Here is a 57671-nt window from a genome sequence, read left to right on the forward strand (position 1 = left end):
CCCCTTAGGTCAAAAATTTTTCCCGGCTTCTTCCCCCTTTCCCGTGGGCGTTGGCCGCTTGTGGGGGGTGTCCCCCCGGCACGGGGGGGGCCCCCCCGGGTCCCCCCGGGGGGGCCCACCGCCGTTCTTCCGCCGTGTCGCACGGCGCCCTCTGTCTCGCGCTCGCGCTCTCGAGGGAGTCGCTCAGTCCTCCGTGAGCGCCGACACCGTCGGCTGCTCCTGCTGCTCGGCCGCCGCTGTCTTCTTCGACGCCGCCTTCTTGGTGGTCGTCTTCTTCGCGGCGGTCTTCTTGGCGACCGTCTTCTTGACCGCCGCCTTCTTGGTGACGGCCTTCTTCGCCGTCACCTTCTTGGCGGTCTTGCGGGCGGCCGCGTTACCGGCCGGAGCGTCCGTGTCGGCCTCGGCCGTCTCGGTCACCGTCTCCACCGAGACCGACGGGACGACCACGACGGCCGCCTCCTCGGACGCGGTGGGCGCGGTGGCCTTGCGGACGGCGCGACGACGCGGGCGGGCCGGGGCACCGCTCTCGACGGGCACCTCGGCGGCCTGCTCGGCGACGGACTCGGGCTTCGGCTCCTCCGCGGCGGGCGCCGCGACCGGCTCCGTGACCGTCACCACGGTCTCCTCCGCCACCCTCGGCGAACCGGCCGGAGCCGACACCTGCCGGGTCGCACGACGCCGCGTACGGCCCTTGGGAGCGGCCTCGTCCTCCTGTACGGCGGCGACGGGGGCCTCAGTGGCCTCGGTCACCTGCACAGCCGGAGCCTCGACGACCGGAGCAGCCTGCGCGGCCGGCGCCTCGACGACCGGGTCCTCGACCGCGACGGGCTCGGCCTCGGCGGCATCGCGGGACTTGGCCGCCCGCTCCTCACGCCGACTCCGGGGAGCCCGCTCCTCGCCCCTGGGCGCACCCGCGGGAGCCGATGCGCGCCGGGTCGCCCGGCGGCGCGGACGCCCACGGGAGGCCGCGGCCTCCGCCTCGGCGGCGCTGCTGTAAAGGTCCTCGTCGGGTACGAATTCCGGCTGGGCGAAGGGCACGGGCGCGGCGACCTCGGCGGCGAGCTCGGCCTCGATCTCGTCCAGGGCCTCGGCCTCGGCGGTCTCCGTGGGCAGGATCTCGTGGTCGTGCTCGTGGTCGTGCGTGTGCTCCTGCTCGGAACCGCCCCGGCCGCGCTTCTTGCGCTTGCCGCCGCCTCCGACGGAGGTGGGCTGCTCCATGTGCACGATGACACCGCGGCCGTTGCAGTGGACGCAGGTCTCGGAGAAGGACTCCAGCAGCCCCTGTCCGACGCGCTTGCGCGTCATCTGGACGAGGCCAAGCGAGGTCACCTCCGCCACCTGGTGCTTCGTACGGTCGCGTCCCAGGCATTCGAGGAGGCGCCGCAGCACCAGGTCCCTGTTGGACTCCAGGACCATGTCGATGAAGTCGATGACGACAATGCCGCCCAGGTCGCGCAGCCGGAGCTGGCGCACGATCTCCTCGGCCGCTTCCAGGTTGTTCCTGGTCACGGTCTCTTCGAGGTTGCCGCCCTGGCCGGTGAACTTGCCGGTGTTGACGTCGACGACGACCATCGCCTCGGTCTTGTCGATCACCAGCGAACCGCCGCTGGGCAGCCAGACCTTGCGGTCCAGCGCCTTCATCAGCTGCTCGTCGATCCGGTACGTCGCGAAGACGTCGACCTCGGAGGTCCACTTCGACAGACGGTCGGTCAGGTCGGGCGCGACATGGGCGACGTATCCGTGGATGGTCTCCCAGGCCTCCTCGCCGCTGACGATGACCTTGGTGAAGTCCTCGTTGAAGATGTCGCGGACGACACGGACGGTCATGTCCGGCTCGCCGTAGAGCAGAGTCGGCGCGTTCGAGGCGCCGCCGCTCTTCGACTTCTTCTGGATGTCCTCCCACTGCCCCTGGAGCCGCTCGACGTCACGGCGCAGTTCGTCCTCGCTCGCGCCCTCGGCGGCGGTGCGCACGATGACGCCCGCGTCCTCGGGGACGATCTTCTTGAGGATGGTCTTCAGACGGGCGCGCTCGGTGTCCGGCAGCTTGCGGCTGATGCCGGTCATCGAGCCCTCGGGCACGTAGACCAGGTAGCGGCCGGGGAGGGACACCTGGCTGGTGAGGCGGGCGCCCTTGTGGCCGATCGGGTCCTTCGTGACCTGCACGAGCACCGACTGACCGGACTTCAGCGCGCTCTCGATACGGCGCGGCCCGTTGGACATGCCGAGCGCCTCGAAGTTGACCTCACCGGCGTACAGCACGGCGTTGCGGCCCTTGCCGATGTCGATGAAGGCGGCCTCCATCGACGGCAGCACGTTCTGGACCTTGCCCAGGTAGACGTTGCCGACGTACGAGGTCGACTGCTCCTTGTTGACGTAGTGCTCGACGAGCACGTTGTCTTCCAGGACGCCGATCTGCGTGCGCTCGCCGCTCTGGCGGACGACCATCACGCGCTCGACGGCCTCGCGGCGGGCCAGGAACTCGGCCTCGGTGATGATCGGGACGCGGCGACGGCCCTGCTCGCGCCCTTCACGACGACGCTGCTTCTTGGCTTCGAGGCGGGTCGAGCCCTTGATGGACTGCACCTCATCGGACGGGTGCTCGTCCCTCTTGCTCGCGGGGCGGGGCTCGCGGACCTTGACGACCGTGCGCTCGGGGTCGCTCCCGGTGGGCTCGGCCTCGCTGCCCGAGTCCCCGGCGCGACGGCGACGGCGCCGACGGCGCCGGCTGCTGCTGGAGCCGGAACCGCCCGGCTCATCCTGCTCGTCGCCCTCTTCGGCGTCGTCCTCGATCTGCTCGGCGGTGTCCTCGGCGTCCTGCGCGACCTGCTCGGCGGCGTAGTCGTCGTCGCCGGACTCGCCGTCCGACTCGGCGGACTCGCCACGACGACGGCGACGGCCTCCCCGGCGGCGACGGCGGCGAGAGCCCGCGGACTCCTCGTCACCCTCATCACCGTCGGCTGCGTCCTCGACGGACTCGGCGGACTCGCCGTCCTCGGGCTCCTCCACCTCGTCGGTGGTGGGCTCCGGGGCCGCGGGCTCCTCCTCGACGGCACGGCGGCGACGGCGTCGACGCGGCCCCGTCTCCTCCTCGACGGCCTCGACGGCCTCGGGGGCTACGACGGCCTCGCGAACCTGCGGAGCGGCGGCGGCCCTGCGACCCTGCCGGGCCACGGGGGCCTCGACAAGCTCCGGAACCTCCTCGACCTCTTCCACCGCCTCGGCGGCAGCCGCGGCGGCGGCCCGCTCCGGCGTCTGGAACATCGGCTCGGTGAACACGGGCGCCTGGAACACGGCGACGGCCGGACGTGCGGGGTTGCGCGCCGACTCGGCCTCCTTCGGCGCGGGCGCGGAGAAACCGACGGCGGCCTTGCGGGTGGCGCGACGGCGGCCCCGACGCGGGGCCTCGTCCTCGGCCTGGGCGGACTCCGTCTGCGCGAACTCGGCCTGCGCGGGCTCCTCGGGCTGGGTCTCGCTGGTCACGGGCGCCTCCACACGCTCGTCGCCGGTGTCGCCCTCGGGCGCACCGGCGGGTGCGGAGACGCGCCGGGTGGCGCGACGGCGGGTGGTACGGCGAGGGGTGACTTCCTCGGCGGCGGGAGCGGTGTCCGTGTCCTCGGGCTCGACGACGGCGATCACCGGCTCTTCGACGGTCACCGACTCTTCGACGGTCGCGGCCGCCTGCGCGGTCTCGGCCGCCTTGGGCGTGCCGGTGGGCGCGGAGGCACGGCGGGTCGCACGACGACGCGGACGACCGCCGGAAGCAGCCTCCTCGGGTTCCACCACGGCAGTGTGGGTCTCGGCGGGCGCGGCCTCGGCCGTCACCGCGGGTACCACGGTCTCGGCCACCTCGGCAGCCTCAGCCGTCTCCGCGGCACCGGCGGGCGCGGACACCCGACGGGTGGCACGACGACGAGCACGACGCGGCGCGGCGTCGTCGACGGCGGTTTCAGCCACCGCCACCGCCTCATCACCCTCATCGGTCTCTTCAACCGCTTCAGCCACTGCTGTCTCGTCCGCCTCCTCCGCGAGGTCGGCGGACGCTACGGCCGGTATGGCCGGCGCGGTGGTCTCGGCCGCGGCTTCGGCGGCGCCCGTGGGCGGGCCGGCGGGGCGCGACGCTGCGCGGCGGCGGCGCCGCGGCGGCAGGGTGTCGCTGGGGGTGTCGTTGTTGTTGGAACCCTCGATGGGTTCGGTCGGTTCGAGCATGCGGGTGGATCTCCCGTCAGGCTCCCGGGCGCCGCACCTGGTCCGGCGGTGCCGGTGACGTCCGCGGCTCGCGCGATGCGCGGTGCCGCCGTCCGGGGCGCGGGCGCCGCACGGGAGCTCTCTGTGTCCTGTCTCGCCGGTTCCGTACGCCATTGGTGCGTACGGCCTGGCGAAAGTCTTGTGGTCGGTGCGCTGCCCGACCCAGGTGGCTCCCGAGTACGAGGGCGGCGCTACGACATCTGTCCTTACGCGGTACCTACCGGCACCGGCGCCAACGCGGCGGCAGCTGTGGCGACCCCGGTGCGATCGGCTGGGGCTGCCGTGACTGCCTCGCGGTCGGGCGCGAGCGGGTCGGTCACCGTGCCGGTCTCTTCATCGAACAGCCCCTGCGCCAGCCTGGTCACCGAAGCGGCGACCGGCGGCGCCAGGTCGGCCACGGCGCGAAGACCGGACAGGACGTCGTCGGGTCGAACGGCAGGCGTCACGTGCCGAACAACCAGCCGCAGTATCGCACAGGCCTGGTCGCTCGACCTATCAGCCTGTGGACTGTTCGTCCCACTGGTCATCTCACTGCTTGCTTCACTACTTGCTTCACTACTTGCTTCACTGCTCGTTGTTTCGAGGCTTGCCACGGCGGAGCGGGCGTCGAACGTCCGAATGCCGTTCTTGGCCTTGCGCTGCACCTCGACGACATCCGCCGCCTTGAAGGCCTCGACCGCACGCTCCGCGTCCGCAGGGTCCACGCCGTCGAGGCGCAGCTCCCAGATCGAAGCGGTGAGCCGGTCGGCCAGCCCGGACGTCCGGGCCTCGACCGCCTCGATGATGTCGAGCCCGACAGGCATCGACTCGTCGAGGAGATCACGCAGCTTGTCCGGGTCACGCGCCTCGGTGAGCGCGATCTCCAGGTACTCCGCCTCACTGCCCGTGCCGGTGGGTGCGGCATTGGCGTACGACACCTTCGGATGCGGCGTGAATCCCGCCGAATACGCCATCGGAACCTCGGCACGGCGCAACGCACGCTCGAAAGCGCGCTGGAAGTCACGGTGGCTGGTGAACCGGAGGCGGCCGCGCTTGGTGTAGCGCAGTCGGATGCGCTGCACCGCAGGTGCGGGCGGCGGGCCTTCGGGCTGTCGCTTGCCCAGTGTCGTTCAGTCCTTCGTGAGAGCGGTCTTACTCCTATCTAGAGTACGTGTCTCGTCGGCTCCCGGTTCCCGTCCGGAGCCGACGAGAGCGGCGGGCGCGGGCTCTCGCGGCACCGGCTCGGGCTCCCCCGGCGTCCCGAAGAGCATCCGCCGGAAGTCGGCGCGGGCCTGCCGGGCGGACTCCCGGGCGGCTGCGAGGGCCTGCCGCGTCACCCGACCCACGCTGCGCGCGGCCTCCGCGGCCGGCCGCAGGACCGTGTCGCGGACGGCATGCCCGACGGGCGTCAGGACGGCCTGGTACACCCACCGCACCGGCTCCACGAAGATCCACCGGAAGAGTCGCCCGAGGAACCTCCCGACGGCGAGCGAGATGTACCCGGCGACGCGCCAGGCGTGCCCGAGTGCCGTACCGACCTCCCGCCCGATGACGGCCAGCACGCGCCCGACCGGCACGAGCACCCACCGCCACACGGCGAGCGCGGGAAGCACCAGCAGCACACGCAGGGTCCAGTAACACGCGAGCCCGATCCCGGTGAAGATCATCCGGACGAGCCACCCGAGCCCCCGCACGGTCCAGGCGATCCCCCTCCCGACGGGCGCGAGAACCCACGCGTACAGCCACACCCCCGGTACGACGAACAGTTGGCGGACCAGCCACGCGACGGTGGTGTACAGCCCGGTCCCGACAGCCGCGAGTACCGCCCCCACGCCCCCGCCCAGCCAGGCGACCGCATGCCCGACGGGCGTGAGCACCCACGCGTACACCCAGCCGATCCCGGCACCGATCCCCCGCAACACCCAACCGATCCCGGCCCCGATGCCCCGGGCAAGCCAGGCGACCGCATGCCCGATCGGCGTCAGCACGGTCCGGTAGATCCACACCAGCGGCACCACGACCAGGACGTACGCGAGCCACCCGACCGCCTTCGCGACCGGCACGACGACATACCGCCACACCGTCACGCACGGCCAGACGAACAGTGCCCACGCCACCCACGCCAGCGCCCGCCCCACCGGCCGCAGCGCGTAGTCCCGCAGAAACCGGCCGCCGACGACCAGCGCGTCCCACACCATCCGCACCGGCAGGACCAGCACGAGCACCACGATCCGTACCGGGATACGGATCGCGACCGCGAGGCACCCCTCGGCCTGCGCCTGCGGTGCCGGCCGCTCAACGGGCGTTTTCTCCAGATCCATACCGACGTAGACGCCTCAACCCGCTGCCTGGATGCGCTCTGTTCGGACCCAGTAACGCAACTTTCCGCCCCGCACGTCCTCGAACTCCCCGTGGCGTCGCCGGCTGCGAGCACGCTCGCGATGATCCACAGTGTGATGTTCGCAGAGACTTCCCTACTCAAATGACTTGAATGTTCAACTCGAAGATAGGCCGGTTCGACTTGAAGCCTCAAGTCAAAACTGGGTTACTTCAGCTTGCGACCGCTGGACCTTGCCTGCTTGCCCATGAGTTGATCCGTCAAGTTATGGTGGGCGGATGAGCACAGATGAGCCCCGCTGGCTGAACGATGAGGAACGCGAGACCTGGCTGGCGTTGGCCAGCCTGACGAGCCGACTTCCGGCCGCGCTGGGCACCCAGCTCCAGCGGGATGCGGGCATCAGCCATTTCGAGTACCAGGTGCTTGCCGTGCTGTCCGAGAAGCCGGAGCGCACCACGCGGATGAGCGAGCTGGCCATGCTCGCGGACGGGTCGCTCTCCCGGCTCTCCCACGTGGTCAAGCGGCTGGAAAAGCGGGAATGGGTCTACCGCACACCGGACCCGGCCGACGGACGCTACACCCTGGCCGTCCTCACCGACGCCGGCTGGGACAAGGTCGTGGCGACCGCCCCCAGCCACGTCACCGAGGTGCGCCGCCTGGTCTTCGACCCACTGACCAAGGCACAGCAGAAGCAGCTCCGGGAGATCGGCCACCGCCTCAACGACGCGATCGGCCACGACGACGCCTGCCCCACCCAGCAGGGCTGACCTCACCGGGACACCTCTGGCGACTCAGGGCGACTCGGGCGTCACTCCGGCGGACGGTGAACCGAGCTCCTTCAGGTGCTTGCGCTACGCGCCGCGAGGTCGCCGTACCCCTCCCCCAGGAACACAGGCTCACGCCGGACTCGACGCCGACCCCGGCACACGACCGGGACGACGACGTGCAGGCGGAAGCGGCCGCGAGCAGGACGGGGACCATGGAGCAGGCAGGTGCACCACAGGCGATACCGGCTCTAAAGGCGCTACCGGGCCGAGGGCATCGAAGCTGACATCTGACCCCGGCGAGTGACCGGCAACCACATCCGGTGACCGGGCGGCCCACACCTGCCGGCCGCCGCCCGCAGGAGCTCGCCGAAATTCCTGCACCGCGCCGAGAAACCCCGGCGGCGACAGAAGGGGCTGAGCCGCAAGGCGGGGGCGAACAACCCGGCGCACGGAAAGCTCGTCAGCAGATCGAGGTCTCACGCATGGACCCAGACCAGTTGAGTTGACGCTTCAAGTGATCTCCTCGTATGCTCGCTTGACGGTTCAAGTCAGCTCCGTGCTGGCGCCTACCCCTGGAGCACCTGTGCCCAACCTGACCGCAACCGCCCCCGCCGTACGCCGGCCCGGACGCCTCGTCATCATCGGCGGCGTGCTCGCCGCCATCGTCGCGTCCTCGATCATCGAAGCAGCCGTCGCCGCCATCGCTCGCGGCGCCGGCGCCTCCGACGACTTCATGCCCCTCCATGCATCCGCGTTCGTCTTCTTCACCGTGCTGGGCCTGTCCTTCGGCGCCATCGGCTGGATCATCGTCCGGCGCAGGTCCGGGGACCCTGAGTCACTGCTGCGCAAGCTCGTCCCCGCCGTGCTCGCGATCTCCTTCATCCCCGACCTCGCCCTGCTGGTCAGCGACTACTCGCCGCACGCCAATGCCGTGGGCGTGGTGGCGCTGCTCGTCATGCACGTCGTGGTGGCAGCAGTCGGGGTGTTCGCCTTCCACAAGGTCCTGCCCCCGGGAACCTCCGAGAAGTAGCCTGCGCCGAACCGGTCTGCCGACACCTGCACCGACGTGCCGCCGACACAGCCTGCCTTCAACGAGTCGTAAATCAGCAGGAGTTCATCGGGACCGGCGCCTACCTGTTGAACGTGCACCCCGCCGGTCGGCGCCTGCCCCGGCCCGGCATCCCCACCACGGGGTACCAGGCGCAGCTCGCGGCGCCGGGTACCGACAGCTCGACGCACCCACAGCAGCCGGCACAGCGGCCACGTCATCCGCGTCCGCCCCCGCCAGCGCATCAGCAATACGCGCCGGCTCCCCATTCACCTCAGTGACTGTGCCCGCCGACCGCCGCAGGCTTGCTGACCGTCAAGGGCAACAACTTCCTGCCCGTCGGCCCGACCTGAATTGTCGTGTCCATGGCGGGGCACACCCCACAGTCAAAGCAAGGCGTCCACCGGCAGTCCTCGACCTCCGTCTCGTCGAGGGAGTCCTGCCAGTCCTCCCAGAGCCAGTCCTTGTCGAGGCCGGAGTCGAGGTGGTCCCAGGGGAGGACCTCCTCGTAGGTGCGCTCGCGGGTGGTGTACCAGGCGACGTCCACGCCGAAGGCGGGGAGGGTCTTCTCGGCGCAGGCCATCCAGCGGTCGTAGGAGAAGTGCTCGCGCCAGCCGTCGAAGCGGCCGCCGTCCTCATAGACCGCGCGGATCACGGCGCCGATACGGCGGTCACCGCGGGAGAGCAGGCCCTCGACGGTGCCGGGCTTGCCGTCGTGGTAGCGGAAGCCGATGGAGCGGCCGTACTTCTTGTCGCCGCGGATCTTGTCGCGGAGCTTGGTGAGGCGGGCGTCCGTCTCCTCGGCGGAGAGCTGTGGGGCCCACTGGAACGGGGTGTGGGGCTTCGGCACGAAGCCGCCGATGGACACCGTGCAGCGGATGTCGTTCTGGCCGGAGACCTTGCGGCCCTCGGCGATGACCTTCATCGCCATGTCGGCGATCTGCAGGACGTCCTCGTCCGTCTCCGTCGGCAGGCCGCACATGAAGTACAGCTTCACCTGGCGCCAGCCGTTGCCGTAGGCGGTCGACACCGTCCGGATCAGGTCCTCTTCCGAGACCATCTTGTTGATGACCTTGCGCAGGCGCTCCGAGCCGCCCTCCGGCGCGAAGGTGAGACCCGACCTCCGCCCGTTGCGCGTCAGTTCGTTCGCCAGGTCCACGTTGAAGGCGTCCACGCGGGTGGAGGGGAGCGAGAGGCCGATCTTGTCCTCCTCGTACCGGTCCGCCAGGCCCTTCGCGATGTCGGCGATCTCCGAGTGGTCCGCGGAGGACAGGGAGAGGAGGCCCACCTCCTCGAAGCCGGTCGCCTTCAGGCCCTTCTCCACCATGTCGCCGATGCCCGTGATCGAACGCTCGCGCACCGGGCGGGTGATCATGCCCGCCTGGCAGAAGCGGCAGCCGCGCGTGCAGCCGCGGAAGATCTCCACCGACATCCGCTCGTGCACCGTCTCCGCGAGCGGGACGAGCGGCTGCTTGGGGTACGGCCACTCGTCCAGGTCCATGACCGTGTGCTTGCTGACCCGCCACGGGACGCCCGACTTGTTCGGTACGACGCGCGCGATACGGCCGTCGGCGAGGTACTCCACGTCGTAGAACGCCGGGATGTACACCGACCCCGTCTTCGCGAGGCGGAACAGCACCTCCTCGCGGCCGCCCGGCCGGCCCTCCGCCTTCCAGGCACGGATGATGTCCGTCATGTCGAGCACGGCCTGCTCACCGTCGCCGATGATCACCGCGTCGATGAAGTCGGCGATCGGCTCGGGGTTGAAGGCCGCGTGGCCGCCGGCGAGGACGATCGGGTCGTCGAGCGTGCGGTCCTTGGACTCCAGCGGGATGCCCGCCAGGTCCAGCGCCGTCAGCATGTTCGTGTAGCCCAGCTCCGTGGAGAAGGACAGACCGAAAACGTCGAAGGCCTTCACCGGCCGGTGGCTGTCCACCGTGAACTGCGGGACCTTGTGCTCCCGCATCAACTCCTCGAGGTCCGGCCACACGCTGTAGGTGCGCTCGGCGAGCACGCCCTCGCGCTCGTTCAGTACCTCGTAGAGGATCATGACGCCCTGGTTGGGCAGCCCCACCTCGTACGCGTCCGGGTACATGAGCGCCCAGCGGACGTCACAGGTGTCCCAGGGCTTCACCGTGGAGTTGAGCTCTCCGCCGACGTACTGGATCGGCTTCTGCACATGCGGGAGCAGAGCTTCGAGCTGCGGGAAGACCGATTCGGCTGGCATCTGGCGAACCTTCGTGAGCTGAGGGGGCTGACAGGGCGAGCTGGCAAGGCAGGCGGTTCAGGCATGGCAGGAGTGGTCATCCAGCCTAACGCGGCCCGAGGCACCCCCCGCACCGCCGATCCACCGGCCGACCGGGCACAGGTGGTGATCAGACCGCGGCCCGTTCCCCGATCGTCTCCCAGGCCTCCGGCAGCGCCGCCTCGGCCTCCGCCGCCCGCTGCTCCTCCCTCCCGTACAGCACCCCGTACGTGAAGGCGCTCTCCCCCGCCGCGTACGCCTCGGCCGCGAGTTCGAGCACCGCCTCGCGGGCCATCACACTGTCCTGGTGATCGCCGAGCAGGCCCTGCAGGGACTTCATCGACTTGACCAGGTCGGCGGCCGGTGTGCCCAGGGCGGCGGTGGCGGCCTCGGCCGCGTACCGGGTGCGCTTGGCCTTCTTGCGGGCCTCGTGCATCGCGAAGTCGCGGTCGGCGCCGGAGGGGCGCTCGAGAGCCTCCGCGATCAGGTCGGAGACCTTCTTGAAGTCCTTGCGTACGGCCTTCGCGATCACCGTTGACGGGTCGTCGGCCGCCGCCTTGAGCAGCGGCGGATTCGCGACGACTGCGTCGAGTGCGGTCAGCAGGTCGAGGTAGCGGCTGCCGTCGAGTACGTCGATCAGTCGCTGCCGGGAGCCGCCGCGACGGGCCTGTGACCAGCTGCTCAGCCGGGTGGGGACGGGCCCGGAGAGCAGGGTGCGCGGCAGCTTGTCCAGGGCCTGCGTCAGCCGCCCGGTGAGCACCTCCTGGTCGCGGTCGACGCCCAACTCGCCTGCCAGCCACTTCAGTTCGTCGCCGATCGGATCGGTGACGGCCCGGTCGAGGATCTTGCCGTACGAGCGGAACGCGCTGCGCATCCGGCGGGTGGCGACGCGCATGCTGTGCACCGAGTCGTGGAGGTCGCGCCGGACGGCGGGGTCCAGCTCGATGATCGCGTCGCGCTGGACGCGGACGTAGGCGAGGACGTGGTCGCCCGCGCTGACGGGCTCCTTCTCCACCGCGGGCGCCTTGACCTTCTTGCCCTTCGTCCTCGGCGCCGTCTCCCCCAGCGCCTTCGCCAGCTTGGACGCCGACGAGGAGCGGGCCAGACCCGCCTTGCGGAGCTTCTTCTCGACCTTGTCGAGGAAGGCGGGGTCGCCGTCGTCCGCGAGCTCGACCTCGATCTCGGTCCACTCGGCGGTGCTGCCCTCGCCGCCGCTGAGCCGCTCGGCGCGCACCCGGTCGAGGCTGACCTCCGCGAGCAGGGCGCCGGAGTCGTCGACGAGGTGGCGGATATCGCGGGCCGACACCAGCCGTACGAGGGGGACGAGCTCGGCGTCGCGCACCCGCGAGCGTACGAGGCCGGTCAGTTCGTGGGGCAGGTCGTCGGAGAGCGGAGCCCGGATCTCGTCACGTACCCCTTCGGAGACGGGGAGTTTCAGGTGCCAGCCCGCGTCGTCGCCACCGGTGCGGCGGCGCAGCGTGAGGGAGGCGGCGGCGAGCCGCTGGTCGGCCGTGTCGTAGTAGGTGGCGTCGAGTTCGGCGACGCCCTTGTCGATGACGGACGCGACCCCCTTGACGCCCGTCAGTTCCGGCAGGCCCTCGTCACCCTCGGCCGCGGGACCTTCGTACTTCCGCTCGATCTCGCGCTTCGTGTCCGCCATGAACTGAATTTAGACGCGATTGCGCGCTGGGGGCAGACCCCGATGTGTCCGGGCCTGCCATCTCAGCCACATTTGCCGTTTTCCCGGGTGTCGCCTCAGGTTGTCCGCGGTGTCACCTCGGGCACCGCCCGGGCCTCAGGCGGTGCCCGAGGTGACACCCGGGTACCGTCCGGGCCTCAGGCCGACATCGGCCGCTGCACCCTGATCGACTGCAACAGCCCGACGGCCACCCATACGGCGAACATCGACGAGCCGCCGTACGACACAAAGGGCAGTGGCAAGCCCGCGACCGGCATGATGCCGAGGGTCATGCCGATGTTCTCGAAGGACTGGAAGGCGAACCAGGCGATGATGCCGGCGGCGACGATCGTGCCGTACAGCTCGGTCGTCTCCCGGGCGATACGGCAGGCGCGCCACAGGATGACGCCGAGGAGCACCAGGATCAACCCGGCGCCGACGAAGCCCAGTTCCTCGCCCGCGACGGTGAAGACGAAGTCCGTCTGCTGTTCGGGGACGAACTGGCCGGTGGTCTGCGAGCCCTTGCCGAGGCCGGTGCCGAAGAGGCCGCCGGAACCGATGGCGATACGCGCCTGGTTGGTGTTGTAGCCGACGCCGGCCGGGTCGAGCTCGGGGTTGGCGAAGGCGGCGAAGCGGTTGATCTGGTACTCGTCGAGGATCTTGAGCTGCCAGACCGCGATCGCGCCGAGCGCTCCGGCCCCGAGCAGGCCGAACACCCAGCGGTTGGAGGCGCCGGAGGCGAGGAGTACGCCCAGCACGATGATGACCATGACCATGACCGAGCCGAGGTCGGGCATCAGCATGACGACGAGCATCGGCACGGTGGCCAGGCCAAGCGCCTGAAGGACCGTGCGGTGGTCGGGGTAGAGCTTGTCACCCGCGTCGACGCGGGCCGCAAGGAGCATCGCCATGCCCAGGATGATCGTGATCTTCACGAACTCGGAGGGCTGGAGCGAGAAGCCGCCGCCAAGCACGATCCACGCATGGGCGCCGTTGACCGTGGCGCCCAGCGGGGTCAGCACCGCGAGGATCAGGGCGACCGAGAGGCCGTACAGGATCGGGACGGCCGTGCGCAGGGTGCGGTGGCCCAGCCAGACCGTGCCGACCATCAGGCCGAAGCCGATGCCGGTGTTCATGAGATGGCGGATCAGGAAGTAGTACGGGTCGCCCTGGTTGATCTCGGTGCGGTTGCGGGTGGCCGAGTAGACGAGCGCCGAGCCGATGACCGACAGCGCGAGGGCCGAAAACAGTATCGGCCAGTCGAGCCGGCGGGCCAGCGAGTCGCGGGCGAACAGCCGCGAGAGGCTGCCGCGTTCGGGTCCGTACCCGGAGACGGAGAAGTTGTTCGCGCCGGTCATGTGAGCAGTCTCCGGTTCCCGGTCGTCCTGCGCCTGCCGCACCCGCGGCCTCGGGCTCTGCGCCGTCGGGTGTCACGGTTCTCCGCCGACGGCGACGAGGTCGTCGCCCCCGGCAGCTGTCCGTCCGTCCCCGTGAACGCCGCGGGCTCGGTGGCCTGGTCCTTCTTCGGGGCGTACTTCTCGATCTTCGGAGCGTCGATCGAACCGTCGGACTGGATCTTCGGCAGGCTCTTCTGCGGGGTGGGCAGCAGCGCCTTCTTGTTGTCGATCTTGCCGTCCGGGGAAACGCCGTAGAGCGCGTTGTAGATGTTGCGCACGGCGGGGCCGGAGGCGCCGGAGCCCGTACCACCCTGGGAGATGGTCATGATGACCGTGTAGTCCTTGGTGTACGTGGCGAACCATGAGGTCGTCTGCTTGCCGTAGACCTCGGCGGTACCCGTCTTGGCGTGCATCGGGATCTCGTCCTGCGGCCAGCCGCCGAAACGCCAGGCGGCCGTACCGGTGGTCGCGACTCCCGCGAGGGCTCCGTCTATCTCGTCGCGCGTCTTGGAGGTCATCGGCAGCTTGCCGTTCGCCTTGGGCTCGATCTCCTCGACGCTCTTGCCGTCCGCGCTGACGATGGCCTTGCCGACGCTGGGCTCGTACAGCGTGCCGCCGTTGGCGATTGCTCCGTAGATCGCCGCCATCTGTATCGGTGTGACGAGGGTGTCGCCCTGTCCGATGGAGTAGTTGACGGAGTCACCGGCGCGCATCTTGTTGCCTTCGAGGCAGTTCTCGTACGCGATCTGCTCGGCGTACGTGCCGCCCTTCTTGCCGTACTTGCACCAGGCGTCCTTGTTGGCCTCCCAGTAGCTTTCCTTCCACTGGCGGTCGGGGATGCGCCCGGTGACCTCGTTCGGGAGGTCGATGCCGGTCTCCGCGCCGAGGCCGAACTGGTGGGCCGTCTTGTAGAACCAGTCGTCGGGCTTCTTCTTCGGGTCGATGCCGCCGTCCTTCTTCCACTCCTCGTGCGAGAGGCGGTAGAAGACGGTGTCGCAGGAGACCTCCAGGGCCCGGCCGAGGCTGATCGGGCCGTATCCCTTGGATTCGAAGTTCTTGAAGACCTGGCCGCCGACGGAGTACGAGCTGGAGCACTCGTAGGGGCCGTCGAAGGAGTAGCCCGCGTTGATGGCGGCGGCCGTGGGCACGACCTTGAAGATCGAGCCGGGGGCCGACTGGCCCTGGATCGCGCGGTTCAGCAGCGGATAGTTGGAGTTCTTGCCGGTGAGGGAGGCGTAGTCCTTGCCGGAGATGCCGCCGACCCAGGCGTTCGGGTCGTACGTCGGGTTGGACGCCATGGCGACGACGCGGCCGGTCTTGGCCTCCATCACCACGACGGCCCCGGAGTCCGCCTTGTAGTTCTCGCCGGTGTTCTTGTCGAACTGGGTACGGGCGACCTTCATCGCCTCGTTGAGCTCGTACTCGGCGACGCTCTGCACGCGGGCGTCGATGCTGGTGACGACGTTCGAGCCGGGCTGGGCGGCATCGCTCTCGGCCTGGCCGATGACGCGGCCGAGGTTGTCGACCTCGTAGCGGGTGACGCCCGCCTTGCCGCGCAGCTCCTGGTCGTACTGGCGCTCCAGGCCCGAGCGGCCCACCTGGTCGGAGCGCAGATACGGCGAGTCGGTGCCCTCGGCCTTGGTGATCTCGTCGTCGGTGACGGGCGAGAGATAGCCGAGCACCTGGGCGGTGTTGGCCCCGCCGGGGGCGGCGTAGCGGCGTACGGCCTCGGGCTCGGCGCTGATGCCGGGGAAGTCCTCGGAGCGCTCGCGGATCTGCAGGGCCTGCCTGGCGGTGGCCTCGTCGGTGATGGGGATCGGCTGGTAGGGCGAGCCGTTCCAGCACGGCTGCGGCGTCTTGGCGTCGCAGAGGCGGACCTTCTCCATGACGTCCTGGGGCTTCATGCCGAGGACGCCGGCGAGCTTGGTGAGGACGGCCTCGCCGTCGTCCTTCATCTTCAGCAGGTCGGTGCGCGAGGCGGAGACCACGAGGCGGGTCTCGTTGTCGGCGATCGGCACACCGCGGGCGTCGAGGATCGAGCCGCGTACGGCGGGACTGACGACCTGCTGGACGTGGTTGCCGGAGGCCTCCTTGGCGTACTCGTCGCCGTTGCGGATCTGGAGATACCAGAGGCGTCCGCCGAGGGTGCCGAGGAGGGAGAGTACGAGAATCTGGATGACGACGAGTCTGATCTGGACCCGTGGGGACCGACCGGTCTCGGGGATGTTGGTCACTGCTGCTGTCTCCCCCTCTCAGTGTGCGTACGAGTCATACGAGTACACGGTGAACCTGTGTGACCGGGCCACCAACTGGTGCGTGCTCAAAGCCGCTTGACCCCCTTGATGCGTCCCGCCCGGGCAACTCGCGCCTTGGCGGCCTTCACTCTGAGTCCGCCGCGCTGGCTGCCGATGCGCAGCCCCGTGCCGGAGGACAGCCAGCCCGCGGCGACGTCGGCCGACTTGCCGCCGGAGCCGGCCTCGGCGAGCGGGTCGTTCTCGGCGCGTCTGGCCAGGGCCATCAGCCCCGGGACCACGAAGGGGGCGAGCAGCAGGTCGTACAGGGCGGCGCTGAACAGCAGGCCGGTGAGGCCCACATGGCGGGCGGAGGTGTCGCCGACGAGGGCGCCGACACCGGCGTACATCAGGGTGGATCCGATGGCGGCGGCGACGACCACGGCCATCGGTCCCGTGGCGGACTTGAGCTGGCCGTTGTCGGGTTTGATCAGCCCGGCCAGGTAGCCGATGACGCACAGCACGAGGGCGTAGCGCCCGGCGGCGTGGTCGGCGGGTGGGGCCAGGTCGGCGAGGAGGCCGGCGCCGAAGCCGATGAGGGCGCCGCCGACATGGCCGTAGACCATGGCGAGGGCCAGCACCGTCAGCAGCAGCAGGTCGGGGACGGCGCCCGGGAGGTGGAGCCGGGCGAGGACGCTCACCTGGATGACCAGGGCGACGACCACCAGGGTGGTGGAGAGCAGCATCCGGTTGAAACGCATAGGGATTCGGCTCCTACTGCAGCTGGCCGTCGACGGGCACGTCCGCCGAGGGGGTGACCGTCACGGTCACCGTCGGCGTGGGCGTTGGCTTGGGTTTCGGCGGCAGTACGGCGTCGCGCGGGTCCTTGTCGGGGGTCTGGACGACGACTCCGACGATGTCGAGCTTCGTGAACGAGACGAACGGCCTGACGTAGATGGTGCGGGTCAGGTCGCCGCCGGACGGGTCGACGCGGGCGACGACACCGACGGGTACGCCGGGCACGAACGGCCGGTCGGCCTGCGAGCCGAAGGTGACCAGCCGGTCACCCTTGTTGATCTTGGCCTTGCCGTTGAGCAGTTCGACGCGCAGCGGCTGGTCGCCCTGTCCGGAGGCGAAGCCGAGTTCGTCGGTGGCCTCCATGCGCGTGCCGACGGTGAAGTCGGGGTCGTTGGCGAGCAGCACGGTGGCGGTGTTCGGGCCGACCGTGGTGACGCGCCCGACCAGTCCGTCTCCGTTGAGGACGGTCATGTCGCGGGTGACACCGTCGCTGGAGCCCACGTCGATCGTCACGGTCCAGGAGAAGCCCTGGGCCGCTCCTATGGCGATGACCTCGGCACCCTTGATGCCGTACTGGCCGGCGCCCGCCGTCTTCAGCATCTTGTCGAACTGGGCGAGACGGCTGCTGTTGCGGTCGTCGCTGCCGAGCTTCGCCTTCAGCGCCGCGTTGTCCTGTTCGAGCTGGGCGATGCGGTCGTGCCGCTCGCCCGAGTCGCGGACCGCCGCGATCGCGTTGCCTACGGGATCGACCGCGGAGGCCACCCCGTTCTCGATCGGGCCGAAGACCGTGGCGGCGGCCCCCCGGGCGCCGTCGACCGGTGAATCCTCGCCACCGCGGATGTCCACCGTGATCAAAGCGAACGCGATGGCGATCAGCAGCACCAGGAGCAGCCGGCTCTCTCGTGTGTCCCTCACGTGCGGCGGCCGTGCCTTCCTACGTCGGAATGGTTCAGGAATGGGTTCGGGATGGGTCGGGGTGAGTCGTCGTGGTGGTGAGTCGGATGGAGAGGGGCCGGGATGCGTCAACAGGGGCGCACCCCGAGCAGAAATGCCAAGGGTGTTGAGGATGTTATGAGGGAGCTTATTCCTGAATATCAACGATCCGCCGTACGAGAAGGGTTCACCTCGTACGGCGGAATCGAAGAGTTACCTCATCTGCGCGGCTGGGCGTCCAGGACCTGCTGGAGTGCCTCGAACTCCTCGACGCACTTGCCGGCGCCGAGCGCCACGCTGTCCAGCGGGTCCTCCGCGATATGGATCGGCATGCCCGTCTCGCGACGCAGCCGCTCGTCGAGACCGCGCAGCAGGGCTCCGCCGCCGGTCAGAACGATGCCGCGGTCCATCACGTCACCGGAGAGCTCCGGCGGACACTTGTCGAGGGTCGTCTTCACCGCGTCGATGATCGAGTTGACCGGTTCCTCGATGGCCTTGCGCACTTCGGCCGCGGAGATGACGACGGTCTTGGGCAGCCCGGACACGAGGTCCCGGCCACGGATTTCGGTGTGTTCGTCATTGTCGAGGTCGTACGCCGAACCGATCGTGATCTTGATCTGTTCGGCAGTCCGCTCACCGAGAAGAAGCGAGTACTCCTTCTTGATGTGCTGGATGATCGCGTTGTCCAGCTCGTCGCCCGCGACGCGGATGGACTGGGCGGTGACGATGCCGCCGAGCGAGATGACCGCGACCTCCGTGGTGCCGCCGCCGATGTCCACCACCATGTTGCCCGTGGCCTCATGGACCGGCAGGCCGGAACCGATGGCCGCGGCCATGGGCTCCTCGATGATGTGCACCTGGCGCGCCCCGGCCTGGGACGACGCCTCGATGACGGCACGGCGCTCGACGCCCGTGATGCCCGAGGGCACGCAGACGACGACACGGGGACGGGCGAGATAGCGCCGCTTGTGAATCTTCAGAATGAAGTAGCGGAGCATACGCTCGGTGATCTCGAAGTCGGCGATGACACCATCCCGCAGCGGACGCACGGCAACGATGTTGCCGGGGGTCCGCCCGATCATCTTCTTCGCTTCGGAACCGACCGCGAGGATTCCACCGGTGTTGGTGTTGATCGCGACGACGGACGGCTCGTTGAGTACGATCCCGCGACCCCTGACGTACACCAGCGTGTTGGCGGTCCCGAGGTCGACAGCCATGTCACGGCCGATGAACGACATTGAGTTCCCCATCAGGATTCGTCTGGCCTTCCCAAGTGGAGCTTTGACGGCTTTTTAGGACGGCGAGTTGGGTGCAGTGACGTGAAGGCTTACATCGTAGACGCGCCTGCACGAACACTGCGCGAGGGTCTTCGCCATTGTCAGCAGATGAGACGCCGCCTCGCTCCTGGAGACGGGCCATCGGGGGGACGCGTTCCCCCGATCGGCACGCATATGCCACGGGACGGCCGTAAATACACGGCCGTCCCAGGTCAGACACCCGAGTGGAGCTGACGCCCCCTCAGAAAGTTTCTCGAAATACTTACCGCCCGTAGCTCAGGACACTTGCGTCCCGAAGCTCCGGTCCCACCACTCGTTCAGCCGCGGCCGGGAAAGAAGATCTTCAGCTCGCGCTCGGCGGACTCCTCGGAGTCGGAGGCGTGGATCAGGTTCTCGCGGACGATCACACCGAAATCGCCGCGGATGGAGCCCGGCGCGGCGGCGATCGGGTCGGTGGGACCGGCCAGCGCGCGCACGCCCTCGATGACCCGCTCGCCCTCGACGACGAGCGCCACGACAGGGCCCGAAGCCATGAACTCCACCAGCGGCTCGTAGAAGGGCTTGCCCTTGTGCTCGCCGTAGTGCTGCTCCAGCGTGTCCTGGTCCAGCGTCCGCAGCTCCAGCGCGGTGATCTGCCAGCCGTCCTTGCGCTCGATACGGCTGATGATCTCGCCGGTCAGGCCGCGACGGACGGCGTCGGGCTTGAGAAGGACGAGGGTGCGCTGGCTCACTTGATGGCTCCTTCGATCACATGGTGTGCGGGGAACCGAGGCTACAGGGCGTGTCTGGGTAGGTGTTACGCCGTGTCAGGTGGTACGGGGGTACGCCGCCACCACTACGCCGCGTGACCCCCCGGCTGCGCCTGCGCCGGGTCCTGCGCCTGCGCCGCGAACCGGGCCTTGGCCTCGTCGATCTTCCGCCCGTAGTGGATCGACGCCCACCACAGGGCGGCGAAGAGCAGCCCGAGGATGAACATCGACGGCACGAAGAAACCACTGGCGATCAGCGCGATCTGCAGCGCCCAGCCGAGCTGGAGGCCGCCCGGCCGGGTGATCACGCCGCAGAGCAGGATGCTCAGCGCCATCAGGATCCCGCTGACCGTCCACACCATGGAGTTCGTCAGATCGGGATCCTTCATCGCGACCAGCGCGGCGAACCCGATGACGAAGAACTCACCGATCAGAGTCGAAGCACAGAGCGTACGCACAGCCGTCATCCCCTCCCCAACAGCAACCGGGCCTCGCCGACGGTGATGACGGAGCCGGTGACCAGCACACCACTGCCGGCGTACTCGCCCTCCTGCTCGGCCAGCGTGATCGCGGCCTCCAGGGCGTCGTCGAGCCGCGGCTCCACCTGCACCCGGTCGTCACCGAAGACCTCGACGGCGACCCCGGCCAGTTCGTCCGCGTCCATCGCGCGGTGACTGGAGTTCTGTGTGACGACCACTTCGGCGAGGATCGGCTCGAAGGCCTCGAGAACCCCCCGTACGTCCTTCTCCGCGCTCGCGCCCACCACACCGATCAGCCTGCTGAAGTCGAACGCCTCGCTGACGGCCTCGGCGGTGGCACGGGCCCCCGCCGGATTGTGCGCGGCGTCCAGCACGACGGTGGGCGAGCGGCGTACGACCTCCATACGGCCCGGCGAGGTGACCGAGGCGAAGGCCTTGCGGACGTTGTCGATGTCGAGCCGCTGGGTCTGCCCGGCGCCGACGCCGAAGAACGCCTCGACGGCCGCGAGCGCCACCGCGGCGTTGTGCGCCTGGTACGCGCCGTGCAACGGCAGGAAGATCTCCTCGTACTCCCCGCCGAGCCCGCGCAAGGTGACCAACTGGCCGCCGACGGCGACGTGCCGCGCGACCACCCCGAACTCCAGCCCTTCCCGGGCCACCGTCGCGTCGACCTCGACGGCCTTCTTCAACAGCACCTGCGCCGCGTCCACCGGCTGCTGCGCCAGAATCACGGTCGCGCCCTGCTTGACGATGCCGGCCTTCTCCACGGCGATCTCGCCGGGCGTCCCGCCGAGCCTGTCGGTGTGGTCGAGGTCGATGGGGGTGATGACGGCGACAGCCCCGTCGATCACGTTGGTGGCGTCCCAGCTCCCGCCCATGCCGACCTCGACGACGGCGACGTCGACCGGCGCGTCGGCGAAGGCCGCGTACGCCATGCCGGTCAGCACCTCGAAGAACGACAGCCGGTACTCCTGCTGAGCGTCGACCATCTCGATGTAGGGCTTGATGTCGTTGTACGTCTCGATGAACCGCTCGGCGGAGATCGACACCCCGTTGAGGCTGATCCGCTCGGTGACCGACTGCACGTGGGGGCTGGTGTACCGGCCGGTGCGCAGGTCGAAGGCGCCGAGCAGCGCCTCGATCATGCGGGCCGTGGACGTCTTGCCGTTCGTCCCCGTGATGTGGATCGACGGGTACGCCCGCTGCGGCTCGCCCAGCACGTCCACCAGCGCGGCGATCCTGCTGACGGACGGCTCCAGCTTCGTCTCGCCCCAGCGCGTCGCGAGCTCGGCCTCCACCTCGCGGAGTGCCTTGTCGGTCTCGGGGTCGGCCGGGCGGCCGGGTACGTCGGCCTCCGGTCCGCCGACGCCCTGGGTACGCAGGGTTCGGCTGCCGGCCTCGATCACCGCGAGATCGGGGTCGCGGCCGGTCTCGGCCTCGACGATCTCCTCGAAGAGACCCAACGGATCCTGCGGTTCTGACTCGCTGCTGTCGTGCGGGGGGAGCTGGCTCACGGGGTCAGTCTACGGAGGGGCTGAAATCCTCCAGCCTCGGGCCGGAGATCTTTCAGCCCGTCCAGCGTTTGAGGACGAGCGCGTTCAGCGCGATCCGGGGGTCTGGGGGCGGAGCCCCCAGGTACGGGACGGGAAGGGGCGGAGGGGGCGAAAACTGCCTTCCCCGCCCCGCCCCCGCCCGGTCACGCCTGCGGCAACCGCTCCAGCTGCTCCAGGATCCGGGCGATGTCCTCGTCGGCCTTGGCGAGCCGGGTGCGGATCTTCTCGACCACCTGGTCCGGCGCCTTGGCGAGAAACGCCTCGTTGCCGAGCTTGCCGTGCGCCTGAGCCTTCTCCTTCTCGGCGGCGGCGAGGTCCTTGGCGAGCCGCTTGCGCTCCGCGGCGACATCGATCGTGCCGGAGAGGTCGAGCGCGACAGCGGCGCCACCGACCGGCAGGGTCGCCGTGGCGGAGAAGCCCTCGCCCTCCGGCTGGAGACGCAGCAGCTGCCGGATGGCCGCCTCGTGCGGGACCAGCGCGGTCCCGTCGAGAGTCAGCCGGGCAGGCACCCGCTGGCCGGGCTGTAGCCCCTGGTCGGCACGGAAGCGCCGGACCTCGGTGATGACCTGCTGGAGCGTCTCGATCTCCCGCTCGGCGGCGTCGTCGCGGAAGCCACTGTCCTTCGGCCACTCGGCGACCACGACGGACTCACCGCCCGTGAGGGTGGTCCAGAGCGTCTCCGTCACGAACGGGACGACCGGGTGAAGGAGACGAAGCGTCACGTCCAGGACCTCACCGAGGACCCGGCCCGAGACCTTCGCCGGCTCGCCGCCCGCCATGAACGTCGTCTTCGACAGCTCGACGTACCAGTCGAAGACCTCGTCCCACGCGAAGTGGTAGAGCGAGTCGGACAGCTTGGCGAACTGGAAGTCGTCGTAGAACGCGTCGACTTCGGCGACGGTCTTGTTCAGCCGGGACAGGATCCAGCGGTCGGTCGCCGACAGTTTCGACGGCTCGGGCAGCGGGCCCTCGACGGTCGCGCCGTTCATCAGCGCGAAGCGCGTGGCGTTCCAGATCTTGTTGGCGAAGTTCCGGGAGGCCTGGACCCAGTCCTCGCCGATCGGCACGTCGGTGCCGGGGTTGGCGCCGCGGGCGAGGGTGAAGCGGACGGCGTCGGAGCCGTACTTGTCCATCCAGTCGAGCGGGTCGACGACGTTGCCGAAGGACTTCGACATCTTCTTGCCGCGCTCGTCGCGGACCAGACCGGTGAGGGCGATGGTCTTGAAGGGGACCTCGCCGTCCATCGCGTACAGGCCGAACATCATCATCCGGGCGACCCAGAAAAAGATGATGTCGTGGCCGGTGAGGAGGACGTCGGTCGAGTAGAACTTCTCCAGGTCCGGGGTCCGTTCGGGCCAGCCGAGCGTGGAGAACGGCCACAGGCCGGACGAGAACCAGGTGTCGAGGACGTCGGTGTCCTGCGTCCAGCCCTCGCCGCGCGGCGGCTCCTCGTCGGGGCCGACGCAGACGACCTGGCCGTCGGGGCCATACCAGACGGGAATCCGGTGGCCCCACCACAACTGCCGTGAGATGCACCAGTCGTGCATGTTGTCGACCCAGTCGAAGTAGCGCTTCGACATGTCGGCGGGGTGGATCGCGACCCGGCCGTCCCGGACGGCGTCGCCGGCGGCCTGGGCCAGCGGGCCGACCTTGACCCACCACTGCATGGACAGGCGCGGCTCGACGGTCGTGCGGCAGCGCGAGCAGTGGCCCACGGAGTGGGCGTACGGGCGCTTCTCGGCGACGATCCGGCCCTGCGAGCGCAGCGCCCCGACGATGGCGGAGCGGGCCTCGAAACGGTCGAGTCCCTGGAAGGGGCCGTGGACGGTGATGACCGCCCGCTCGTCCATGACGGTGATCGACTCCAGGCCGTGGCGCTGGCCGATGGCGAAGTCGTTCGGGTCGTGGGCGGGGGTGACCTTGACGGCGCCGGTGCCGAACTCGGGGTCGACGTGGGTATCGGCGACGACGGGGATGGTGCGGTCGGTGAGGGGCAACTTGATGCGCCTGCCCACCAGATGCCGGTAGCGCTCGTCGTCGGGGTGAACGGCGACGGCGGTGTCGCCGAGCATGGTCTCGGCGCGGGTGGTCGCGACCACGAGGGTCTCGTCGCCCTCCCCGTACTTGATGGAGACGAGCTCGCCGTCGTCCTCCTGGTACTCGACCTCGATGTCGGAGATGGCGGTCAGACAGCGGGGACACCAGTTGATGATGCGCTCGGCGCGGTAGATCAACTCGTCGTCGTACAGCTTCTTGAAGATGGTCTGGACTGCCTGCGACAGCCCCTCGTCCATGGTGAACCGCTCGCGCGACCAGTCCACACCGTCCCCGAGCCGGCGCATCTGCCCGAGGATCTTGCCGCCGTACTCTTCCTTCCACTGCCAGACGCGCTCGACGAACGCCTCACGGCCGAGGTCCTGCCGCGACTTGCCCTCCTCGGCGAGCTGCTGCTCGACCTTGTTCTGGGTGGCGATACCGGCGTGGTCCATCCCCGGCAGCCACAGCGCCTCGAAGCCCTGCATGCGCTTACGACGCGTCAGCGCGTCCATCAGCGTGTGCTGGAAGGCGTGGCCCAGGTGCAGCGACCCGGTGACGTTCGGCGGCGGGATGACGATGGTGTACGCGGGCTTGTCGCTCTTCGCGTCGGCGGCGAAGTAACCCCGCTCGACCCAGCGCTCGTACAGCTTCCCCTCTACCTCGGCCGGCGCGTACTGGGTCGGCAGTTCGGAGGTGGGCGCTGGCGGCTGCTGCTGAGCGTTGTCGGTCACGGGGTCAGTTTAGAGGCGTCACGGGGGTGTCCCGAAACGCGTTTAATTCGTAACGGTGCGGCCCCCGAGGACCTGGCTCCGTGACCCGTACGCCAGGATGTCAGGAACACATAAGCATCTGGAGGGGGAACCCCAGTAATGAGCTACAACCAGCCGGGCCCGTACGGCGGGCAGCCCCAGCAGCCCGGACCGTACGGCCAGCCGGGCCCCTACGGCCAGCAGCCCCAGCAGCCGCAGGCCGCCCCCCAGCCCGGTTATGGCTACCCGCAGCAGGCTCCCCCCGCACAGCCCGGCTACGGCTACCCCCAGCAGGGTGCCCCGGGCGTCCCGCCGCAGACACCGCCCTACGGCCAGCCCCCGTACGGCCAGCAGCCCTACGGCGCCCCGCAGCCGCCCCCGCCGGGTGGCGGCGGCAAGAAGACGGGCCTCATCATCGGCGCGGTGGCCGTCGTGGCGGCGATCGCGGTGGGGGCGTACCTGGTCATCGGCGGCAGCAGCGGTGGCAGCTCGAACGTCGCGGACGACGGCGCGCACAAGCTGACGACGCCGGCGACGGTGCTCAACGGTGAGTACAAGAAGGCCGATGACGCCGACAGCGGCGGCTTCGACGAGAGCGACGTCAAGGACGCCGAGAAGAACGGCGTCAAGGGTGCCAAGGATGTCCACGCGGGTTACCAGGCCGGGGACGAGAGCAACCCGCTGGCCCTGCAGATGGTCAACTTCATGGGCGTATACGGCGAGATCGAAGACCCGGAGAAGGTCGTCGACGCCATGTTCGCCGACATGAAGGACGGCGCCGCGGAGAACCCGGACGAGGGCCAGGCCGTGGGCAGCCCGAAGAGCTACACGCCCAGCGGTCTCGACGGCGCGGTGCTGAAGTGCCAGGAGACTAAGCTCAAGGACGACACCGGGGCCTCCGGCCCCTCGGAGATCAGCATGCCGGTGTGCATCTGGGGTGACCACAGCACGCTCGGCGTCATCATCAACATCGACATGGCCAGCGCCATGGCGGGTAAGAGCGCCGACCTCGAAGCAGCCGCCGAGTTCACGGCCAAGTTCCGCACGGACGTGCGCGTCAAGATCTGACGTCGTCGCGTCAGCGCCTCAACGCCGAAGGGGCCCCGGTCAGTTGACCGGGGCCCCTTCGGCGTTGGTATGCGCGGCGGTTACGCCGTTTTCTGCTCCCCCGGGCCGCGTCCGCGGGCGTCCCGCGGGATCAGCGTCGGGTTCACGTTCGAGCGGACGACCTCCGAGGTGATGACGACGCGGGCCACGTCCTTGCGGGACGGGACCTCGTACATCACGGACATGAGGACTTCCTCCATGATGGCGCGCAGGCCGCGGGCGCCGGTCTTGCGGAGGATGGCCTGGTCGGCGATGGCTTCGAGCGCCTCGCCCTCGAAGTCCAGCTCCACGCCGTCGAGTTCGAAGAGGCGCTGGTACTGCTTCACCAGTGCGTTGCGGGGCTCGACGAGGATCTGGAGGAGGGCCTCGCGGTCCAGGTTGTGGACCGAGGTGATGACCGGGAGGCGGCCGATGAACTCGGGGATCATGCCGAACTTGACCAGGTCCTCGGGCATGACGTCCTCGAACTGGTCCTTGGCTTCGAGTTCGATTTTCGAGCGGATCGTCGCGCCGAAGCCGATCCCCTTCGCTCCCGCCCGCGACTCGATGAGCTTCTCCAGGCCCGAGAAGGCGCCGCCCACGATGAACAGCACGTTCGTCGTGTCGATCTGGATGAACTCCTGGTGCGGGTGCTTGCGTCCGCCCTGCGGCGGGACCGAGGCCGTGGTGCCTTCGAGGATCTTCAGCAGGGCCTGCTGGACGCCCTCGCCGGACACGTCGCGGGTGATCGAGGGGTTCTCGCTCTTCCGCGCGACCTTGTCGATCTCATCGATGTAGATGATGCCGGTCTCGGCCTTCTTGACGTCGTAGTCCGCTGCCTGGATGAGCTTCAGCAGAATGTTCTCGACGTCCTCGCCGACGTACCCCGCCTCCGTCAGCGCCGTCGCGTCGGCGATGGCGAACGGGACGTTCAGCATGCGGGCCAGGGTCTGGGCGAGGAGTGTCTTGCCCGAACCTGTCGGGCCGAGAAGCAGGATGTTGGACTTCGCCAACTCGATGGCGTCCTCGCGGTTCTGCCCCGCGCTGTTCTCACCGGCCTGGACGCGCTTGTAGTGGTTGTACACCGCGACCGAGAGCGCCTTCTTGGCCGGCTCCTGGCCTACGACGTACCCCTCGAGGAACTCGTAGATCTCACGAGGCTTGGGAAGTTCCTCCCAGCGCACCTCGCTCGTCTCCGCCAGTTCTTCCTCGATGATCTCGTTGCAGAGATCGATGCACTCGTCGCAGATGTACACACCAGGGCCTGCGATGAGCTTCTTGACCTGCTTCTGGCTCTTGCCACAGAACGAGCACTTGAGCAGATCGCCGCCGTCACCGATGCGTGCCACGGTGTGCTTCCCCTTCGCCTGGGAGACGCCTAGGTCCAGCGGCTCCTGGTGCTGCCTTATGTCCGACGGTACCTTGCCTAGCCCCCCGTTCGGGCCCCCCTTGGCGCGGTTCACTTTGTCGTGAACCGCGCCAAGGAGCGGCAGATGCTACAGGGATACGTCAGACGACCGCGTTGTTGTTCATCTTCCGGGTGGAGATGATCTGGTCGATCAGGCCGTACGCCAGCGCGTCCTCAGCCGTGAGGATCTTGTCGCGCTCGATGTCCTCGCGGATCTTCTCGATCGGCGTGGTCGAGTGCTTGGCCAGCATGTCTTCCAGCTGCGCACGCATCCGGAGGATTTCGTTCGCAGCGATTTCGAGGTCGGAGACCTGCCCGCGGCCGGTCTCACTGTACGGCTGGTGGATCAGAACACGCGCATTCGGAAGAGCCATGCGCTTGCCCGGCGTACCGGCGGCCAGCAGGATCGCGGCGGCCGAGGCGGCCTGGCCCATGCAGACCGTCTGGACGTCCGGCTTCACGAACTGCATCGTGTCGTAGATGGCCGTGAGCGCCGTGAATGAGCCACCGGGGCTGTTGATGTAGACCGAGATGTCACGGTCGGGGTCCATCGACTCCAGGCACAGCAGCTGCGCCATGACGTCGTTGGCGGAGGCGTCGTCGATCTGCACGCCGAGGAAGATCACACGCTCCTCGAACAACTTCGCGTACGGGTCGTACTCACGCACGCCCTGCGAGGTGCGCTCGACGAAGCGCGGGATGATGTAGCGGGACTCCGCGCGAGGACCGCTGTACTCGGCCTGCGTGCGGGCGAAGAGGCCGCTGCCGGGGAAGTCGTTCACTGTGTCTCCTGAAGAGCCTGAAAAGGGCTGTGGCGGTCGGCTGAAGGCGCTGGGGCGCCTACGCCACCCCTGAGGGCGGTGAGAGGCCCGCGCCGCCCTGAGGGGCGCTGTGGGGCTTACGCCGCCCCGGTGCCGCCGCCGCCCGGCATGGCGGACGCGGTGGGCATGATGTCGTCGATGAGGCCGTACTCCTTGGCCTCGACCGGGTCGAACCAGCGGTCGCGGTCCGAGTCGCGGGTGATCTGCTCCATGGTCTGGCCGGTGTGGAACGCGGTCAGTTCCGCCATGCGCTTCTTGGTGTGCAGCAGCCGCTCGGCGTGGATCTTGATGTCCGACGCGGAGCCGGCGAGGCCGGCCGAGGGCTGGTGGATCAGGATCTCGGCGTTCGGCAGCGCGAAGCGCTTGCCGGGGGTGCCGGCGCTGAGCAGGAACTGGCCCATCGAGGCCGCCATGCCCATGGCGATCGTCACCACGTCGTTCTTGATGTACTGCATGGTGTCGTAGATCGCCATACCGGCAGTGATCGAGCCGCCGGGGCTGTTGATGTAGAGGAAAATGTCCTTCTCCGGGTCGGAGGCAAGGAGCAGCAACTGCGCGGTGATCTTGTTGGCGATGTCGTCGTCGACCGCCTGGCCGAGGAAGATGATCCGCTCGCCGAGCAGCCGGTTGTAGACCTGGTCACCGAGGCCACCACCGATAGGGTCGCCGGCAGCTGTGGGCATCAGATTCGTCACGTATCCACCTGCTCGTCTTACGACGGCGCCGGGCCGTCTCACGTCTTCGGCTGGGGCGTGGGACCCCGGTACGCACCGCCATGGGAGCGGCTGTACACCGCCTCCGGGCGGCTTCGGGGACTCCCCTGCCCTCGTCTTCATGGACCCTAACGCGCGGGTCCCTCCGGGGAATCCCGGAGGGGGAACTGTTCGCTGTGAGCGCATGCGTGGCGTCGGCTCGAGCGGGGGTTCAGCGGGGCTTTTCCAGGGGTGCGGGGAACTCTGAACTCGGGCCGCGGGCGCATCCGCCACGGGCGGTCCGTCGGCGGGTGCGGCTTGTCGTGGGTTGCTCGCGCGGCTCCCCGCGCCCCTGAAAGCGACGGGCCCCCGGGGACAAGAAGTCCCCGGGGGCCCGTCGTGGCGTACTGGGCGAGGATGTCAGGCCTCGGTCTTCTCCTCGGCGGCGTCGCCGTCCGTGACCTCGGCGGCGGCCTCGGCCGCAACCTCGGTCTCTTCCTCGTCATCGTCCAGGTCGACGATCTCGCCGTTGGCGTCCTTGACGACGGCGGACTCGACGACGACCGCGAGGGCCTTGCCGCGGGCGACCTCGCCGACCAGCATCGGGACCTGGCCGCCTTCGACGACGGACTGGGCGAACTGGTCGGGGGACATGCCGGAGGAGGCCGCGCGCCGCATGAGGTGCTCGGTGAGCTCCTCCTGGTTGACGCTCAGCTTCTCCTTGTTGACGAGCTCGTCCAGGACGAACTGCGTCTTGATGCCCTTGACCGCGGCTTCCTCGGTCTCGGCGTCGAACTCCTCGGCCGTCTTGCCCTGGATCTCGAGGTACTTCTCGAGGTCGAGGCCCATCTGACCGAGCTGGTGGTGCTCGAGGTTGTGCTTACGGGTGTTGATCTCGTCCGCGAGCAGCTTCTCGGGGACCGGGACCTCGACCAGCTCGAGCAGCTTCTCCAGGACGCGCTCCTGGGCCTGCGTGGCCTGGTCGTACTGCTTCATGTTCTCCAGGCGCTTACGGCTGTCCGCCCTGAGCTCCTCGAGGGTGTCGAACTCGGAGGCGAGCTGCGCGAAGTCGTCGTCCAGTTCGGGCAGTTCGCGCGCGGCGACCTGGCTGACCTTGACGGTGACCTCGGCCTCCTGGCCGGCCGCCGAGCCGCCCTTGAGCTCGGAGGCGAAGGTGGCCTCGCCACCGGCCTCCAGGCCCTTCACGGCCTCGTCGATGCCGTCGAGCAGCTCGCCGGAACCGATGGTGTACGAGACGTCGGAGGCGATGCCGTCCTCCAGCACCTCGCCGTCGACCCTGGCCTCCAGGTCGAGGGTGACGACGTCGCCTTCCTGGGCGGCGCGCTCGACCGGGGAGGTCGAGGCGAAGCGCTCGCGCAGCTCGGTGACGGCCTTCTCGACGTCCTCGTCGCTGACCTCGACGGCGTCGACCTCGACCTCGATGCCGGCGTAGTCCGGGATCTCGATCGTCGGGCGGACATCGACCTCGGCGGTGAAGTTCAGCGTCTCGCCGTCCTTCAGCTCGGTGATGTCGACCTCGGGCTGGCCGAGGACGTTCAGCTCAGCCTCGTTGACCGCTTCGGTGTAGAACTTCGGGAGCGCGTCGTTGACGGCCTCCTCCAGCACGGCGCCGCGACCGAACCGCTGGTCGATGACGCGGGCCGGGATCTTGCCCTTCCGGAACCCCTTCACCGTGACCTGCTGGTTGATCTTCTTGTACGCCGCGTCGAGGCTGTCCTTGAGCTCCTCGAAGGGCACCTCGATGCTGAGCCGAACCCGAGTCGGGTTCAGGGTCTCCACGGCGCTCTTCACGGTTCGGTCTCCTTGTGGCTGACTTCTTGGGGGTTCTGCTGCGTGCTGCTGCCGAGTCGGACAGAGCCTTGGGCGGATTCGCGGCCCTTGAGAGACGTCGTAACAATGCAGACACACGGGCACGCAGCTTGCATAGTAGCCGCAGGCGGTACACGCCCCAAAAGGTGATCTTGGCGATCGTCCGGCAGGGTGGCCGGCACGGTGGTCGGGGTGGCGGGATTTGAACCCACGGCCTTCCGCTCCCAAAGCGGACGCGCTACCAAGCTGCGCCACACCCCGTCTGGTGCGACACGTAAGATACATGCCCCAGGCGGGTACGGCTGCCGCATTTCGGGAGCGTGCACGGGGCACGTAATGGGATGTGCGACGAACGGGCACGACCCGCTACGATGCTTTCTGTGCCGGGGTCGCTGACCTGCGGTGCGCCCTGTGCGGGCGTAGCTCAATGGTAGAGCCCTAGTCTTCCAAACTAGCTACGCGGGTTCGATTCCCGTCGCCCGCTCTGTATCAAGACACTTGGGGCCCGGTTCCGTGGAACCGGGCCCCAAGTGCGTTCACAGGTGCCGCCCTCCAGGTGGCGGCGGCGTATGACGGCCGGCGCATGACATCGCGCGCAGGGCATCCCGGACATGGCATCCAGGCATGGCGAAGTGCCGGCGGCCCGGCGCTGGCCGCCGGGCGTGGCCGTCCGCTCAGAACTGGATCGAGTTGATGGTCTCCGCTATGGAGTTGAGGAACCGCTGGATGTCGTCGGCCATACCTGTCGACGCGAGGAAGAAGCCGAAGAGCACCGCCACCACGGCTGGTCCCGCCTTGATCGATCCTCCTCGGATCAACACCACGAGGATGATCGCCAACAGGAGCACCACTGACAGCGAAATGGCCACAACTGATCACACCCTACGGTCGGTCCGCTCTCCCGGCCCGGGGGTGCAGCCCCACACACCCCCGCCAGAACCATCGTGCCACCAACCCGGCTTCCGTATGCCGCAGGTGACACATCGTCGGCCACGGGCACCTGGACCTCGCACCGCCGTTACCCCTCCGGCCGGGTGAACTGCGGTGCTGCGCACTGCAATTCGAAGGTACGTCCCCACGGGAAATTCAGAGTGATCGTTGCCATGTCCACACATCCTGTTCGCAGGGAATTCGAATTGTTGTCACAGGTACGCCGAAGACACCACAGACGGATTAATAAAAGACAATGAAACGGACATATCCCCAGAGTCGCCCGCGCGCCTTATGTACCATTCAGTCCGGATGAATGCGGACAGAACGTCCGTATGTGGTAGGCGAATCGGTATACGGGATCACTGGCGAACGAGACGGTGAGCCTTCTCGATTCCTGCGTACTCGCAGGCAATAGCCAGGAATGCCATCGGCAGTTTTACGAGGACGCATGGACAACGCTAGGGTGCCTCAGATGTTCCACGCCGCCACGTCCCCCGTATGCGCAGCGAGGTCACGAATCGTCTCCCCGGATTTTCTGCCGGAGGAACTGTGACGAACTCGCTACGACCGCAAGGCCCCCTTGGAGCCCCACTCCCCCCGTCGCAGCAGCCTGCGCGGGGAGTTCCGGGTCCGCGCTCGTCCCTGAGTCCGGGGGCGGCCACCGGTGCCGCCGACCCGGGCGCCTCGTCCGTCAAGCCAGCCAAGCCCGCCAAGCAACGCGACGCGTTCTTCGACAACGCCAAGTACCTGGCGATCGTGCTCGTGGCCATGGGCCACGCGTGGGAGCCGGTGAAGGGCCAGAGCCGCGGCCTCGAAGCGCTGTACACCGTCGTGTACGCCTTCCACATGCCGGCCTTCATCCTCATCTCCGGCTACTTCTCGCGCAGTTTCGACATGCGCGCCGACCGGCTCAAGCGCCTGGTGACCGGTATCGCCGTGCCGTACATCGTCTTCGAAGTGGCCTACTCCCTCTTTGCACGCTGGGCCGACCACTCTCCCGGCCAGCCGATCAGCCTGCTCGACCCGCTGTACCTCACCTGGTTCCTGGCCGCGCTGTTCATCTGGCGGCTGACGACACCGCTGTGGAAGCTGGTGCGGTGGCCGCTCCCGCTCGCCGTCGTCATCGCCATGCTCGCGAGCGTGTCACCGGAGATCGGTGACGATCTGGACCTCCAACGCGTGCTGCAGTTCCTGCCGTTCTTCGTCCTGGGCCTGTACATGAAGCCGGAGTACTTCCAGCTGGTGCGCCGCCGCGAGGTCCGGATCCTGTCGGTGCCGGTCTTCGCGGCCGCGCTGGTCGTGGGCTACTGGGCGGTGCCGCGGATGAACACGGGCTGGTTCTACCACCGTGACAGCGCACAGCAGTTGGGGTCGCCGTGGTGGGCCGGTCCCGTCATGACGCTCGGTCTCCTCGGCTGCTCGCTGCTGCTCACCGCGTGCTTCTTCTCCTGGGTGCCGCGCCGCAAGCTCTGGTTCACGGCGCTCGGCGCGGGCACGCTGTACGGCTACCTGCTGCACGGTTTCCTGGTCAAGGGCGGTGACTACTGGGGCTGGTTCGACCACAACTGGCTGCACGAGCCGCTCGGGCAGGCCTTGGTGACACTCGTCGCGGCCGTGAGCGTCACGCTGCTGTGCACGCCGCCCGTCCAGCGGGTCTTCCGCTTCGCGATGGAGCCCAGCATGGAGTGGGCGTTCAAGCGGGACGCGGCGGAGCTTGCCCGTGAGCGGGCGGGGGCGGGGGCGGGCAGGGCGTAACCCCTCAGAGTGAGGGGCAGGTGGGTGCTCAGGGAGCGAGGCCCAGCAGCGCGCGCATCGAGGCGTACTTCTTCGTCAGCCGGGCTCTGGTGTGTTCGTCGAGGACCGCGAGGCGGGCCGGGTCGGCGTTGTGTGCCAGGTCCGAGGCCTTCACCAGGAGGGCGCCCGGGGTGGTGCGGATACGTTTCGCGTACGACTCCGGGGGCTCGCTCTCCCGCTTGGTGAGCGCCAGCACGATGGCCTTCGTGCGGTTCGTGAGGGCGGCCTCGGTCAGCCAGTCCTCCGACAGCGCGTCATCCTCGACCGCGTCGTGCAGCCAGGCCGCCGCTATCTGCTCGTCGTCGCCGCCGCGTTCGCGGACACCCTCCGCCACGGCCTGGAGGTGCTCGGCGTAGGGGCGGCCCGCCTTGTCGGTCTGGGCGGCGTGCGCCTCGCGGGCGAGGGCTTCGACTTCAGCCAGGGTCAGGAGAGTTCGCGTCACGGGAACAGTGTCGCCCCATGTGGCGTGACGTGGGGGCGGACGGAGGCGCCGTCAGGCCGGGTTTTCGCCCCCTCCGCCCCTGCCCGTCCCTTGTTCCTGGGGGCTGCCATCCCCAGACCCCCGCCATCGCGCTGAACGCGCTCGTCCTCAGACGCCGGACGGGCTGAAAATCTCCGGCCCCAGGCGGGTGGGTGGGAGATCGGGATGGTGCTGCCTCGCCCTTGATCGCGGGGCGCGGGGACGCAGGACGCGGGGACGCGGGGACGCGGGACAGGTCGGCAGACCTCCAGCGGCGCACTGGCTAGTGGCTAGTGGCTAGTGGCTGGAAGGTTCAGAGGATCGCCGCGGCCGCCGTCGTTCCGCCCTCGCGGCAGATCAGGAGTAGAGCCCTGTCGTCGTTGACGTCCTTGGCGACCGCTTCGATGAGGTGCCAGGCGGCTCCGTGGAAGCCGCCGGCGACATAGCGGTCGGCTTCGCCGGTGAGGCGGTCGATGCCTTCGACGATGTCGCGCTCGGAGGTTTCGACAAGACCGTCGGTGAAGAGCATCAGGACGTCGCCGGGGCGCAGGGAGCCCTTGACGGGGTCGAACTGGGCACCGTCGTACACCCCGAGGAGCGGGCCTTCCGCGGCCTTCTCCTCCCAGCGGCCGTTGCCCGCGCTGAGCTGGAGTCCGGGCGGGTGTCCGGCGGAGAAGAGTTCGTAGTCGCCCGAGTCCAGGTCGAGGACGAGGTGGATCGACGTGGCGAAGCCCTCGTCCCAGTCCTGGCGGAGAAGGTAGCCGTTCGCGGCAGGGAGGAAGGCGTGCGGGGGGAGAGAGCCCAGCAGGCCGCCGAAAGCTCCGGACAGGAGCAGTGCCCGCGAGCCCGCGTCCATGCCCTTGCCCGAGACGTCGGTCAGGACGACCTCCATGGTCCGGCCGCCGTTCGTACGGGCCGCCACCACGAAGTCGCCCGAGAACGACTGCCCGCCGGCCGGCCGCAGCGCCATCTCCCGGTGCCAGCCCAGCGGCAGCTGCGGCAGTTTGCTCTGCACCCGGATGCGTTCACGCAGGTCGAAGAGCATGGTGCCGCCGCGCCTCCACGGCACACCCACCCGGCTGCGGAACTGGGCGATCAGCAGACCGAAGAAGCCACAGGCCGCGACGACCAGGACCACACCCGGCGTGACCCTGGAGGGACCCTCCGTGTACGGGCCGAGCTGCACGGACTCCACTATCAGGGCGGTGGCGGCCGCGGCGTACAGGCCCAGCAGGCTGGCGGGGCGCAGCAGCAGGCCGCCCGCCACGATCGGGAGGACCAGGGCCGCGGGTGAGCACCACACCGAGTTGACCAGCGTGGTGGCCGCGATCACCGGAATCGTCAGCAGCAGGCCGGCGAGCGCGATCCAGTCGGAACCGTCGCCCCGGAAGTAGTCCACGGCGGATCTGCGCAGGCCGGTGCGGGCCCGGTGTGCCTGCTTCTTCAACCGGGCCGTGAACGTATCGGCTTCAGCGCGCCGCTCTCGTCCTGCTGCCATTAGTTCGGGACCTTATCCATCGGACCAGGTGCTTGGCACGGGAGGTCCCACTTGTCCCCCGTCCGAGCGCTCAACTTCACAGAGAAATCCACAGAAGACATCCAGCGAACGTCCAGTAGACGTCACGGAAGACCTCATGGAAAACGTCGTACAGGACCTCGCACAAGGCGTCCGTGACGGTGGGGGGAAATTCCCTGGCTCGTACCGCATTGCCCTGGTAGGCATGGCCCATGACGACTGACGTGCGGGTACTTCAGCAGACCGAGTGGAACGCGTGGTACGACAACCTGGTCCTCGCCTTCGGCGGAGTGCCGGAGCCGTCCGACGAGCGTGAACTGGACAACGCACTCACAGAATACGACCGTTCCATCGGAATCTGGGACGGTGACCAGGTGGTGGGCACCGCGAGCGCGTTCTCCTTCCGCGTCACGGTGCCGGGCGGCGCCTCCGTACCGGCCGCCGGCATCACGATGGTGAGCGTCGCGGCCACCCACCGGCGGCGCGGGGTACTGCGGTCCATGATGCGGCGCCAGCTGGACGACATCCGCTCGTGGGGCGAGTCGCTCGCTGTCCTGACGGCGTCGGAGCCGGCGATCTACGGCCGGTTCGGCTACGGCGTCGGGACGTATCAGTTCAACGCCGAGATCGACACCAGTCGCGTACGACTGTCCGTGCCGCCCGGCACCGACGACGTACACCTGCGGTACGCCGCACCGGCTGATGTCCTCAACGCCTGCGAGGCGGTCTACGCGCGGTTGGTGCCGGGGCGTCCGGGCATGCTGGCGCGAGGGCCCGGCTGGGAGCAGCTGGGGCTGCTCGACCCGGAGAGCAGACGGGACGGCGCATCGCCGTTGCAGTGTGTGGTCGCCGAGCGGGACGACGAGGTCGTGGGCTACGCCCGGTACCGGGTCAAGCCGGAGTGGGATGCGTCCGGGCCCAAGGGCACGGTCGTGCTGGAGGAGTTGGAGGGTCTCGACCCGGCGGCGCAGGGCGCGCTGTGGCGGTTCCTCTTCGAGATCGACCTGACGTCCACACTCCGCACCCGTGGCCGGCCCGTCGACGATGCCTGGCAGCACATGGTCTCCGACATCCGTCGCTGCAGTCCGCGACTGAGGGACGCACTGCATGTGCGACTCGTCGAGGTCGGTGCCGCGTTGGAGGCGCGGACGTATCAGACGCCGGTGGACCTGGTGTTCGAGGTCGAGGACACGTTCTGCCCCTGGAACGAGGGGCGTTGGCGGCTCTCGGGTGACGCGAAGGGGGCGTCCTGCGTACGTACGCAGGATCCGGCCGATCTCGCCCTGTCCGTACGGGAGTTGGGGGCGGCCTATCTGGGCGGGGTGTCCGTGGCCTCGCTCGGGGCGGCGGGGCGGGTGCGGGAGTTGCGGCAGGGCGCGCTGGTCGAGGCCTCGGTGGCATTCTCGTCGGCCGTCGCGCCCTGGCTGCCGCACGGGTTCTAAGGCAGATCCTCGGCCGTCGCGCCCTGGCTGCCGCACGGGCTCTAGGGGCGGTCCTGGGGCTGCCGGTCCTGGGGTTGCCAGCCCCGGGACTGCTGGTCCTGGAGTTGCCTGCCCGGCCCCCTAGGGCTGCTGGCAGCGCGGGCACCAGAAGAGGTTGCGGGCGGCGAGATCGGCCGTGCGGATCTCGTCGCCACAGATGTGGCAGGGCAGGTGGGCCCTGCGGTACACGTACACCTCGCCGCCGTGGTCGTCCACGCGGGGTGGGCGGGCCATGGCCTCGGGGGTGTGTTCCGGGCGGACCGTGTCGATGCGGTTGTTGCGGACGCCCTCGCGCATGAGGTCCACGAGGTCGGTCCAGATCGCGTCCCACTCGGCGCGCGTGAGGTCCTTGCCCGTTCGGTACGGGTCGATGCCGTGCCGGAAGAGGACTTCGGCGCGGTAGACGTTGCCCACGCCCGCGATGATCTTCTGGTCCATGAGGAGGGCGGCAATGGTCGTACGGCTGCGGGCGATTCGGTGGTACGCCGTTGACGGGTCGGCGTCGGGGCGGAGGGGGTCCGGGCCGAGGCGGTCGTGGATCGCCTGCTTCTCGTCGTCCGTGATCAGGGCGCAGGTGGTGGGGCCGCGGAGGTCGACGTACGCGGTGGGGTTGGCGAGGCGGAGTCGGACGGTGTCCGTGGGTGGGGGTGCGGGGGCGTCGCCGAAGGTGACCTTGCCGAAGAGGCCGAGGTGGATGTGGATCCAGTCCTCGGCTCCGAAGTGCAGGAAGAGGTGTTTGCCGTGGGCGTCGGCGGAGTCGAGTTCGGTGCCGTCGAGGAGGGCTGCGGCGTCTGCGAACTTGCCCTGCGGGCTGGTGACTTGGGCGATCCCGCCGGCGAACCTGGCCTCGTAGTCCTCGGCCAGGCGGTGGATCGTGTGCCCTTCGGGCACGGGGGGCCTCCTGCGTATGTGCTCTGGCGGGGCGTGGAGTTTTTTCGCCCCCTCCGCCCCTACCCGTCCCTTGACCCTGGGGGCTGCCGCCCCCAGACCCCCGCTGTCGCGCTGAACGCGCTCGTCCTCAAACGCCGGACGGGCTGAAGATTTTCAGCCTGGCCGGAGCTGAACAGTGCCGCCCGCGGCAGGGCGGCGAAAGGTCAGGTCTGTGGGTGGTGGGCCGGGATGGGGGGGAGGTCGCCTGTTGATTCGTAGGCCGTGAGCATGTTGATTCGGCGGATGTGGCGGTCGTCGCCGGAGAACGGGGTGGTGAGGAAGGTCTCGACGAACTTCGTCGCTTCTTCCTCGGAGTGCATACGGGCGCCGACGGCCACGACGTTGGCGTCGTTGTGCCGGCGACCCAGGGAGGCGGTCTCCTCGCTCCAGGCGAGGGCGGCCCGCACGCCGGCGACCTTGTTCGCGGCGATCTGCTCACCGTTGCCGGAGCCGCCGATCACGATGCCGAGGGAATCGGGGTCCGCCGCCGTCCGCGACGCGGCGCGGAGGCAGAAGGGCGGGTAGTCGTCCTGGGCGTCGTAGATGAGGGGTCCGCAGTCGACGGGCTCGTGCCCGGCGGCCTTGAGCCACTCGACGAGGTGGTTCTTCAGTTCGAGACCGGCATGATCGGAGCCGAGATACACACGCATGGTTCGAGTGTGACACGGCTGTTTCGGATCGGCCTCGTCGGGTGTCGTCCACGAAAACTGTGAGCAACACCATGGAACCTCAAGGAAACCTCAAGTAACGATCTGGATTCAAAGGTTCACGAATTCCTTTACCTCCGATTCACTGGACCGGCTCGTACGCCCCAGTTACCCCGCTCGTACGGGCGATCTACTCACCCGGCGAAAAGGAATCCCCCTCATATGACCTCGCAGCCGACCCCCACGAAGGCCGCAAGCGGCCCCGACGGCCCCGGAGAACCCGGTGGCGGCCTCCAGGCCGGACTCAAGAACCGTCATCTGTCGATGATCGCCATCGGCGGTGTCATCGGAGCCGGGCTCTTCGTGGGCTCCAGCTCCGGTATCGCCACCGCCGGGCCCGGCATCCTCCTCTCGTACGCCTTGGTGGGGACACTCGTCGTCCTTGTCATGCGGATGCTCGGCGAGATGTCCGCCGCGAATCCGACGTCCGGTTCCTTCTCGGCGCACGCTGACCGCGCGCTCGGGCGCTGGGCCGGATTCTCGATCGGCTGGCTGTACTGGTTCTTCTGGGTGGTCGTGCTGGCCGTCGAGGCCACCGCCGGGGCCAAGATCCTCGAAGGGTGGATTCCCGCCGTTCCCCAGTGGGGGTGGGCGCTCATCGTGATGCTCGTCCTCACCGCGACGAACCTCGTGTCCGTGGGGTCCTACGGCGAGTTCGAGTTCTGGTTCGCCGGGATCAAGGTCGTGGCGATCGGCGCGTTCATCGTGATCGGCGGGCTGGCCATCTTCGGCGTACTGCCGGGTGTCGACGCCGAGAAGGCCGGGCTCGGGAATCTCACCGACCACGGCGGTTTCCTGCCCAACGGGCCCGGCGCGATCCTCACCGGTGTGCTGCTGGTCGTCTTCTCCTTCATGGGCAGTGAGATCGCGACCCTTGCCGCCGGTGAGTCCGAGGACCCGCAGCGTGCCGTCACCAAGTCCACCAACAGCATCATCTGGCGCGTCGGCGTCTTCTACCTCGGCTCGATCCTCGTGGTCGTGGCCCTGCTGCCGTGGAACGACCCGTCGATCAAGGAGCAGGGCTCCTACGTCGCCGCCCTCGACTCCCTCGGTATCGCGCACGCCGGTCAGATCATGAACTTCATCGTGCTGACCTCCGTACTGTCCTGCCTGAACTCCGGGCTCTACACGGCCTCCCGGATGGCGTTCTCGCTCGGGCAGCGGCGCGACGCGCCGAAGGCGTTCGCCAGGACCACCTCGCGCGGTGTGCCGATGACCGCCATCATCGTCTCGGTCGTCTTCGGCTTCGTGGCCGTCTTCTTCAACTACAAGTTCCCGGACTCGGTCTTCCTCTTCCTGGTCAACTCCTCCGGTGCGGTCGCCCTGTTCGTCTGGCTCGTCATCTGCTTCTCGCAGCTGCGGATGCGGAAGATCATCCAGCGCGAGTCGCCGGAGAAGCTCGTCGTGAAGATGTGGCTGTACCCGTATCTGACCTGGGCGACGGCCGCGCTGATCGTGTTCGTGCTCGGCTACATGCTGACGGACACGGAACACGACGGCCGGGAGACGGTCCTGCTGTCCCTGCTCGTCGCGGCGGTGGTGCTCGTGATCGCCGTGATCCGGCAGAGGGCAGGAGCCGGCGCCCCGACCGTGCGCCGCATCGCCGACGAGCCTCATGACGACGCTCCGGTGAAGGTCGGCTGAGTCGGCCGTATCTCCCTGCCGTCTAGAGCACGGTGAAGTTCTTCTTCACCTGTTCGTAGACCTGGAGCGCCTGGTCCTCTATGTCCGGCTGATACCAGGTGTTGACCTGGTACGACTTCCCGTCGGCGTCAAAGCCGAGCAACTGGGCGTGCCAGGGCGTCCCTTGGAACGTGAAGAGGTACTCCCAGACGATCGCGGGCCGGCCCTGGAAGGTCGTCTCCGCCAGGCGGATCTTCTGATAGCCCTGCCCCTGGCGGGCGTTCCGCTCCGAGGTCTGCCAGGTCTCCATGAGGTCGCCCTTGGCGAGGGAGGACTTGGCCACGAGCTCCTGTTTGCCGTCGGGCGAGGTGTAGTGCACCTCGGCGCCCGTCTTCAGGTCCCGTCGCCAGCCCTTGGGCGTCACCCACGCGTATCCGCCGGCCTCGCGGTGCGCGCCCGGGGGCAGGCTGGGCGGACGCGAGGTGCCCTCGACGGTGGGCGAGGCGCTGCCCACCGAGCCTGTCGGCGCCGCTGAGGGCGAGGAGCCCGCCTTGTTGTCGTCGGGCGGACCGCCGGTTGCCGCCACGACCAGCCAGACGGCCACTCCCGCCGCGGCTACGGCGCTCGCGGTGACCAGTCCCAGGCGGCGCCGGCTCGGGCGCGGGCCGACGGGCACGGCGGGGCCGGGGAGTTCGCCGGGGGGCATCGACGTGGGAACGGACGCCGACCGGATCCGGGCCTCCGTCACCGCCTCCGCAGACGGGGCGGAGGAGGGGGTTGTCGAGCCGACCTCCGCGCGCAGTGCGGAGGGGACTTCGGTGGAGGCGTTGGCGGCGCTACGGGGGTTCCCCGCGCCGGGGGGCTCGGGCGGCGCTTCCCCGTCTGCGAACGGCGGCTGCTGCTTCGGCCGTGGCTTCTTGAAGTCGAGCGAGCTCTTCCGCGTCGGGGCGTGCTGCGCCGGTATCGCGTCCTGTATGAGATCGGGCTCGGGATCCGTCCTGGGTTCGGGCTCGGACCGGGGTTCGGGCTCACGCGTGGGCACGGGCTCGTGCGCGGGGTCCGGCTGCCGTACCTCGCTCATGAACTCCGCGTCCAGGAGTACGGGCGTGGGCGCCTCGGCCCGGACCGGTGGAACGGGGGGCGCGGGCTCCGGCGCTTCGTGCGCCGGCTCGGGGCCGGGGGCGCGTTCCGACCACGGGGCGTCCGGATCGGGAGCGGCTGCTGCTGCTGCTGCTCCAGCCTCGGCCGCTTCTCCCGCGGCGAATACCTCTCCTGCCCCCGGTGCCGGTGCCGGTGCCGGTGCCGGTGACACCAACCGCCGTAGTTCCGCCTCAAGTTCCTCCAGGCCGGGGCGGGTCGACGGCTCCTTCTCCAGGAGTTCCGCCAGGATGTCGCGCAACTCGCTGGCAGAGGCGGGGAGTTCGGGTTCCTCGTACAGCACGGCGTGCAGGGTGGCCAGGGTGGTGGCGCGGGAGAAGGGGGAACGGCCGCCGAGTGCCGCACAGAGGGTCGCGCCCAGGGACCACACGTCGGAGGGCGGGCCCTGCGGGCGGCCCGAGATGCGTTCTGGTGCCATGTAGTCGGGGGAACCGACCAGCATCCCGGCCATGGTCAGCGCCTTCGTGTCCTGGATCGCGGCGATGCCGAAGTCGGTCAGGACGACGCGGCGACCGCTCCGCTCGACCAGGACGTTGCCCGGTTTGATGTCGCGGTGCAGCACTCCCCCGGCGTGCACCTGGCGCAGCGCCACGACCAGTTCGAGCCCGATGCGGGCCGCCTCGCGCGTGCTGAGCGGCCCGTCCTCCACCACGATCTGCTCCAGCGAGCGGCCGGCGACCAGTTCCATGACGATCCAGAGCCGCTCGCCCTCGTCCACGACGTCGTAGATGCGTACGACGTTGGGGTGGTCGATCCGGGCCGTGGCCCTGGCCTCACGCAAGGTGCGTTCCCGGCGGGTGCGGGTGTCCTCCGGGTCGAGTCCGTCTATCCGCATTTCCTTGACGGCGACCTGCCGGTCGAGCATGTCGTCGGCGGCTCGCCACACCCGCCCCATTCCCCCCTGCCCAATACTCTCGACCAGCCGATAACGCCCGGTCACCAATAACCCCGGAACACCACCCTGCGCATTCCCCGACAATCCCAGCACCCCCTCAACACCCGTCACAATCGCCCGTCACATCAGAAGCAATCAGAAACACAATGGTCACACTTCATGCCGTACCAGCATAGTGCGGAGAAATCTTGTGGTACCTCTTCAAGTACTGCGAATTCAGGCGCAGCCAAGGGGGGACGAACATGGGTTCTCGTCGTACGACGATCATCGCTGGATCGCTGCTCACGGCATCTTTCTCGGCCGTGATGATCCTTTCCAACACCGCTGCGGCGGACGATCAGGGGCCGGGGAGCAGTAAAGGGGGAAAGGCGGTCGACGAGGCACCAGCGGGTGTAAAGCTGACCACGTTGCTGCCGGAGAGCATTTCCGCGGACAACAGTTCGCAGAAGACGGCGATTACCGCCACCGTGAAGAACGAAGGGACCAAGGAAAGCGGCGACATCAGGCTTTTGGTGGTCGGTTTCGACGGTCTGACGGTCAAAGGTGTGAAGGGCTGTTCCGCGATCGCCGAAGGGGATCTTCCCGAAGGATCGAACAGTGGTTTCAGTTGCGCCGTCGGCAATCTCGCGGCGGGCAAGTCGAAGTCGTACGACGTCGACGCCACCTTCGACCTGAGCAGGACCGGAAAGATCTGTCTGCCGGTGCAGACGAGCGACGGGGCGAAGACGTACTGGCAGCAGGGCCCGGTGCCGTTCGGTACGACGAACCCGTCGCCGAACGCCCCGGCCACCCCGCTGCTGCTCGGCACCGACAACACTCCGGTGGCACCCGGCGGTGACGAGCTGCCCAGGACCGGCGGCGGGAGCGACGTCCTGCCGCTCGGCGCGGCGGGCGCGGCGCTGGTCTCGGCGGGGGCGGCCGGCCTTTGGTGGGTCCACCGGCGGCCTGAGCAGCGCTGAATCGAGCTGGATCGAGCTGAATTGAGCTGGGTCGAGAAGTGAAGGGCGAAGGGGCTGGGGGCCGCATCAGGCTCCCAGCCCCTTCGCACTGCTTCACCCGCTGAACGTCAGCGGTTGATGAACTTCCAGGCCGTGGGCAGCACGCCCATCGCCAACGCCGCCTTCAGGGCGTCGCCGAGCAGGAACGGGGTGAGGCCCACCGCCACGGCCGTGCCGAGCGACATGTCGGCGACGGTGGCCAGGTACGGGACGCCGATCGCGTAGATGATCGCCTCGCCCAGCAGCATCGTGCCCGCCATGCGCAGGACCGAGCGGTCGGCGCCGCGGCGGGCGAGTGCGCCTACGACGGTGGCGGCGAGCAGCATGCCGAGGATGTAGCCGAACGACACGGTCGCGCCCGAGGAGCCGCCGGCGAACCACGGGACGCCGGCCAGGCCGAGCAGTGCGTACATGGCGAGGGAGAAGAGGCCCCGGCTGGTGCCGAGGGCGGTGCCCACGAGGAGTGCCGCGAAGGTCTGGCCCGTCACCGGCACCGGGGAGCCCGGCACGGGGAGGGCGATCTGGGCGGCGAGGCCGGTGAGGGCGGCGCCGCCGAGGACCAGGGCGGTGTCCCTGACGCGGGAGGCGGGGAGCAGGTCGGCGAGGACCTCGCCGGGGCGTATGCCCGTGCGGGGGGTGGCGGCAGCGGTGCTCATGGGGACTCCGGCGGGGTGACGGCAGGTTCGGGACACCGTGACGCTATCCCAGGGGTGCGTGGGCGATCACCGTCAGCGGTCGACAAAGGGAGGAGCGGGGAGTTGGTCGGCTTCTCACAAAGGGTGGGGGGTACACCTGCGAGGGCGTGATGCTGGTCACTGAGGTGGGGTCGGTTTGGGTGCGGGGCGGGGTGAGCCGGGACTGTGGGGTCCCGCCAAAGGTTTTCGCCCCCTCCGCCCCTGCCCATTCCCGTCCCTTGGGGGCTCCGCCCCCAAACCCCCACTCCCAAACCCCCACTCCTCAAACGCCGGAGGGGCTGGCTCCAGACCGACAGCGGGGGCCCGGGGCGGCAGCCCCGGAAACGGGACGGGAAGGGGCGGCGGGGGCGAAGAAACCCGCCCCTAGCAGGATCCGCCGGACAACGCCTACCCTCGACCCATGGTTGCCCAGGCTGAGAACTTCGCGTCGCGTCGCTATGTCGACCTGCGCCGCCAGGGCACGGCCACCTGTCGCCGCACGGTGTAGGCGGGACGGAGCGGATCCGGCTCGCCGAGACGAAGACGGCGCAGTGTCGGACCGGCCCCGAGGAAGTTCTCCATGCTCTCCATGCCCCGTACCGCGGCACCTCCCCGAACGCCCCCTCCCAGCACTCCCCATCGAGCCGCCGACAGCGCGCGTCGCAGGACCAGCGCCAGTGTCATCCTGCGGTCCGTGCTGGAGCACGGGCCGGTCGCCCGGAGCACCGTCGCCCGGCTGACCGGGCTGTCCCCTGCGTCGGTGACCGACTACTGCGCCCAGTTCGCGGAGCTCGGTCTGATCCAGGAGGCGCCCGCGCCCCGGCAGTCGAAAGGGGTGGGGCGCCCACACGTACCGGTCGACCTGGACGACGCCCGTTTCGTGGTCGGCGGAGTGCACGTGGCGGTGCCGTACACGACGGTCGCGCTGCTCGATCTGCGCGGTCGGGTGGTGGCGGAGCGGGAGTTGAGCCACAGCGATGGCACCGAGCCCGGCCGGGTGCTGGCGAACGCCGCCGACGGGCTCGGCTCGCTACTGGCCGACGTCCCCGGCCGTACGCCGCTGGGCGTGGGCGTGGCGACCGGGGGCTGGGTGGACCGGGACTCCGGGACCATCGTGGAGCACCCCATGCTGGGCTGGCGTGAGGTCGCCGTCCGGGATGCGCTCGGCGCGCGTACCGGGCTGCCGGTCCATGTGGACGGCCACGCACGGGCGTTGGTCAACGGTGAGCGGCTCTTCGGGCGGGCGCGCGGCAGCCGGAGCGTGCTGCATCTGTTCGTCGGCAACGTGGTGGACGCGGCCTTCGCCACCCATGACGAGGTGCACTACGGCCCCCGCTCCCAGGCCGGGGCGATCGCCCATCTGCCGCTCGCGGGCGGCACGGAGCGGTGCGGCTGCGGCCGGACCGGCTGCCTCCAGGCCGAGTTGAGCGAGCGGACGCTGTGCCGGCGGGCCCGCGAAGCGGGAGTCATCGTCGGCGTGAACCCGATGCACGTCGTGGCCGCGGCGGCGGAGGGCGACCGGGTCGCCGTACGACTGCTGCTGGAGCGCGCCCGGATGATCGGGCGGGCCGCGGGGCTGCTGCTCGACGTGCTCAATCCGGAGACCGTCGTCGTCACCGAGGTCGGTGTCATGTACCGGGAGGACTGCCTGCGGGCGCTGCGCGAGGCGGTCGGGCGCGATCGGGCGGCCGCGGTCGTGCCGACCAGTTTCCCGGAATCCGTACTGGCCGTGGCCGGCGGTTCGGTGGCTCTCGACGTGTTCTACCGGGATCCGCTGGGCGCGTCGCCGGAGCCGATACCGGGGCCCATGCCATGACCGGGACCAGGGCCAGGACCGTCGTCGGAACCGATACCGACGCCGGAACCGGAACCGGAACCGGAACCGATGCCGTCGCGGATACCTGGGCCGCCGTCGACGCCGAGGCCTTCACCGGGGCCGATTTAATTCAGAAACTCCGAATGTTGACAGGCCTTACGGGCGACAAGGAGCATCCTTCTCATGAGCAGCTCGCGAGTGCAGGTTCCGCTCACCAAGTGCCGTGTCATCGACCTCATGCGGGTCGCACGCGCGCTTTGTTGCTGACGCGTTGACGCACTGAATCACGCACTGACGCACTGACGTCCAGTCGAACACTCGGGTTCTCCCTGCCGCGCCTTCGGCGTGTACGTCCGCGTCCTCGGCGTGTGTCTCCTCATGCGCTCATTCACCTTTTCCCGGCTCTGCCCTGTCCGGAATTCCGCGCGTCTTCCTGCCACTTGAATCCCCGGAGTACTCCCATGCCACCACTGTCCTCCTCCGCGTCCGGTATCGACCGGCGGCTGTTCCTGTCCTCCCTGCTCGGTGCCGCCGCTGTCGCCGGCCTCAGCGGCTGCGCGGGCAGCAGTGCCGCCAGCACCTCGGCCAAGGGGTCCACGTCCGCCCCGCTGGCCGCCAAAGTTCCCTCCGGTACGAGCCTGAAGATCGCCTCGTACCAGGGCCGGCAGCAGGTCCAGTTCAAGCTGGCGGGCCTCGACGACCTGCCGTTCACCGTCGCCGACTGGCCGAACATCGGCGCAGGGCCCGATGTCATCAACGCGTTCCGTGCCAAGTCCCTGGACGTCGGCAACAACGCGGGCATCCCGCCGATCCAGGCGCACTTCCAGGGCTTCGACGCGAAGATCGTCGCGATCAACATCACCCGCAAGCCCAACTACGCCTTCGCCACCAAGCCCGGCAGCGACATCAAGGACGTCCAGGGCTTCAAGGGCAGGAAGCTGGCCTTCTCGCAGGGCCAGGCACAGGGCGTCGTACTCCTGCGCGCCCTGAAGGAGGCGGGGCTGGCGTACGACGACGTGGAGCTGGTGCCGCTGACCAGCAACCAGTTCCTCACGGCGCTCCAGTCCGGCCAGGTGGACATCGCTCCGCTCGGCCACGAGCAGGTGCCCGCCTACCTCAAGCAGTACGAGTCCAAGGGCGCGCACATCATCGCCACCGACGTCGTGGACCTCCTCAACCTGCTGTGGGCGCCCACCTCCGTCCTCGCCGACTCCGCGAAGGCCGCCGCGGTCGCCGCGTACATCCCGCGCTGGGCGCAGGGCACCGTGTGGGCGTACGAGCACCCCGACGAGTGGAACGAGGAGTTCTTCGTCAAGACGCAGAACCTGACCCTCGAACAGGCCCAGGCGATCACCGAGCTCGCCAACAAGCCGCTGTACCCGCCGAGTTGGGACGAGGCGGTGAAGTGGGAGCAGGAGACCGCGGATCTGCTGGCCGAGGGCGGCTTCGTGAAGGCGTTCACGGTCGACTCGCTCTTCGACCGGCGCTTCGAGGGCATCGCGGCGAAGTCCGTACCCGCCGAGTACCGGAGTTGACCGCCGTGACCACCACCACGACCAGCACAGTGACCCCTCCGGCCACCGCTCCTGTCGAGGTCACGCAGAAGCCCACTCGCACCCGGCGCCGCGGACTCGCCCCCGGCAAGCGGCTGCCCGCCTCCCGCATCATCGGACCCGCCCTGTTCTTCGCCCTCTGGGCCACGGCCTCGGCCGCCGGGCAGCTGGATCCCGGCGCGATACCGGCGCCCTGGACGGTCCTCAGCACCGCCGGTCGCCTGTGGACGGACGGCACACTCCCCACGGATGTGCTCACGTCCCTGGAACGCGCCGGATACGGGTTCGCCCTCGGCCTGACCGCCGGGGTGGTCCTGGCGCTCGCGTCCGGACTCAGCCGGATCGGCGAGGCGCTGATCGACGGGACGGTGCAGCTCAACCGGGCCATCCCGACGCTCGGTCTGATCCCGCTGTTCATCCTCTGGCTGGGCATCGGCGAGACCTTCAAGATCGCGATCATCTCCATCGTCGTCTACATCCCGATCTATCTGAACCTGCACTCCGCGCTGTCCGGCATCGACCACCGCTATGTCGAACTCGCCGAGGTCCAGGGGCTGTCCAGGGTCGCCTTCGTCCGGCAGATCGTCATCCCCGGCGCACTGCCCGGCTTCTTCGTCGGACTGCGGCTCGGGGTGACGGGGTCCTGGCTGTCCCTGGTCGTCCTGGAGCAGATCAACGCCACCAACGGACTCGGCTACATGATGTTCCAGGCCCAGAACTACGGCCAGAGCGACGTCATTCTCGTCGGTCTGCTGATCTACGGGGTCTTCGGTCTGGTCTCCGACAGCGCGGTCCGTCTCATCGAACGGAGGGTGCTGTCATGGCGACGCACGCTGAGCAACTGACATCCACTCAGAAAAGGCTCACCGTCCAACTCCGGGGTCTGACACGCTCCTTCGAGGGCCGCAAGGTCCTCGACGACATCGACCTCGACCTTCCGGCGGGCCAGTTCACGGCCCTGCTCGGACACAGCGGCTCCGGCAAGAGCACCCTGCTGCGGGCCATCGCCGGCCTCGACCACACCGTCGTCGGCAGCGGTCAACTGACCGCCCCGGAACGGGTGTCGGTCGTCTTCCAGGACTCCCGGCTGCTCCCCTGGCGCCGGGTCCTGGACAACGTACTGCTGGGCGCGGACGGCAAGGAGGCCGCCGAACGCGGTCGCGCAGCGCTCGCCGAGGTGGGCCTCGCGGGCCGCGAACGGGCCTGGCCCAACGAGCTGTCCGGCGGCGAGGCCCAGCGCGCCGCACTGGCCCGCTCACTGGTCCGTGAACCCGAACTCCTCCTTGCCGACGAGCCGTTCGGCGCCCTGGACGCGCTCACCCGGATCAAGATGCACGTCCTGCTGCGCGAGCTGTGGGAGCGCCACCGGCCCTCCGTGCTGCTCGTCACGCACGATGTGGACGAGGCGATCGTGCTCGCCGACCGGGTGCTCGTGCTCGACCAGGGGCGTATCGGCCTTGATCTGACCGTCGACATCCCCCATCCCCGCTCGTATCGCGACCCCCTGCTCGGTGAGTACCGCGAGCGGCTGCTCGCCGCCCTGGGCGTCACGGAGGACCACAAGTGACCGACTCGGCCGACACTCCCCGCCAACTGCACCTGAACGCCTTCCTGATGAACACCGGGCACCACGAGGCCTCCTGGCGGCTGCCCGAGAGCGACCCGTACGCGAGCGTCGACCTCGGGCACTACGTCAACCTCGCCCGCATCGCGGAACGCGGCACCTTCGACTCGCTCTTCCTCGCCGACGGCCCGGTGCTGTTCAACAGCGTCGGCCAGCGCCCGTCCGGCACCCTCGAACCCATCACCCTGCTCACGGCGATCGCCACGGCCACCCAGCACATCGGCCTGATCGCCACCGCCTCGACCTCGTACAACTCCCCTTACAACCTGTCCCGGAGATTCGCCTCCCTCGACCACCTCAGCGGCGGCCGGGCCGGCTGGAACATCGTCACCACCGCCGGCGCCGAGGCCGCCCGCAACTTCGGGCTCGACGACGAGCCCGCCCACGCCACCCGCTACGAGCGCGCCGCCGAGTTCCTCGACGTGGCGCTCAAGCTCTGGGACAGCTGGGAGGACGACCTGGTCGTCGGCGACAAGGCGACGGGCGTCTGGGGCGACGAGCGCAAGCTTCATCCGCCGCGCCACAAGGGGACGTACTTCAGTGTCGAGGGCGCCCTCAACGTCCCCCGTACGCCGCAGGGTTACCCGCTGCTCGTGCAGGCGGGGTCCTCCGACGACGGCAAGCGCTTCGCGGCCCGGTACGCGGAGGCGGTGTTCACCGCGCAGCAGACCCTCAAGGACGCGCAGGACTTCTACGCCGACCTCAAGTCCCGTACGGGCAAGGCCGGCCGGGACCCGGACCACATCAAGATCCTGCCCGGCATCGTCCCGGTGATCGGCTCGACCGAGGCCGAGGCGCGCGCACACGAGCGGGTCCTTGAGGACCACATCGTGTACGAGCACGGGCTGTTCCGCCTGGAACACCTGCTGAGCCTGGAGCCGGGCACGCTCCAACTCGATGCCCGACTGCCCGCCGATCTGCCGCCGGAGAGTGCCATCGAGGGCGCCAAGAGCCGCTACACGCTCGTCGTCGAACTCGCCCGGCGCGAGCGGCTCACCGTCCGCGAGCTGATCGGCCGGCTCGGCGGCGGGCGCGGGCACCTGACGTTCACCGGTACGCCCGAGCAGGTCGCCGACGCGATCGAGGACTGGTTCCGGCTCGGCGCCGCGGACGGCTTCAACATCATGCCCGCCGTGCTGCCGTCCGGCCTCGCACTCTTCGTCGACCAGGTCGTGCCGATCCTGCGTGCCCGCGGTCTGCTCCGCAGCGAGTACGGGCCGCGGCAGACCCTGCGGGAGCGGTACGGGCTTCCGCGGCCGGCCAACCAGTACGCAAGCCCCGTACTCGCCGCCCACTGAGACCGCCCGCGTCCGAACCGAAAGGACCCGCACATGTCCGAGATAGAGATCCGCAAGGTCACCGCGAAGATCGGCGCGCAGATATCCGGCGTCGACATCGCCAAGCCCCTCGACGACGAGACCATCGCCGCCGTCCGCGCCGCCCTCAACGAGCACAAGGCGCTGGTCTTCGACGCCCACGGCCTGGACGACGAGGGCCAGCAGGCCTTCGCCCGCCGGTTCGGCGACCTCACCACCGCGCACCCGACCGTGCCGGCGGTCGACGGCGCCCCGAACGTGCTGCCCGTGGACAGCGAGCGGGGCCGCGCCAACCACTGGCACACCGACGTCACCTTCGTCCTCAACCCGCCCCAGGCCAGCACCCTGCGCAGCATCACCATCCCGCCGTACGGCGGCGAGACCCTCATCGCCAACTCCGCGGCGGCCTACCGCGATCTGCCCGAGCCGCTGCGCCAACTCGCCGACAACCTCTGGGCCGAGCACACGAACGACTACGACTACGCGGTGCCGGACGAGGAGATCGACGAGGAACAGGCCGAGCAGCGCGCCCAGTTCACGTCCATCAACTTCCGCACGGCCCACCCGGTCGTCCGGGTCCACCCGCTGACCGGCGAACGCGGGCTGTTCATCGGCGGGTTCGCGCAGCGGATCCTCGGCCTGTCGCTGGGCGAGTCCCGCAAGATCCTCGACATCCTCCAGGCGTACGTCACCCGGCCCGAGAACATCCTGCGCTGGCGCTGGTCCCCGGACCAGCTCGTCCTCTTCGACAACCGGATCACCCAGCACTACGCCATCGACAACTACGACGGTCAGCCCCGCCGCCTGCACCGCGTGACCGTCGCCGGTGACGTACCGGTCGGCGTCGAGGGCAAGGAGAGCTACTCGATCGCGGGCGACGCCTCGCACTACACCTCGGTCACGACAGTCGAGTAACCAGGCGGCTCCCCCGTCCCCCGAAAGGCCCTCGCATGCGTCACGCGAGGGCCTTTTTGTTGCTAGCGTGTAGTTGCATATAGATTGCAATAAGAGGTCGAGGGGACCCGCCATGCCCGTCTACACACTTCCCGAGCTGCCGTACGACTACTCCGCACTCGCCCCCGTGATCAGCCCCGAGATCATCGAGCTGCACCACGACAAGCACCACGCGGCGTATGTGAAGGGTGCGAACGACACGCTCGAGCAGCTCGCGGAGGCGCGCGACAAGGAGGCGTGGGGCTCGGTCAACGGGCTGGAGAAGAGCCTGGCCTTCCACCTCTCCGGCCACATCCTGCACTCGATCTACTGGCAGAACATGACCGGTGAGGGCGGCGGCGAGCCGCTGGCCGCCGACGGCGTGGGCGAACTGGAGGACGCGATCACCGAATCCTTCGGCTCCTTCGCCGGGTTCAAGGCCCAGCTGACCAAGGCCTCCGCGACCACCCAGGGGTCCGGGTGGGGCGTCCTCGCGTACGAGCCGCTGAGCGGGCGTCTCGTCGTCGAGCAGGTCTACGACCACCAGGGCAACGTCGGCCAGGGCTCGGTCCCGGTCCTCGTCTTCGACGCCTGGGAGCACGCCTTCTACTTGCAGTACAAGAACCAGAAGGTCGACTTCATCGACGCCATGTGGGCCGTTGTCAACTGGCAGGACGTGGCGCGGCGTTACGCCGCCGCGAAGTCCCGCGCGGATGTACTGCTGCTCGCCCCCTGAGGCCCAGCCCGTCGGGGCATCGCCCTTCGGGGCACGCATAAGCGTCCTGCTCGTGATCGTCTTCTCAACCTTCACGTGGCAGGCGGATGGAAGGAAAGCCCCCGCGAGGACATGACTCGCGGGGGCTTTCCCCATCCCCGGGGTCCACCGGCTGGTGGACGGCAAGTTCAACCGAGTCCACCGGCTGGTGGACGGCAAGTCCAACCGAGTCCACCGGCTGGTGGACGGCAAGTTCAACCGACCGCCTCTGTCCGTCAACTGCCCCTGCGGCAGCCCGCCCCGGTCCCGCTCACGGCCCGCGAGACGGACGTCCTGAACGCCGTGACGGACGGCCTCACCAACGCCGAGATCGGGCGCCGGCTGGTCATCGCCGAGGCCACCGTCAAGACGCACCTGCCGCGCCTGTTCGCCAAGCTCGACGTGAACGACCGGACGCGGGCGGTGGTGGTGGCGATGGAGAAGGGGTTGCTGCGGCGCGCGTCGCTGCTCTCACGCGCACTACCCGGTACTCGGAATCCGCGTCGTGATCTCGCAAGCGATGACCGCTGAACAGCACTTGTGACGCGGTGATGAGATTCCCGGGTCGCCATGGAGGGAGCGTCGAGTCTCTCGACATGCGGTGAGGACCTTGCAGCCGCAAGATCGGTATTCCCGTCACGGGCAGTGTGTCGACCGGGCACAGGGTCCGAGGTGGTGGCCGAGATCGTTCTCGCGAATGGCACGGTGGCCCAGGGAGAGCTGGCATCTCTTCTGTCCGGTGGGCTACGTTGTGCGGCGATGACTACCGGGACCTCATTGCGCCACACACGGATTGGTGACCCGGCGCTCCACTGAGCGCCGTACGGGCCGGTGTCGGCCCACTGTTGGATCGAGGATCCGGCGCTGCTGCGCGGGCTCCGCCTCCTGTCGTGTTGATCACCGCTCGACACGTCAACCACGACAGGAGAACTCATGCCCACCAAGACGCTGCACATTGCCACCGCGGACGGCCAGGCCGACGCTTTCGCCGCCTTCCCCGACGACGGTGAGCGGCACCCAGGGGTGCTGATGTACGCGGACGGCTTCGGCATCCGGCCCGTGCTACGGGAGTTGGCCCGCGAACTGGCCGGGCACGGGTACTACGTGCTCGTCCCCAATCCCTTCTACCGGCACGGCCCGGCACCGGTGATCGCGCTTCCCGAGCACATCGGAGACGAGGACAGGCCCGCGATCTTCGCCCAGCTGATGCCCTTGATCGAGGCGCACACCACCGACCGTATTCTGAGCGACGCCGACGCCTACCTCAGCTTCCTCACCACCCAGCCCGAGGTCGGCGCCGGTCCGGTCGCGGTGACCGGCTACTGCATAGGCGGCCTCCTGGCGATGCGTACCGCCGCGGCCCACCCCAACCAGGTGGCCGCCGTCGCCGCATTCCACGGCCCCGTGGGCGTCGACGGGCCCGAGCTCTTCTCCAAGCTCACCGCCCAGGTCCACCTCGGTCACGCCGAGGGCGACCTGACGCCCGAGGCCCTCGGCGAGCTCAACCAGACCCTGGACGCCGCGGGGGTCGGCTACACCTCCGAGATCTACCCCGACACCATCCACGGCTTCACCATGTCCGACACCGATGCCTTCAACCCCGCCGCACTGCAACGGCACTGGGACCGCCTGCTCCCCCTCCTCGACCGCACCCTGACCGGCCGTTGAGGCTCCAGCCCGGATACCGGCCCTGAAGCACACGGCTCCGAGGCCACGCCCCGTTTCCGCCCGTCCTGCGCTTGAGAACGAGGCCGTTCAGGCCGACAGCGGGGATCTGGGGGCGGTAGCCACCAGAAACGGGACGGGCAGGAGCGGAGGGCACGCAAAGACCTCCATCGGCCCCGCGGGCGCTTACGCTCGCGGGGCCGGGCGTCTTTCAAGGAGGCGTACATGCCGTACAAATGGTGCAAGAACTGCCGCAGGATGCGGGACTTCCGCCGTCTGGAGAGCGACGCGGAACGCGCGGCGACCAGGGAGGCGGTCAAGCAGACCACCGTGGACGCCTACATCCGCTGCGCCCACGAAGGCTGCGTACGAGTCCAGCGACGCGGCAGGAGCAGCGAGGGCGGAGACCTCCCCGACGGGTTCCGGATCCCCGCCGCCGAGTAGGACCTGGCCGAGTAGGACCTAAAGGTTGCTGAAGTCCGGCCCCGCCGTCCGCGAGCGCTTGATCTCGTAGAAACCGGGCGTGGACGCCACGAGCAGCGTGCCGTCCCAGAGCCTGGCGGCGGCCTCGCCCTTGGGCGCCGGGGTGACGACCGGACCGAAGAAGGCGATCTGCTCGCCGTCGGCGCCGGGGACGGCGATGACGGGTGTGCCGACATCCTGGCCGACCTTGTCGATGCCCTCCTTGTGGGAGGCCCGCAGCTCGGCGTCGAACTCGAAGTCCTCCTGGTCGGCGTAGTCGAGCAGGGACGCCGGAAGACCGACCTCGTCGAGCGCGGCGGCGACCGCCTCGAGGGTCGGGCCCTGGCCCTCGTTGTGGATGCGGGTGCCGAGCGCGGTGTAAAGGGGGCCCAGGATGTCGTCGCCGTGCTTCTGCCAGGCGGCGGTCACCACCCGGATCGGCTTCCAGGCCTTGGTGGCGAGCAGCTCGCGGTACTCCTCGGGCAGCTCGTCCAGCCTCGGCTCGTTCAGCACGGCGAGGCTCATGATGTGCCAGTGCACCTCGATGTCCCGGACCTTCTCCACTTCCAGCACCCAGCGCGAGGTCATCCAGGCCCAGGGGCACAGCGGGTCGAACCAGAAGTCGACGGGGGTCTTGCCGGAACCGGAACTCGTCTGGGCGGTCTGCTCGGGCATGGTTCTCCTCGGAAAGTGGTGTTACCGAAGCCAACACCGTCGGTCGCCCGACCCATTCCCGGGTGCCCGGTGTCAGGGGCACATGGCAGGATCGGCACGGTACCGACCTGTCCGGCCAGCCCTGAGGGAGTGCCCCCGTGCCCGGTGAGAATCTGTCCCGCGACGAGGCCCGGGAACGGGCGGCACTGCTGTCCGTCGACGGGTACGAGGTGTCCCTCGATCTGCGCTCCGCCGTCGGGGACCCTGCCACCGGCCCGGCCGCCGATGGGGCGCCGCGCACCTTCCGCTCGGTGACCACCATCCGCTTCCGCTCCGCCGAGCCGGGCGCCACCAGCTTCGCCGACCTGATCGCGCCGAGCGTGACGGCCCTCTCGCTGAACGGCAAGGATCTCGATCCCGGCGAGGTCTTCGACGGGACCCGGATCGCCCTCGAAGACCTCCAGGCGGACAACGAACTCGTCGTCGACGCCCAGTGCGCCTACTCCCGCACCGGCGAGGGCATGCACCGCTTCGTCGACCCCGAGGACGGCGAGGTGTACCTGTACACGCAGTACGAACCCGCCGACTCCCGCCGCGTCTTCGCCAACTTCGAACAGCCCGACCTCAAGGCGCCGTTCCGCTTCGAGGTAAGGGCCCCGGAGGGCTGGACCGTGTGGAGCAACGGCGTCGGTGAACTCACCGACGGCGTCTGGAAGTTCGCCGAGACGAAGCCGATCTCGACCTACATCACCGCCTTCGCGGCCGGCCCGTACCACTACGTGACCGACACCTACACCCGCACCTTCGACGACGGTACGACGCTGGAGATCCCGCTCGGCGCGATGTGCCGCAAGGGTCTGGCGCCCTACTTCGACTCCGAGGACGTCTTCCTCGTCACCAAGCAGGGCCTGGACTTCTTCCACGAGCACTTCGACTACCCGTACCCCTTCGGAAAGTACGACCAGGCCTTCGTGCCGGAGTACAACCTCGGCGCGATGGAGAACCCCGGACTGGTCACGTTCCGCGAGGAGTTCATCTTCCGCGGCAAGGTGACCCAGGCGTCGTACGAGGGCCGGGCGAACGTCATCCTGCACGAGATGGCGCACATGTGGTTCGGCGACCTGGTCACCATGGAGTGGTGGGACGACCTGTGGCTCAAGGAGTCCTTCGCCGACTTCATGGGCGCGTTCTCGCTGGTCGGGGCGACCCGCTTCAAGGATGGCTGGATCACCTTCGCCAACCGCCGCAAGGCATGGGCCTACCGCGCGGACCAGCTCCCCTCCACGCATCCGATCACGGCGGACATCCGCGACCTCCAGGACGCCAAGCTCAACTTCGACGGCATCACGTACGCCAAGGGCGCCTCCGTACTGAAGCAGCTCGTCGCCTACGTCGGCCAGGACGCGTTCCTGGAGGGCGCGCGCCGCTACTTCAAGCGGAACGCGTACGGCAACACGCGCCTCGGCGATCTGCTGTCGGTCCTTGAGGAGACCAGCGGGCGCGACCTGGCGTCCTGGGCACGGTCGTGGCTCCAGACGGCCGGGGTCAACTCCCTCACCCCGCAGGTGATCCTGAGCGCGGAGGGCCGGATCACCGAGCTGGCCATCCTCCAGGAGGCCGCGGAATCTCATCCCGAACTGCGCCCGCACCGGGTGGCGGTGGGCCTGTACCGCCGGACGCCGGATGGCGCGGTGGAGCGGTACGCGCGGGCCGAGCTGGACGTCGAGGGGCCCCGTACGGTCGTCGCCGAGCTGGTGGGCGCCGAAGCCCCGGACCTCGTCCTGGTCAACGACGACGACCTGACGTACTGCAAGATCCGTTTCGACGAGGGCTCGTTGGCGACGCTGCGGGAGCGGCTCGGCGAGATCACCGACCCTCTGGCGCGCGCCCTGTGCTGGTCGGCGCTGTGGAATCTCACACGTGACGCCCTCATGCCGGCCCGCGACTTCCTCGAGCTGGTGCTGCGCTTCGCGGGACGCGAGTCCGACATCGGTGTCCTGCAGATGCTGCACGCCTGGGCCGACTCGGCGCTCACCTTCTACGCGGCGCCCGACTGGCGTGCGGAGGGCGAACGCCTGCTCGCCGAGGGTGCGTTGAAGGAGCTGCGATTCGCGGAGCCGGGCAGTCAGCACCAGCTGACCTGGGCCCGTTTCTTCGCGCGGGTCGCGTCCGGCGCGGCCGATCTCCAGCTCCTTCGGGGCCTGTTGGAAGGCACGGCGAAGATCGACGGACTCGATGTCGACCAGGAGCTGCGCTGGGCGTTCCTGGAACCGCTGGCCGCGCACGGGGGCGCCGACGAGGCCGCACTGGCCGCCGAACTCGCCCGCGACGACACGGCGTCCGGCAAGCGCCACCAGGTCCGCTGCCTCGCCGCCCGCCCCTCGGCGGCGGTCAAGGCCCAGGCCTGGGCCTCCGTGGTCGAGTCCGACGCCCTCTCGAACGCCCTGGTCGAGGCGACCATCGCGGGCTTCGACCAGGCCTCCCAGCGGGAGTTGCTCGCTCCGTACGCCCCGAAGTACTTCGCCGCGATCGAGCGGGTCTGGGCGGACCGCTCGATCCAGATCGCCATGGACGTCGTGAAGGGACTCTTCCCCTCCTTCCAGGACTCCCAGGAGACCCTGGACGCGACGGACGCGTGGCTCGCGGCCCACGAGAGCGCGGCACCGGCGCTGCGCCGGCTGGTGCTGGAGGCGCGCGACGATCTGGCCCGCGCGTTGCGGGCGCAGGCGGTTGACGTAGCGGCCGCGGGCTGACGCAGGAGACCACTCCTGAGGGCACCGGTTGTGGCCGATGCCCTCAGGGGTGGTGAATTACCGGCGCACTCAGTGGTTACGAAGTACAGATATACAGACCCGTAACCTCCCGTGCCCCCCATCCGGAGCAGCGCCTTTCGGCAGTCGAACGCCCGTACTTTAGGGCGGGCTTGTCCGGATTTGTCGACGAGCGTGTAACAGCGGTTAGAGGGCGGCCCCGACGCGGGAAACCCCGGTTCATGAACCACAACACCCCGCTCTCCCACACCCCCCACTCCCCCCGCCCCCTCCGTCACCTCTCCCACGTACAGCGGCGCGTGCTGACCACCGCGCAGCTGCGGGCGCACGGTGTGAGCGCCGCCGAGACGAACGAGCAGTGCCGGCCCGGCGGCCCCTGGCAGCAGTTCCTCCCGGGCGTCTTCCTTCTCCACGCCGGGCCGCCCACCTCCGAGGAGCGGCTGCACGCGGTCCTGATGTTCGCCGCCCGCTCCCCCGTCCAGCCGGCGCCCGCGATCCCCGTCCAGCCGGGAGCCGAGGCGCCGCACGCCTCCCAGCCCTACACGGACGCCCTCGTCACCGGCCTGGCGGCGCTCACCCTGCACGGCTTCACGTCGGCTCCCCCGCTGCCCTCC

44 protein-coding genes, 2 tRNA genes and 1 pseudogene (1 of these 47 only partly in view) are annotated in these 57671 nt (G+C 69.1%); 20 read left to right on the forward strand and 27 right to left on the reverse strand.

Annotated elements, in window-relative coordinates; all coding sequences use genetic code 11:
* Positions 1 to 183: 183 nt before the first annotated feature.
* The 3 genes from ACIPC1_RS04115 to ACIPC1_RS04125 form a co-directional block, all read right to left on the reverse strand.
* The gene (locus tag ACIPC1_RS04115; RefSeq protein WP_402513018.1) at positions 184 to 4206 is read right to left on the reverse strand and encodes an Rne/Rng family ribonuclease; all 4023 of its coding nucleotides are present in this window, start codon (positions 4204 to 4206) and stop codon (positions 184 to 186) included.
* Between the two features lie 245 nt (positions 4207 to 4451).
* Complete coding sequence (locus ACIPC1_RS04120; protein WP_402513019.1) at positions 4452 to 5306, reverse strand: TIGR03936 family radical SAM-associated protein; 855 nt, start codon at positions 5304 to 5306, stop codon at positions 4452 to 4454.
* Positions 5307 to 5354: 48 nt separating this feature from the next.
* Entirely contained in the window at positions 5355 to 6545 is a 1191-nt protein-coding gene (locus ACIPC1_RS04125; protein ID WP_402513020.1) for a hypothetical protein, read from the reverse strand.
* Positions 6546 to 6840: 295 nt separating this feature from the next.
* Between ACIPC1_RS04125 and ACIPC1_RS04130 the strand changes: the two genes are divergently transcribed.
* Positions 6841 to 7329, forward strand: a complete 489-nt coding sequence (locus ACIPC1_RS04130; RefSeq protein WP_402513022.1) for a MarR family winged helix-turn-helix transcriptional regulator — start codon at positions 6841 to 6843, stop codon at positions 7327 to 7329.
* 583 nt (positions 7330 to 7912) lie between these two features.
* Positions 7913 to 8359: a DUF6069 family protein gene (locus ACIPC1_RS04135; RefSeq protein ID WP_402513024.1), complete on the forward strand. Its 447-nt coding sequence runs from the start codon at positions 7913 to 7915 to the stop codon at positions 8357 to 8359.
* 292 nt (positions 8360 to 8651) lie between these two features.
* On the opposite strand, the gene ACIPC1_RS04140 is transcribed toward ACIPC1_RS04135, so the two are convergent.
* The 11 genes from ACIPC1_RS04140 to ACIPC1_RS04190 form a co-directional block, all read right to left on the reverse strand.
* Positions 8652 to 10604 carry a TIGR03960 family B12-binding radical SAM protein gene (locus ACIPC1_RS04140; RefSeq protein WP_402513026.1) on the reverse strand — a complete coding sequence of 651 codons (1953 nt, stop codon included), beginning with the start codon at positions 10602 to 10604 and terminating at the stop codon, positions 8652 to 8654.
* A 148-nt stretch (positions 10605 to 10752) separates the two neighbouring features.
* Positions 10753 to 12282 carry a CHAD domain-containing protein gene (locus tag ACIPC1_RS04145; protein ID WP_402513027.1) on the reverse strand — a complete coding sequence of 510 codons (1530 nt, stop codon included), beginning with the start codon at positions 12280 to 12282 and terminating at the stop codon, positions 10753 to 10755.
* A 176-nt stretch (positions 12283 to 12458) separates the two neighbouring features.
* Positions 12459 to 13658, reverse strand: a complete 1200-nt coding sequence (gene rodA / locus ACIPC1_RS04150) for a rod shape-determining protein RodA (protein WP_384374054.1) — start codon at positions 13656 to 13658, stop codon at positions 12459 to 12461.
* Complete coding sequence (gene mrdA / locus ACIPC1_RS04155; protein WP_402513029.1) at positions 13655 to 15931, reverse strand: penicillin-binding protein 2; 2277 nt, start codon at positions 15929 to 15931, stop codon at positions 13655 to 13657. Before mrdA ends, rodA begins: the two co-directional genes overlap by 4 nt.
* A gap of 86 nt (positions 15932 to 16017) precedes the next feature.
* Positions 16018 to 16689 (reverse strand): rod shape-determining protein MreD, encoded by a 672-nt coding sequence (gene mreD, locus ACIPC1_RS04160; protein WP_402513030.1) that lies wholly within the window; start codon positions 16687 to 16689, stop codon positions 16018 to 16020.
* Between the two features lie 13 nt (positions 16690 to 16702).
* Entirely contained in the window at positions 16703 to 17641 is a 939-nt protein-coding gene (mreC, locus tag ACIPC1_RS04165; RefSeq protein WP_402513032.1) for a rod shape-determining protein MreC, read from the reverse strand.
* A gap of 236 nt (positions 17642 to 17877) precedes the next feature.
* Positions 17878 to 18897, reverse strand: a complete 1020-nt coding sequence (locus ACIPC1_RS04170; protein WP_384374042.1) for a rod shape-determining protein — start codon at positions 18895 to 18897, stop codon at positions 17878 to 17880.
* A gap of 356 nt (positions 18898 to 19253) precedes the next feature.
* Positions 19254 to 19667 (reverse strand): nucleoside-diphosphate kinase, encoded by a 414-nt coding sequence (gene ndk / locus ACIPC1_RS04175; RefSeq protein WP_402513033.1) that lies wholly within the window; start codon positions 19665 to 19667, stop codon positions 19254 to 19256.
* 104 nt (positions 19668 to 19771) lie between these two features.
* The gene (locus ACIPC1_RS04180) at positions 19772 to 20143 is read right to left on the reverse strand and encodes a DUF4233 domain-containing protein (protein ID WP_384374141.1); all 372 of its coding nucleotides are present in this window, start codon (positions 20141 to 20143) and stop codon (positions 19772 to 19774) included.
* Between the two features lie 5 nt (positions 20144 to 20148).
* Positions 20149 to 21678, reverse strand: a complete 1530-nt coding sequence (locus ACIPC1_RS04185; protein ID WP_402513035.1) for a bifunctional folylpolyglutamate synthase/dihydrofolate synthase — start codon at positions 21676 to 21678, stop codon at positions 20149 to 20151.
* Between the two features lie 182 nt (positions 21679 to 21860).
* Complete coding sequence (locus ACIPC1_RS04190) at positions 21861 to 24485, reverse strand: valine--tRNA ligase (protein ID WP_402513037.1); 2625 nt, start codon at positions 24483 to 24485, stop codon at positions 21861 to 21863.
* 138 nt (positions 24486 to 24623) lie between these two features.
* Here ACIPC1_RS04190 and ACIPC1_RS04195 point away from each other — a divergent pair, with 138 nt between their 5' ends.
* Entirely contained in the window at positions 24624 to 25571 is a 948-nt protein-coding gene (locus tag ACIPC1_RS04195; RefSeq protein WP_402513039.1) for a hypothetical protein, read from the forward strand.
* A gap of 80 nt (positions 25572 to 25651) precedes the next feature.
* Here the strand turns inward: ACIPC1_RS04195 and clpX are convergent, their stop codons facing one another.
* The 5 genes from clpX to ACIPC1_RS04220 all read right to left on the reverse strand — a co-directional run bounded on the left by clpX (position 25652) and on the right by ACIPC1_RS04220 (position 30601).
* Positions 25652 to 26938, reverse strand: coding sequence for an ATP-dependent Clp protease ATP-binding subunit ClpX (gene clpX / locus ACIPC1_RS04200; RefSeq protein WP_384374029.1), 1287 nt, complete (start codon positions 26936 to 26938; stop codon positions 25652 to 25654).
* A 160-nt stretch (positions 26939 to 27098) separates the two neighbouring features.
* A complete protein-coding gene (locus ACIPC1_RS04205) occupies positions 27099 to 27779 on the reverse strand; it encodes an ATP-dependent Clp protease proteolytic subunit (RefSeq protein WP_402513041.1) in 681 nt (226 codons plus the stop codon).
* A 116-nt stretch (positions 27780 to 27895) separates the two neighbouring features.
* Entirely contained in the window at positions 27896 to 28501 is a 606-nt protein-coding gene (locus tag ACIPC1_RS04210) for an ATP-dependent Clp protease proteolytic subunit (protein ID WP_402513409.1), read from the reverse strand.
* A gap of 429 nt (positions 28502 to 28930) precedes the next feature.
* On the reverse strand, positions 28931 to 30322 hold the full coding sequence (gene tig, locus ACIPC1_RS04215) for a trigger factor (protein ID WP_402513043.1): 1392 nt from the start codon (positions 30320 to 30322) through the stop codon (positions 28931 to 28933).
* Between the two features lie 202 nt (positions 30323 to 30524).
* Positions 30525 to 30601, reverse strand: a tRNA-Pro gene (locus ACIPC1_RS04220).
* 152 nt (positions 30602 to 30753) lie between these two features.
* Here ACIPC1_RS04220 and ACIPC1_RS04225 point away from each other — a divergent pair.
* Positions 30754 to 30824, forward strand: a tRNA-Gly gene (locus tag ACIPC1_RS04225).
* Positions 30825 to 31014: 190 nt separating this feature from the next.
* Here the strand turns inward: ACIPC1_RS04225 and ACIPC1_RS04230 are convergent.
* Positions 31015 to 31209, reverse strand: coding sequence for a hypothetical protein (locus ACIPC1_RS04230; RefSeq protein ID WP_190035304.1), 195 nt, complete (start codon positions 31207 to 31209; stop codon positions 31015 to 31017).
* Between the two features lie 613 nt (positions 31210 to 31822).
* Here ACIPC1_RS04230 and ACIPC1_RS04235 point away from each other — a divergent pair.
* Positions 31823 to 33028, forward strand: a complete 1206-nt coding sequence (locus ACIPC1_RS04235) for an acyltransferase family protein (protein ID WP_402513045.1) — start codon at positions 31823 to 31825, stop codon at positions 33026 to 33028.
* A 28-nt stretch (positions 33029 to 33056) separates the two neighbouring features.
* On the opposite strand, the gene ACIPC1_RS04240 is transcribed toward ACIPC1_RS04235, so the two are convergent.
* Both ACIPC1_RS04240 and ACIPC1_RS04245 read right to left on the reverse strand, forming a co-directional pair.
* On the reverse strand, positions 33057 to 33509 hold the full coding sequence (locus ACIPC1_RS04240; RefSeq protein WP_384374018.1) for an HD domain-containing protein: 453 nt from the start codon (positions 33507 to 33509) through the stop codon (positions 33057 to 33059).
* 331 nt (positions 33510 to 33840) lie between these two features.
* The gene (locus ACIPC1_RS04245; protein WP_402513048.1) at positions 33841 to 35025 is read right to left on the reverse strand and encodes a PP2C family protein-serine/threonine phosphatase; all 1185 of its coding nucleotides are present in this window, start codon (positions 35023 to 35025) and stop codon (positions 33841 to 33843) included.
* Between the two features lie 230 nt (positions 35026 to 35255).
* Between ACIPC1_RS04245 and ACIPC1_RS04250 the strand changes: the two genes are divergently transcribed.
* Positions 35256 to 36485, forward strand: a complete 1230-nt coding sequence (locus ACIPC1_RS04250) for a GNAT family N-acetyltransferase (protein ID WP_402513050.1) — start codon at positions 35256 to 35258, stop codon at positions 36483 to 36485.
* Positions 36486 to 36605: 120 nt separating this feature from the next.
* Here ACIPC1_RS04250 and ACIPC1_RS04255 read toward each other — a convergent pair whose 3' ends face one another.
* Both ACIPC1_RS04255 and ACIPC1_RS04260 read right to left on the reverse strand, forming a co-directional pair.
* Positions 36606 to 37415, reverse strand: a complete 810-nt coding sequence (locus ACIPC1_RS04255; RefSeq protein WP_402513052.1) for an Fpg/Nei family DNA glycosylase — start codon at positions 37413 to 37415, stop codon at positions 36606 to 36608.
* A 203-nt stretch (positions 37416 to 37618) separates the two neighbouring features.
* The gene (locus ACIPC1_RS04260; RefSeq protein WP_402513054.1) at positions 37619 to 38104 is read right to left on the reverse strand and encodes a ribose-5-phosphate isomerase; all 486 of its coding nucleotides are present in this window, start codon (positions 38102 to 38104) and stop codon (positions 37619 to 37621) included.
* Between the two features lie 219 nt (positions 38105 to 38323).
* On the opposite strand from ACIPC1_RS04260, the gene ACIPC1_RS04265 reads away from it, so the two are divergent.
* The gene (locus tag ACIPC1_RS04265; protein WP_402513056.1) at positions 38324 to 39805 is read left to right on the forward strand and encodes an amino acid permease; all 1482 of its coding nucleotides are present in this window, start codon (positions 38324 to 38326) and stop codon (positions 39803 to 39805) included.
* 22 nt (positions 39806 to 39827) lie between these two features.
* Here ACIPC1_RS04265 and ACIPC1_RS04270 read toward each other — a convergent pair whose 3' ends face one another.
* Complete coding sequence (locus tag ACIPC1_RS04270; RefSeq protein ID WP_402513058.1) at positions 39828 to 41837, reverse strand: protein kinase; 2010 nt, start codon at positions 41835 to 41837, stop codon at positions 39828 to 39830.
* A 242-nt stretch (positions 41838 to 42079) separates the two neighbouring features.
* Here ACIPC1_RS04270 and ACIPC1_RS04275 point away from each other — a divergent pair, with 242 nt between their 5' ends.
* Positions 42080 to 42796, forward strand: coding sequence for a hypothetical protein (locus tag ACIPC1_RS04275; RefSeq protein WP_402513059.1), 717 nt, complete (start codon positions 42080 to 42082; stop codon positions 42794 to 42796).
* A 107-nt stretch (positions 42797 to 42903) separates the two neighbouring features.
* Here the strand turns inward: ACIPC1_RS04275 and ACIPC1_RS04280 are convergent, their stop codons facing one another.
* A complete protein-coding gene (locus ACIPC1_RS04280) occupies positions 42904 to 43491 on the reverse strand; it encodes a biotin transporter BioY (RefSeq protein WP_402513061.1) in 588 nt (195 codons plus the stop codon).
* Between the two features lie 607 nt (positions 43492 to 44098).
* On the opposite strand from ACIPC1_RS04280, the gene ACIPC1_RS04285 reads away from it, so the two are divergent.
* From ACIPC1_RS04285 to ACIPC1_RS04330, 10 genes and pseudogenes are all read left to right on the forward strand, one after another.
* Complete coding sequence (locus ACIPC1_RS04285) at positions 44099 to 45325, forward strand: ROK family protein (RefSeq protein WP_402513411.1); 1227 nt, start codon at positions 44099 to 44101, stop codon at positions 45323 to 45325.
* Positions 45326 to 45786: 461 nt separating this feature from the next.
* A complete protein-coding gene (locus ACIPC1_RS04290) occupies positions 45787 to 46860 on the forward strand; it encodes an ABC transporter substrate-binding protein (protein ID WP_402513062.1) in 1074 nt (357 codons plus the stop codon).
* Positions 46857 to 47723 (forward strand): ABC transporter permease, encoded by an 867-nt coding sequence (locus ACIPC1_RS04295; protein WP_402513064.1) that lies wholly within the window; start codon positions 46857 to 46859, stop codon positions 47721 to 47723. The genes ACIPC1_RS04290 and ACIPC1_RS04295 overlap by 4 nt, the downstream gene beginning before the upstream one ends.
* Positions 47699 to 48445: an ABC transporter ATP-binding protein gene (locus tag ACIPC1_RS04300; protein WP_402513065.1), complete on the forward strand. Its 747-nt coding sequence runs from the start codon at positions 47699 to 47701 to the stop codon at positions 48443 to 48445. The genes ACIPC1_RS04295 and ACIPC1_RS04300 overlap by 25 nt, the downstream gene beginning before the upstream one ends.
* A complete protein-coding gene (locus tag ACIPC1_RS04305) occupies positions 48442 to 49800 on the forward strand; it encodes an LLM class flavin-dependent oxidoreductase (RefSeq protein ID WP_402513067.1) in 1359 nt (452 codons plus the stop codon). Before ACIPC1_RS04300 ends, ACIPC1_RS04305 begins: the two co-directional genes overlap by 4 nt.
* 33 nt (positions 49801 to 49833) lie before the next feature.
* Positions 49834 to 50733 carry a TauD/TfdA dioxygenase family protein gene (locus ACIPC1_RS04310; RefSeq protein ID WP_402513068.1) on the forward strand — a complete coding sequence of 300 codons (900 nt, stop codon included), beginning with the start codon at positions 49834 to 49836 and terminating at the stop codon, positions 50731 to 50733.
* Positions 50734 to 50845: 112 nt separating this feature from the next.
* The gene (locus tag ACIPC1_RS04315) at positions 50846 to 51487 is read left to right on the forward strand and encodes a superoxide dismutase (RefSeq protein ID WP_402513070.1); all 642 of its coding nucleotides are present in this window, start codon (positions 50846 to 50848) and stop codon (positions 51485 to 51487) included.
* Positions 51488 to 51754: 267 nt separating this feature from the next.
* A pseudogene (locus ACIPC1_RS04320) lies at positions 51755 to 52036 on the forward strand (response regulator transcription factor); the annotation flags it as partial.
* Between the two features lie 402 nt (positions 52037 to 52438).
* Positions 52439 to 53173, forward strand: coding sequence for a dienelactone hydrolase family protein (locus ACIPC1_RS04325; RefSeq protein ID WP_402513072.1), 735 nt, complete (start codon positions 52439 to 52441; stop codon positions 53171 to 53173).
* 222 nt (positions 53174 to 53395) lie between these two features.
* Positions 53396 to 53614, forward strand: a complete 219-nt coding sequence (locus ACIPC1_RS04330) for a hypothetical protein (RefSeq protein WP_384373961.1) — start codon at positions 53396 to 53398, stop codon at positions 53612 to 53614.
* 18 nt (positions 53615 to 53632) lie between these two features.
* Here ACIPC1_RS04330 and ACIPC1_RS04335 read toward each other — a convergent pair whose 3' ends face one another.
* Positions 53633 to 54307 carry a DsbA family protein gene (locus tag ACIPC1_RS04335; protein ID WP_384373958.1) on the reverse strand — a complete coding sequence of 225 codons (675 nt, stop codon included), beginning with the start codon at positions 54305 to 54307 and terminating at the stop codon, positions 53633 to 53635.
* A 137-nt stretch (positions 54308 to 54444) separates the two neighbouring features.
* Between ACIPC1_RS04335 and pepN the strand changes: the two genes are divergently transcribed.
* On the forward strand, positions 54445 to 57039 hold the full coding sequence (gene pepN / locus ACIPC1_RS04340) for an aminopeptidase N (protein ID WP_402513074.1): 2595 nt from the start codon (positions 54445 to 54447) through the stop codon (positions 57037 to 57039).
* A 239-nt stretch (positions 57040 to 57278) separates the two neighbouring features.
* Positions 57279 to 57671, forward strand: the 5' portion of a protein-coding gene (locus ACIPC1_RS04345) for a hypothetical protein (protein WP_402513076.1). The gene runs 672 nt beyond the window's last position; only the first 393 of its 1065 coding nucleotides appear in the window; the start codon lies at positions 57279 to 57281; the stop codon falls past the right edge of the window.

It is taken from the genome of Streptomyces sp. NPDC087263 (assembly GCF_044744645.1).
In the GTDB taxonomy this organism is placed as follows: Bacteria; Actinomycetota; Actinomycetes; order Streptomycetales; family Streptomycetaceae; genus Streptomyces.

What these genes read in the sequence shown, in the direction of transcription:
- ACIPC1_RS04115 (WP_402513018.1), bottom strand. Translation starts at nt 4,206, where the DNA reads ATGCTCGAACCGACCGAACCCATCGAGGGTTCCAACAACAACGACACC.
- ACIPC1_RS04125 (WP_402513020.1), bottom strand. Translation starts at nt 6,545, where the DNA reads ATGGATCTGGAGAAAACGCCCGTTGAGCGGCCGGCACCGCAGGCGCAG.
- ACIPC1_RS04130 (WP_402513022.1), top strand. Translation starts at nt 6,841, where the DNA reads ATGAGCACAGATGAGCCCCGCTGGCTGAACGATGAGGAACGCGAGACC.
- ACIPC1_RS04140 (WP_402513026.1), bottom strand. Translation starts at nt 10,604, where the DNA reads ATGCCAGCCGAATCGGTCTTCCCGCAGCTCGAAGCTCTGCTCCCGCAT.
- ACIPC1_RS04145 (WP_402513027.1), bottom strand. Translation starts at nt 12,282, where the DNA reads ATGGCGGACACGAAGCGCGAGATCGAGCGGAAGTACGAAGGTCCCGCG.
- rodA (WP_384374054.1), bottom strand. Translation starts at nt 13,658, where the DNA reads ATGACCGGCGCGAACAACTTCTCCGTCTCCGGGTACGGACCCGAACGC.
- mreD (WP_402513030.1), bottom strand. Translation starts at nt 16,689, where the DNA reads ATGCGTTTCAACCGGATGCTGCTCTCCACCACCCTGGTGGTCGTCGCC.
- ACIPC1_RS04170 (WP_384374042.1), bottom strand. Translation starts at nt 18,897, where the DNA reads ATGTCGTTCATCGGCCGTGACATGGCTGTCGACCTCGGGACCGCCAAC.
- ACIPC1_RS04195 (WP_402513039.1), top strand. Translation starts at nt 24,624, where the DNA reads ATGAGCTACAACCAGCCGGGCCCGTACGGCGGGCAGCCCCAGCAGCCC.
- ACIPC1_RS04210 (WP_402513409.1), bottom strand. Translation starts at nt 28,501, where the DNA reads ATGCCCACAGCTGCCGGCGACCCTATCGGTGGTGGCCTCGGTGACCAG.
- ACIPC1_RS04245 (WP_402513048.1), bottom strand. Translation starts at nt 35,025, where the DNA reads ATGGCAGCAGGACGAGAGCGGCGCGCTGAAGCCGATACGTTCACGGCC.
- ACIPC1_RS04250 (WP_402513050.1), top strand. Translation starts at nt 35,256, where the DNA reads ATGACGACTGACGTGCGGGTACTTCAGCAGACCGAGTGGAACGCGTGG.
- ACIPC1_RS04260 (WP_402513054.1), bottom strand. Translation starts at nt 38,104, where the DNA reads ATGCGTGTGTATCTCGGCTCCGATCATGCCGGTCTCGAACTGAAGAAC.
- ACIPC1_RS04265 (WP_402513056.1), top strand. Translation starts at nt 38,324, where the DNA reads ATGACCTCGCAGCCGACCCCCACGAAGGCCGCAAGCGGCCCCGACGGC.
- ACIPC1_RS04270 (WP_402513058.1), bottom strand. Translation starts at nt 41,837, where the DNA reads ATGGGGCGGGTGTGGCGAGCCGCCGACGACATGCTCGACCGGCAGGTC.
- ACIPC1_RS04275 (WP_402513059.1), top strand. Translation starts at nt 42,080, where the DNA reads ATGGGTTCTCGTCGTACGACGATCATCGCTGGATCGCTGCTCACGGCA.
- ACIPC1_RS04280 (WP_402513061.1), bottom strand. Translation starts at nt 43,491, where the DNA reads ATGAGCACCGCTGCCGCCACCCCCCGCACGGGCATACGCCCCGGCGAG.
- ACIPC1_RS04285 (WP_402513411.1), top strand. Translation starts at nt 44,099, where the DNA reads ATGCCCCGTACCGCGGCACCTCCCCGAACGCCCCCTCCCAGCACTCCC.
- ACIPC1_RS04290 (WP_402513062.1), top strand. Translation starts at nt 45,787, where the DNA reads ATGCCACCACTGTCCTCCTCCGCGTCCGGTATCGACCGGCGGCTGTTC.
- ACIPC1_RS04300 (WP_402513065.1), top strand. Translation starts at nt 47,699, where the DNA reads ATGGCGACGCACGCTGAGCAACTGACATCCACTCAGAAAAGGCTCACC.
- ACIPC1_RS04310 (WP_402513068.1), top strand. Translation starts at nt 49,834, where the DNA reads ATGTCCGAGATAGAGATCCGCAAGGTCACCGCGAAGATCGGCGCGCAG.
- ACIPC1_RS04315 (WP_402513070.1), top strand. Translation starts at nt 50,846, where the DNA reads ATGCCCGTCTACACACTTCCCGAGCTGCCGTACGACTACTCCGCACTC.
- ACIPC1_RS04325 (WP_402513072.1), top strand. Translation starts at nt 52,439, where the DNA reads ATGCCCACCAAGACGCTGCACATTGCCACCGCGGACGGCCAGGCCGAC.
- ACIPC1_RS04330 (WP_384373961.1), top strand. Translation starts at nt 53,396, where the DNA reads ATGCCGTACAAATGGTGCAAGAACTGCCGCAGGATGCGGGACTTCCGC.
- ACIPC1_RS04335 (WP_384373958.1), bottom strand. Translation starts at nt 54,307, where the DNA reads ATGCCCGAGCAGACCGCCCAGACGAGTTCCGGTTCCGGCAAGACCCCC.